Source organism: Ruegeria sp. H8 (genome assembly GCF_056532905.1).
Window position 1 is genome coordinate 452,035 of sequence record NZ_JBQFNY010000001.1, and the last position, 57,671, is coordinate 509,705.

A 57,671-nucleotide genomic window follows, 5' to 3' on the forward strand; every position below is an offset into this window, starting at 1 on the left:
GATCTGGGTCGAGGTCTGGCCACTGGCCGGCCCCTGTGTCGCAGTCACCTGCGAGTCGAAGGATACAAAGCTGAGAACCGAACCATTGTCCGAAAGAGAGACCGCCCCAAACCGGTTGATGCGCGCCGAAATCACGTAATAGTCGAACCCGCCCACGGTGGTCATCGTTCCGTTGTCGACATCCGTCGAACTGCGCACCGAGCCATTGGGGTTGTAAACATCGACCTGCAAGCCGGTGACGTCGGTTCCGGTCGGAACCCGGATTTCAATGAAATCTCCGTCCGGAGCAAAGTTCGGGCCGTTGCGATATCTTATTTCCGATATGATCGCGGGCAAATCAGGGGGTCTCCGGGCGGGTTTGGCGCGTTGGGTTGAACGTCACCGTCACGTTAACACCGGGCAGGAAAAACACCAAAGGGCTTGGCGTTTCATATCTGGGGCAGGTGTTCTGTCCGCGATCAATAACCCTCGATTTCACCACCCTGTTGCCAGGGTTTGACCAGATTGCCAAAGCGGGTGAATTGGGCTTCGAACGACAACTCGACCGTACCGATGGGTCCGTGACGCTGTTTGCCGACAATGACTTCGGCCTTGCCGTGCAGACGTTCCATCGCCTGCTTCCACTCTTCCATCTTTTCCAGTTCGTGATCGCCGGGCTTTTCGCGCTCTTTGTAGTATTCCTCGCGGAACACAAACATCACAACGTCGGCGTCCTGCTCGATCGAGCCGGATTCGCGCAGGTCGGACAGCTGCGGGCGCTTGTCGTCGCGGTTTTCCACCTGCCGCGACAGCTGTGAAAGAGCAATGACCGGGATGTTTAGTTCCTTGGCGATAGCTTTCATGCCCATCGATATCTCGGCGATTTCGTTCACCCGGTTGTCGGCCATGCCGCGGCAGAGCTGTAGATAGTCGATGACCAGCAAGTCCAGCCCGTGCGTTCGTTTCAACCGTCGTGCCCGGGCGGCGAGTTGCGAGATCGGCAAGGCAGGGGTGTCGTCAATAAACAGGGGACACGCCTCAAGCTCTTTGGCCGCATCCACAAATCGACGGAACTCGGCCTCAGTCATGTCGCCCTGACGGATTTTGTGGCTGGAAATCTCCGAGGCTTCCGCCAGAACCCGGCCCGCAAGCTGTTCCGCACTCATCTCAAGTGAGAAGAAGCCAACAACGCCGCCATCGACCGCGCCTTCGCTGCCGTCGGGCTTTGTGCCGCGCTTGTAGGCCTTGGCAACGTTGAAGGCGATGTTGGTCGCCAGCGAGGTTTTACCCATGGATGGACGCCCGGCCAGAATGATCAGGTCAGACGGGTGCAACCCACCCAATTGCTTGTCCAGATCGGCCAGACCGGTGGAAATCCCGGCCATGCCGCCGCCGCGCTGGTAGGCCTCGTTGGTGACGTTGACGGCTTCGGTGACGGCCTTCAGGAAGGACTGAAAGCCTTGCTCGGTCTGGCCCTGCTCGGACAGCTGATAAAGCTGCTGCTCGGCCTCGACGATCTGTTCTTTCGGCTCGCTCGAAACATCGACCCGCGCCGCCTTGTCCGAGATGTCGCGGCCCAGCCGGATCAACTCGCGCCGGATGGCGAGGTCATAGATCATCTGGGCATAGTCGTGCACCGCGAATGCGCTGATCGAAGCGCCGGCCAGTTTGACCAGATAAGCGGGACCGCCCAGTTCCTTCAGGCCCTCATCCTCGGCCATGAAGGATTTGAGCGTCACGGGCGAGGCAAGCGCATTCTTTGCGATGCGGGCCGAGGCCACCTCGTAAATCCGGGCATGGACCGGATCATAGAAATGTTCAGCCCCGATGATCGAGGCGACCCGGTCGTACAGGTCGTTATTGGTCAGGATCGCACCCAGAAGCTGTTGTTCGGCCTCAATGGAATGCGGCATGGTTTCGGCGTTCTGAATCTGTGCCGCTGCCTGCTCGATACTGCTGATCTCGTTCATTTTATCCCCGCTGCCCGTTCCGAGGTTCTACACGCGAAACGTCACCGCAAGCTATCTGGAAATACCTGTGACTAACTTGGGGTAAAGCCTAGGGATAACTTTCCAGACCGCTTGGATGCCTGCATATGCATCGCTTATTATGTAGGAATTGTCGGAAAAGTCACCACATATCGTGGCGACCTGCCCGATTCTTTCGGGTTTATCCCCAATCCTTCCACAAGAGGTTTACGCTGGTTTATTGGCCTCTTGCCATCCACGCGGGTCGTTCAGGAAAGCTTCGACACCATCAAGTGTTTCCTGATCAAAGGCTTTCTGTGCCTTGGCCTCTGCCAGAACATCCCACCATGTGCAGAGCGAGTGCAGCTTGACGCCATGATCACCCAGCGTTTTCTCGGTCTCGGGGAAGATGCCGTAGTAGAAGATGACGGCGGTGTGCCCGCAGTCGGCACCGGTTTCGCGGATCGCATCGACAAAGGACAGTTTCGAGCCGCCATCAGTGGTCAGGTCTTCAACCAGCAACACACGCTCACCTTCGCTCATCGCCCCCTCGATTCGGGCGTTGCGGCCATAGCCCTTGGGTTTCTTGCGCACGTAGGTCATGGGCAGAGCCATGCGCTCGGCGACCATGGCGGCAAAGGGGATGCCCGCCGTTTCCCCGCCTGCGATGTTGTCGAATGCCTCAAAGCCAGCCTCCCGCATCACCGTGACGGTCAGGAAATCCATAAGGGTCGAGCGGATACGCGGATACGAGATCAGTTTGCGGCAGTCGATATAGGTCGGGCTGGGCAACCCGCTGGCCAGCGTGAACGGTTCCCGCGAGTTGAAATGCACGGCCTTGATCTCCAGCAGCATCCGTGCAGTCAGGCGGGCGATTTCGGTGCTGTCGGGAAAAGAACTGGGGATCATGGCGCAAACCTCGGGGCTGAAAACACGTTGCGGGCTGATAGCCCGACCCTTGGGCCGGAGTCGAGAGGGATTGGGCAAAAGAAAAGCGGACCCCCAAGAGGTCCGCTTTTGCCCATACGGGCGATGGGCAGCCAAGGTGGGCTTAACTGCTCATGTCATAGGCCCGCTCGCCATGTACCGAGAGGTCGAGGCCATTTGTCTCGGTCTCGGCGTCTACGCGAAGTGGCGTGATCTGTGCAACCAGTTTGACCAACACAAACGTGATAACTGCCGTAAAGGAACCCACGATAACGAGCCCGACCAACTGAGCGGTCCAGGTTCCAAGGCCAAACAGGGCGATCATGAGCGTGCCGAAGATACCGCCGACACCATGCACGGCGAACACATCCAGCGTGTCGTCGATATTCAGCTTGTTACGCACGATGCTGACGGCTTCCTGACACAGAACACCGGCCACCGCGCCAATGATCAGGGCCTGAACCGGACCGACGAAACCCGATGCAGGCGTGATCGAGGCCAGACCCGCGATTGTGCCGGTAACCAGACCGACCATCGAGGCCTTGCCAAAGCGGATACGCTCCCACAGGGCCCAGCTTAGCGATGCCATAGCCGCGGACAGGTGCGTGACGGTCAGGGCCATCGCCGCTCCGCCATCGGCTGCCAGTTGCGAACCACCGTTGAAACCGAACCAGCCGACCCACAGCATTGCGGCGCCGACCATGACATAACCGGGGTTGTGCGGCGGAGTGGTGCGGTTGCGACGCGGCCCGAGGATGACCGCGACAATCAGTGCTGCCAGACCAGCGGTTTCATGCACCACGATGCCACCAGCAAAGTCTCGCACACCGATCTCGCCCAGAATGCCGCCATCAGCCAGCATCCCGCCACCCCAGATCCAGTGCACCACGGGCGCATAGCAAAGCAGCATCCACAGCGCCGAAAAGGTCAGGACAAAGCCAAAGCCCACACGTTCGACATAAGCGCCCACGATCAACGCAGGGGTTATGATGGCAAAGGTCATCTGGAAGGCGAAGAACAGGATCTCGGGCAGGGTTCCGGCAAGGCTGTCCACATCGACGCCGTTGAGAAAGGCCTTGCCCAAACCACCCCAAAGCCCGCTTTCACCGGGTCCGAACGCGATGGAATACCCCGCGACCAGCCACAAGACGCTCATCAAACAGGCAATGGCAAAGCAATGCATGAAAACGCTGAGGACATTTCGGGCACGCACGAGCCCGCCATAGAACAGGGCGAGGCCTGGCAATGTCATGAAAAGGACCAACGCGGTTGCTACGATGATCCAGGCTGTATCGGCTCCGTTCATGGGCCATTCTCCCTTCCGAATGAGTGCGCGGATCCGTGGAAACTGGGCACGGATCGGCGCTGCGTGAGCGGTGTGGGCTGTTTCAAGCCACCGTCGGTTGGAGAAAAAAGAGGCAAAGCGAAAAAAAGTGCCTGTTTTGGCAGCCTTTTTTCAACTGACTTCAAAAGGAGCGGTTTTTTTGGCCATGTGCTGAAAGTTTAGGCGCCTGCGGAAAGGGCCGTGTACAGCAGGGTCAAGGCGTGGTCACGCGCCGCGCGCCGCACGGCATCGCGACCGGGTGCGCCGAATTCAACGGTGTCAACATGCGTCGGCTGTCCCTTGACGGCCAAGCCGAAACACACGCGCCCTTCGGGTTTGAATTCGGACCCGCCCGGCCCGGCAATTCCCGTGATCGAGACGGCAAGTTGAGCCAGTGAGTTGCGCAGCGCGCCATCTGCCATTTCACGGGCCACCTGTTCGGAAACCGCACCGTGCGCGTTCAGAGTTTCGGTCTGAACGCCCAGCATGTCCTGTTTGGCCTCGTTGGTGTAGGTGACAAAACCCCGATCCACGACCGCAGAACTTCCGGGAATATCGGTCAGGGCCGCAGCGACCATGCCGCCGGTGCAGCTTTCGGCGGTGGCGATCATCACGCCCTGCGCCTTGGCGCGGTCCAGCAGGTCTGTCACGTTCATAGCCCCAGAACTCCGTGTGCGATACCTGCCAGAACCATCACACCGATGGCTGCAAATATACCCGCAATCACGTCATCCAGCATCACGCCCATCGGATCGCCGCGGCGATCAGCCCAGCCGACAGGGCCGGGTTTGGTGATGTCGAACAGACGAAACAGGATGAACCCGGCAACCCAGCCGGGCCAGAGCGCTGTAATGTCGATTCCATGCGCCCAGGACGGATAGGAAATTGCCCAAAGCGCGATGAACTGGCCTGCGACCTCATCAATGACGATTTCGGACGGGTCGTGGTCATCCTGACCTTCAGTCATCACGCGTGTGGCCCACAGGCCGCCGACAAAAACCGCAACCGTTGCGAGGGCCAGCAACGGGAAACCACCCATTGTGTGCAATACCCAGGCCATCGGCAGGGCCACCAGCGATCCCCAGGTGCCCGGGGCAGGGCGCAAATAGCCAACGCCACCGACAGTCCCGATTATCTGTGCCGCGTTCATGCTTTCACCAGACATGCCGTGGCCAAAGAGGCGATGCCCTCGCTGCGGCCGGTGAAGCCCAGACGCTCGGACGTTGTCGCCTTGACCGAAACCTGATCTGCACGCAGGTCCATGATTTCAGACATCTTTTCTCGCATGGCTGGTGCATGAGGGCCAATCTTTGGATATTCGCAGACCAGCGTGCAATCGACGTTCGATATACGGTATCCCATCTGCCCCGCCAGCTCGACCGCGTGGCGCAGGAAAATTTCGCTGGCGGCGCCTTTCCATTGCGGGTCCGAAGGCGGGAAATGCTGCCCGATGTCCCCCTGCGCCAGTGCGCCATAGATCGCATCGGTGACCGCGTGCATTCCGACATCGGCATCCGAATGGCCTTGCAGTCCGCGGTCATGCGGCACTTTCACACCGCAAAGGATCACATGATCCCCATCGCCAAAACGGTGCACATCGTACCCGTTGCCCAGCCTTACATCCATTTCCGTTCCCATTATGCGTTCCGCCCGGGCAAAATCCTCGGGTCGGGTGATTTTCAGATTGTCCGCATCGCCCGGTACGATGCAGACATCAAGGCCGGCGGCGCGGGCCACCTCGACATCATCCGCAGCGCCGCCCGGATGGGCGGCGTGGGCGGCGGTGATGGCGTCATAGTGAAACCCCTGCGGAGTTTGCGCGGCGAACAGGTTGCTGCGATCCTGCGTTCCGGTCACGGCCTGTTCATGCCCAACCCACAGCGCATCGGTCACCGCCAGCCCGGGCGCCGCCGCCGGACATGTTTCCAGGGCGTTCAGAACGTCGGTGATGATGCGGGTTGTGACGCAAGGCCTTGCAACGTCGTGGATCAAAACGCGCTGCACGTTCCGGTCGGCCAGTGCAGCCAATCCATTGCGCACCGATCCCGCGCGATCCGTTCCGCCCGCAGCCAGGATCAGGTCGGTTTCACGGAATTCTTCCCATGCGGCGCTGTCTTCGTCGGACAACACCAGAACAATGTGATCCACCTGTCCGCGAAAGCGCTCGATCGTCCAATCGGCCACCCGCCGGCCCGCAAGGCTGCGCCATTGCTTTGGCACGCCACCCCCGGCGCGCGACCCGCGACCGGCGGCAACTATGATGGCGGCAGTTGTCATATGTGCGCGCTCTCCTCGTGATGGGCATTGTTTAGGCGGCGGTGAATGCAGAGGCAATCACCCAAGGTCATGTGATTAATAATTAGGCAAATGATGATTTTGCGGGCTTGCTGCATGCCGATTTGTTGTTCATATGCGCAGAAACCGATATCAAAACCACAACTGCCCAAGGATTAAGCACGTTGACACTGCACCTTGCCGACAAGGAAATAGCACCGCCTGTTTTGCTGGCCCCCATGGCCGGAATCACCGACCGCCCGTTTCGCGATCTGGTGATGCGTTTCGGTGCGGGTATGGTCGTCAGTGAAATGGTCGCCAGTCAAGAGATGGTACAGGCCAAGCCCGGCGTGCGGGAACGGGCGGAACTGTCCGCGGATGTGGAAAACACCGCCGTGCAACTGGCCGGGCGCGAGGCCCATTGGATGGCCGAGGCGGCCCGTCAGGTGGCCGACCGTGGCGCGCGGGTGATCGACATCAACATGGGGTGCCCCGCCAAGAAGGTAACAAACGGTTATTCCGGCTCGGCCCTACTGAAAACGCCGGACCACGCGCTGGCACTGATCGAGGCCGTTGTGGGCGCGGTCGATCTGCCGGTGACGCTGAAAACCCGGCTGGGATGGGACGATAGTCTGTTGAACGCGCCCGACGTGGCACGCCGCGCTCAGGACGCGGGTATTCAGATGGTCACGATCCATGGCCGCACACGCTGTCAGTTCTACAAGGGTCACGCCGATTGGCAGGCGATCCGGGCGGTGAAAGAGGCCGTATCGATCCCGGTCATCGCGAACGGAGACATCTTGGACACTGACGCCGCCCGAACCGCGTTGCGCCAATCCGGCGCGGATGGGGTGATGGTCGGTCGTGGCGCCCAGGGCAAGCCTTGGGTTTTGGCGCAAATCTGTCACGACCTGTACGGGGCCGAGGCGCCCGAGATTCCGACCGGTCATGATCTGGTTGATATGGTTTGCGCGCATTATCAGTCGATGCTGGATTTCTATGGCGCTGATCTGGGTCTGCGTGTCGCCCGCAAGCACTTGGGATGGTACATGGACGAAGCCGCAACGCCTGCGCCCTTGCGCCGGGCGGTCCTGACGTCACGTGATCCGGCGGAAGTTCTGCGTCTGTTGGCAGATGCGCTCAGCGACACGGACGAGGTGGCGGCATGAATTCCGATGCCAGCATCTGGAACTCGCTGCCGGTTCCGGCGTTCATTATTGATGAACAGGACCGGATATCCGATGTGAATGCTGCGGGCGAGGGGTTTCTGAACGCGTCGCGCAAATCGGTGATTGGCCATCCAGTTTGGGATCAGATCGCCGTGGACGCGCCGTTGGAAGAGGCGTTCGAGCGCGCCCGCTGGCAGGGCACGCCATTGTTCGTGAATGATGTGGATGTGGGGTCGGGTAGCCGAGCGCCACTGCAATGCGCGTTGCAGATTGCGCCTTTGGTCGGGCATCCGGGCTCTATGATCATGATCATCTCGCCTCGTGAACTGGCAGGTCGGATGACGCGGGGGAATACGGTCAAATCCGCGGCACAATCCGCCATCGGCATGGCGGAAATGCTGGCGCACGAGATCAAGAACCCGCTGGCCGGGATTACCGGTGCGGCGCAGTTGCTCAGCATGAATATACTGCCGCAGGATCTTGAACTGACAGACCTTATTGTTGCCGAAAGCCGCCGGATCGTGAAGTTGCTGGAACAGGTCGAGCAATTCGGGAACCTTCAGAAACCTGACTTCAAGCCGGTCAACATCCACGATGTGCTGGATCGCGCAAGACGGTCGGCATTGTTGGGATTTGGCGCTGACATGACGATCGTCGAAGACTATGACCCGTCGCTGCCGCTGGCTTACGGAGACCCGGATCAGATTCTGCAGGTGATCCTGAATCTGCTCAGGAACGCGTCCGAAGCGGCAGGACCGCAGGGCGGAACGATCCGCCTGCGGACCTATTTCGAACATTCCTTCCGGTTGCGTCGCAGTGACGGGTCAGGGCATTCGCTGCCTTTGCAGATCGAGATCATCGATGATGGTCCGGGCCTGCCAGAAGACATCCGCGGCGACATTTTTGATCCCTTCGTATCCGGCAAGGAAAACGGCACCGGCCTGGGGCTGGCGCTGGTCAGCAAGATCATTTCGGACCATGACGGCTGGATTTCGGCCGAATCCGTGCCCGGGCGAACGGTATTCAAACTGTCGCTGCGCCGCGCGCCGCGAGACGCAATCGAGGACAAGAAGGAGAGCACCTGATGGATGGCACCGTATTGGTCGCGGACGACGATCGCACGATCCGCACTGTTCTGACACAGGCCCTCACGCGTGCCGGGTGCAAGGTGCATGCGACCTCATCACTGACCACGTTGATGCGCTGGGTCGGCGAGGGGAAAGGGGACGTGGTGATTTCCGACGTGGTCATGCCCGATGGAAACGGTCTTGAGATGCTGCCGAAGATTGCCGAAGACCGGCCCGGTTTGCCGGTGATCGTGATTTCCGCACAAAACACCATCATGACGGCGATTCAGGCGACAGAGGCGGATGCGTACGATTATCTGCCAAAACCCTTCGACCTGCCGGATCTGATGAAACGGACGGCGCGGGCGTTGGATCAGAAGCAACGCGCCCAGCCAGAGCCGACCGTGGGCACAAGCGAGCGCCCCGAAGAGCTGCCTCTGGTCGGGCGAACACCGGTGATGCAGGCCCTTTACCGGTTGGTCGCCCGGGTGATGAACACGGATCTCTCGGTCATGATTTCCGGTGAAAGCGGCACGGGCAAGTCACTGATTGCGCGGGCCATTCACGATTTTTCCGACCGTCGAACCTTGCCCTTTGTCACTGTCACCGCTGCCGAATTGCGCGATCTGGAAGGCCCGGCCCGTGTGATGGCGCGGGTGCGCGGCGGCACGCTGTTGATAGACGAAATCGCAGATATCGAAGATGAGGTTCAGGCGCGCATCGTCCGCATGATGGATACACCGGGCGATCACGTTCCCCGTTTCATGGCCACCAGCCAGTCGGACCTGACCGAAGGGATGGAGAACGGGCGCATCCGTCAGGACCTTTATTATCGCTTGTGCGGGGCGACGATCCACGTTCCATCACTGCGTGAAAGGGTGGATGACATTCCGCTGCTGGCCGAGCACTTTCTGGCTCGGGAAGAGCGGGAAAACGGCACCAAGCGCTGGCTCAGCCCCGAGGCGGTGGAGCTGGTGCGGCGCTATTCCTGGCCCGGGAACGTGCGGCAACTGGAAAATGCCGTACGCCGGTTGGGTCTGACCAGCCGTGCTGATGAAATCACCAAAGCCGAAGTGGAAACGGTGCTGGGCAGCCAACCCGAGGCCGAACCGGTCCTGAGCGGCGGCGAACGCGAAAAGCTCTCGACTTCGGTCGAGCGGCATCTGCGGAGGTATTTTGACCTGCACGGCAACATTCTGCCGCCCCCGGGCCTGTATCAGCGTATTTTGCGGGAAGTTGAGGCCCCGCTGATCGAAATCGCGCTGGATGCAACTGGCGGAAATCAGGCGAAATGTGCCGATTTGCTGGGAATCAACCGAAATACGTTGCGAAAAAAGATTACGGATCTCGATATTCAGGTGACACGTCGACGCAAACTGATGTAATATCGCCACACAAACCGTGGCATCCCGGCATCTGTTGGGAAAAGATCACGACATATGGCGGTAAGCCGCGCAAGCGGCACATCAGGATGAGGGCAGACAGTGGCAACCCGAGCACAGAGCGGGATGATCCCATCGATCAGTCGATGGCGTAAATCACGGAAACTGCGCAATTTTGGCACGTTTGGCCTGGTTCTCATGGGGCCTGTTCTGGCGCTGGCGACCTACCTTGTCATCGGTCCTTTCGATCTTGGCGCCACGGCACCGACCTTGCGGCTGATTCTGTTGGCCGATCTCGTATACGTTCTGGTTGTTGCAGCACTTGTGCTTGGGCAGGTTGGTAGCTTGATTGCCGCACGTCGGGCCAAGTCGGCGGGTTCGCGCCTGCATTTGCGCCTGATCGGGGCGTTTACTCTGCTGGCGCTGGTTCCAACCGTGACCGTGGCGATTTTTGCCGGATTGACCGTCAATATCGGCCTTGAGGGCTGGTTCTCCGACCGCGTGCGTCAGGTTGTGGGATCTTCGCTGACCGCGGCAGAAGCGTATGAACAGGAACACCGCCGAGGGTTAACGCAAGACGCGTCTGTTCTTGCGCGATATCTGGACAACGCCCGATCGCTGGACTTCTATATCTCGGACGCTGAACTGCGCGAAGTTCTGGCGCAGGGGCAGGCTCAGATTCAACGGGGGCTGCGCGAAGCCTATGTCATCGACGGTGGTGGCGAAATCAAATCGCGAGGGGACCGGTCCTACCTGTTCAACTACGAGGCCCCAACCCCCGAGCAGATTGCAGAAGCCACCGACAAGGGCCTGCTGATCATCGCCGACTGGCCCAACAACGAGTTCCGCGCGCTGGTTCCTCTGAAGGCTTATCTGGACCGCTATCTCTATGTCAGCCGCGAGGTGGATGGGCAGTTGTTGACGCTGCTGGACGATACCAAGGAAACGGCACAGTTCTATCAGCAACTGGAAAGCGAACGGGGCAGGGTGCTGTTCGAGTTCGGCCTGTTGTATCTGGGCTTTGCGTTGATCCTGATCCTTGCGGCAATGTCCTTGGGCATGTGGTTCGCCGAACGGCTGTCGCGTCCCGTGGGGCGGTTGACCACCGCGGCGCAGCGGGTTGGGGCCGGTGATCTGAGCGTCCAGGTGATTGAAGAGGCCAGCGACGACGAAATCGCGATGCTGGGCCGGTATTTCAACCAGATGACCCGGCAGTTGAAAGGACAGCGCGATACTCTGTTGGAGAACACGCGGCAAATTGAAAGCCGGCGCCGTCTGTTCGATTCGGTGCTCAGCTCTGTCACTTCGGGTGTCGTTGGGGTGGACCCGGAAGGATGCATTACATTCGTGAACCGTTCGGCCGAGCGGTTGCTGGATTGGACCGGGGGCGAGCAGCATCTGGCCATCGGCATTGCGGTGCCGGAATTTCTGCCCCTGTTTGAAAGTTTGAAGGACAGCGGGCAAGAGGCCGTTCAGGGCGAAATCAAAGTGACCCGCAAGGGACGGCTTGAGAACCTGTTGGTCCGCATGGCCATCCGTCGCGGAGAAGATGGCGGACTGGAAGGCTATGTGGTTGCCTTCGATGACGTCACAGATCTGGTCAGCGCCCAACGGATGGCGGCCTGGGGTGACGTGGCCCGCCGCATCGCGCATGAGATCAAGAACCCTCTGACCCCGATCCAGCTGAGCGCGGAACGGATCAAGCGCAAATTCTCGCGCAAACTGGATGAGGAAGACAGCAGCAGCCTGGATTCGATGACTAAAGTGATTGTGCGGCAGACCAACGATCTGCGCCGCATCGTGGATGAATTCTCGAAATTTGCACGGATGCCCGAACCTGAACGCAGGGAAGAAAACCTTGTTGATCTGGTGCACGAGGCGGTCCTGCTGCAACAGGCCGGGCAGCCGGATGTGCAGATCGATGCCGATCTGCCGCAACAGCCCATCATGGCTGATGTCGATGCAACCATGCTGAATCAGGCGCTTACCAACCTCATCAAGAATGCCGGGGAAGCCATTGCAACCCTTAAGGAAAAAGGGGCGCCCGACAACCTTCAGCCACAGATCAAAGTGACGGTTACCGGTGATGATGCGGGTACGGTCATAACCATTGCAGACAACGGGATCGGCCTGCCCGAGGATCGGGCACGGCTGTTTGAGCCCTATGTAACGACACGTGACGAAGGGACCGGGCTGGGCCTGCCCATCGTCAAGAAGATCATTGAAGAGCATGGCGGCGCGCTGACCCTCGAGGATGCGCCCGTGTTTGACGGACAGGACCATTTTGGCGCGATGGCCGTGATCCGATTGCCGGGGGTTACTGTGTCCCAAACGGCAGCGCCACAGAAGCAGGCAATTAGAACCAACAAACTGAAAGCAGGCCAAAGATGAGTGACATTCTGATCGTAGATGATGAGCGCGATATTCGCGAGCTGGTGTCCGACATTCTGGAGGACGAAGGCTATTCAACCCGGCTGGCGGCCAACTCGGACGAGTGCATGGCGTCAATCAACTCTGAACCGCCGGGGTTGTTGATCCTGGATATCTGGCTGAAAGACAGCCGCATGGATGGCATCGACATCCTGAAAGCGGTGAAACGCGACAACCCGGATGTGCCGGTGGTGATCATTTCGGGCCACGGCAACATTGAAATTGCCGTCGCCGCAATCAAGCAGGGCGCCTATGATTTTATCGAAAAGCCGTTCAACATAGACCAGTTGATGGTGGTGATCCGCCGCGCGATGGAGACCTCTCGCCTGCGTCGCGAGAATGCGTCTCTGAAGCGGAAAGAAGTCAATAATTCCGACATGATCGGCAAATCCGCCGCGTTCCGCGCCATGCAGGGGCAGTTGGACAAGGTGACCAAGTCGAATGGCCGCGTGATGCTCAGCGGTCCGGCCGGGTCCGGCAAAGAGATCGCAGCACGGTACATCCATGCCCATTCAAATCGCGCCAACGCGCCATTTGTCACGGTAAACTGCGCTGGGATCGAACCCGAACGTGTGGAAGAGGTGCTGTTTGGCCGGGAATCGGCGGAACGCGGCGTGGAATCGGGTTTGCTGGAAGAAGCGCATGGAGGCGTGATCTATTTTGACGAAGTTGCCGACATGCCCCTTGGGACACAGTCAAAAATCCTGCGGGTGCTGGTGGATCAGCAGTTCCAGCGTGTCGGTGGCAGTGACAAGGTGCGCGTGGACCTTCGCGTGATCTCGTCAACCAGCAAGGATCTTGACGAAGAAATCGCGGCTGAACGGTTCCGGGAAGAGCTGTACCACCGTCTGAACGTCGTGCCGATTGCCGTGCCGTCACTGGAAGATCGGCGCGAAGATATCCCGGTTCTGGCGCAGCACTTTATTGAGATGTGCAACGAAACTCAGGGTTTGCCGATCAGGGAACTTTCGGAAGAGGCTGTCGCGCTGTTGCAGACGATGACCTGGCCCGGCAACGTGCGCCAGCTCAAGAACCTGATTGAGCGGGTTCTGATCCTTGGCGATGGCTCCGGCCCGATTGAGGCGCGTGAGTTGCCGAACGAAGAAGAAAAGGCAGAAGACTCAGGCCGTGTCGTGTTGTCTGGCGCATTGGCCACCTTGCCGCTGCGCGAAGCCCGAGAGGCGTTCGAGCGGGAATATCTGCTGACACAGATCAACCGGTTTGGCGGCAATATCAGCCGCACGGCCAGCTTTGTGGGCATGGAACGCAGTGCCCTGCATCGGAAATTGAAATCGCTGGGCGTGGTGACTTCGAACAAATCCGGCGCGCGCGTGGCGCAGATCGATGAACCCGAACCGGCAGAATAATCTGCCGGTCGCACGGCCTCAGCCGGCCTGACCGGGCGTTATGATCTGAAATGAGCCGTCATCGAATTTCACAAAGCACGACGCGCTGTTGAGCGGTGGCAAAGTGGTTGTTCGCGTTGCGGGCACGCGTGATTTGACGTTCTGCTTGCACGGCGGCAGGCTGACGGGCCGAAACCCTTTCTGGGCCATGCATTGCGCTTCGACCGTGTTGCGCAGGCCCTGATTTACATCCACGGTATAAACCCGGCCGGGCTGCCACCAGCCTGGCGAATGATGGCAACGCCCCCTGCCGTCGCAATAGGTACGCCCCGGCCAATAGGTTGGCGGGCTTTGGCGGACCTGATTGGCTACCGGCACTTCTTTGACCGCCTTCAGCTGGCACTGAGTGGTCTCTTTTTGCAGGCGCGATACGGTTTCCCCTTCGCGGTAGTACAGCGAAAGTGGTCCGCAAGAAGACAGCACCATCAAAGGTACCAGCATAGGAAACAGCGTTTTCATACGCTTATCTTGCCGCAGCCGGGCTGCGATGACAATTCAATTGACCGCTCTGGGGGCATCTGTCATTCAATCCTTTCAGGCAGAAGGGCCAGAAGCATGAAGGTCATTATTTGCGGTGCGGGTCAGGTCGGCTGGCAGATCGCGCGGCATCTTTCGGGCGAGCTGAATGATGTTACCGTCGTGGACAACAATCCCGACCTGGTAAGGCGGGCGACTGAAACGCTTGATGTGCAGGGGATCGCCGGGTTTGCAAGTTACCCGGACGTGCTGGAACGGGCAGGGGCGCGTGACGCTGACATGATCATTGCCGCCACCCATTCTGATGAGGTGAACATGGTCACCTGCCAGATGGCGCATTCGGTCTTTTCGATCCAGCGCAAGATCGCGCGCCTGCGGTCGAAATCCTATCTCGAGGCGATCCACTCGGATCTGTACCGTCGTGATCATCTGCCGATTGATGTGGTGATCAGTCCCGAACGCGAGGTAGCCGCCGCCGCCATGCGCCGCCTGTCCGCCCCATCCGCCTTTGACACCGAGATTTTCATGGACGGCAAGGCGCAGCTGCTTGGGGTGCGGGTGGAAGAGGATTGCCCGATCGTGAATACACCGTTGCGGCAGCTGACGGATCTGTTCTCGACCCTCAGTTCCATCGTGGTTGGGGTGCGGCGCGAAGGCACGCTGTTCGCTCCCGAATCCGAGGATCAGCTGTTCGTGGGCGATGAATGCTATGTCTTCACCAACGTCAAGGACGTGGATCGCACCATGGAGGTGTTCGGCAAGGCGCAGAAGCGGCAGGATCGCGTGGTGATCGTGGGCGGCGGAAATGTCGGGCTGGAAGTGGCCAGAACGCTGGAAGAACGCGAAAGCCGCGTGCGGGCCAAGATCATCGAACGCGACCGCCATTGCGCTGAACTTGCCGCCGAGGCTCTGGAACGGACGATCGTGCTGCATGGCGACGGGCTGGATGCCGGGTTGCTGAGCGAAGCGGGGATCGAGCGGGCCGATGCGATGCTGGCAGTTACGGATGACGACCGTACGAACATGCTGGCTGCGGTGCGTGCCAAGGCCGAAGGCTGCGCTCTGGCGATTGCATTGATCAACGATCCCAGCATGGTGGCTCTGATGGGGCCCTTGGGGATCGATGCTTATATCAACCCGCGGGCCACGACCGTCAGTTCGATCCTGCGGCACATCCGGCATGGACGGGTGCGTCAGGTCTATTCCATAGGGGACGCCGAGGCCGAGGTGATCGAGGCCGAGGTTCTGTCAACCTCGCCTATGGCCGGGCAACGTCTGCGCGATATCGACTTTCCCGAGGGGGTGCTTGTGGGCGCGGTCCGCAAGGGAGACGAGGTTTTGCGACCGACAGGCAGCCTGCGGATCGATGAAAAAGATGTGGTCGCAATCTTTGCCATGGCCAAGGACGTGCCAGAGGTTGAACGCCTGATGCAGGTTTCAATCGATTTCTTCTGATGGCGCATGCAGGGACACAACAGGTTGGATTGTTGCGGCGGTTGCCGTTGTTCCTGCTGATCTGGGGCATTGCATCCCTGACCATGTGGATTCCAGCGATCTATGCGTTGGCTCTGGACGATCACGACACGTCACGATCCTTTCTGTATTCCGGGATCCTGGGCTTGTTTCTGGTTGCGACCATCGCGATGGCGTCTTCCAACCGCATACCCCGGCGCGGCACGTTGGGGCAGTTGGCGGTGATGCTGGCCTGTTTCACGCTGCTGCCCATCTTTCTGGCGATCCCATTTCACGACGCACTTGGAACGACCACCTTTCTGAACGCCTATTTCGATATGGTCAGCTCTCTGACGACCACGGGGGCGGACCTGTTTCCGGATCCGGCCCGCCTGACGGCCCCGTTGCATTTGTGGCGCGCCATGGTCGGTTGGATGGGCGGCCTGCTTATGTGGATCGCCGCTGCGGCGATCCTTGCGCCGCTGTCGCTTGGTGGGTTCGAGGTCACTGCCAAAGGCCAGCCGGGGCGCCCGGTGTCAGGGGTGGCACAGAGCGAGCGCGTGGACCCGCGAGGCCGTCTGATCCGTGTCGCCAAGACCCTGACGCCAGTCTATGTCGGGCTGACGACCGTGATCTGGGTTCTTCTTCTGATCGCCGGTGAAGTCGGTCTGACGGCCGTATGCCATGCGATGGCAGTGATGGCCACGTCCGGAATCTCTCCGGTCGGGGGTATGGAAGGGGCGCAGGCCGGGTTTACGGGCGAAGCCATCTTGTTTCTGTTCCTGTTCTTTGCTCTCTCGCGTCTGACTTTTTCGAAGGATACCGCGACAACAGGCTATTCCCGTCTGGATACGGACCCAGAGTTTCGCATTGGTCTGATGATTGTCCTTGCTGTCGCAATCCTGTTGTTCTTCCGGGTTGTCGCGGGCGTGACGGAAATCGGTGGTCAAATGGAACCAATGCAGGCGTTGCAAGTCATCTGGGGGATGCTGTTCACCGTTCTGGCTTTCCTGACGACGGCCGGATTCGAAAGCGCGAACTGGAACGACGCACAGCAACTGTCGGGTTTGGGAACGCCTGGTTTGCTGTTGATGGGGCTGGCATTGATCGGCGGAGGCGTCGCGACGACGGCCGGAGGGGTCAAGCTGTTGCGGGTCTTCGCGCTGTATCTGAATGGCGCACGAGAGATCGACCGCCTGATCTATCCCTCGTCCGTCAGCGGTGCAGGGGGCGGCAATCGCCGCATTCAAAGCGATGGTGCGTTCATCGCCTGGATCTTTCTGATGCTTTTTGCGCTGACCCTTGCGGTATTCAACCTATTGCTTGCGGCGATGGGGTCCGGATTCGAACAGGCCATGGTGCTCAGCGTGGCCACACTCAGCACGACGGGGCCGTTGATCGAGTTGGCCACCGACGTTCCAATTCGCCTGATCGACCTTTCTGCCAGCGCCAAGCTGACGCTGTGCGCGGCGATGGTCATCGGGCGTCTGGAAACGCTGGCGATCATCGCCCTGATCACCCCGTCGCTTTGGCGGGATTGAGCCGGGCACATCATGCGGCGGCTAACGCCTGATTTTTCATCTGGAATATCTGTGCGTAGCACTCCATACTCTGCCGGAGGGAGCGCGTTGGTCCGCAGCGCGTAGCAAGAACAATGGCGAGATTATAAAAATATGGCTTCGGACAGACAGAATCTTCAGGATGCCTTCCTGAATAATGTACGGAAAGCTAAGGTTCCGGTCACGATTTTCCTGATCAACGGTGTGAAATTGCAGGGTGTCATCACCTGGTTCGACAATTTCTGCGTATTGTTGCGCCGCGACGGACAGTCGCAGCTGGTCTACAAGCACGCGATTTCGACCATCATGCCGTCACAGCCGATCAACCTGTATGAGGGCGAAGACGCCTCTTGATGGAACATGAGCGGGCGCGCACCCGGGCTTGGGTGCTGCATCCCGAAATCAAATCAGACGAACAGCGCCGTGTCCCCGAACCGGCGCTGGAAGAGGCGGTGGCACTGGCCGCCGCATTGCCCGATCTGGACGTGATCGGATCAGAAGTCGTGCGACTTCAACGCGCGCAGGCCGGGTATTTGTTCGGCAGCGGCAAGATTGAAGAACTTGGCGAGCGTTTTCGCGACAACGAGGTTGAACTGGTTCTGATCGACGGGCCGGCGACCCCGGTGCAGCAGCGCAATCTGGAAAAGGCGTGGAAGGTCAAGATCCTCGATCGGACCGGGTTGATTTTGGAGATTTTCAGCGATCGCGCCCGCACGCGGGAAGGGGTGTTGCAGGTCGAGATGGCCGCGCTCAGCTATCAGCGGACGCGGCTGGTACGGGCGTGGACCCACCTTGAACGTCAGCGCGGTGGTTTGGGATTTGTCGGCGGACCCGGCGAAACCCAGATCGAAGCCGACCGCCGCGCCATTGACGAACAATTGGTGCGCTTGCGGCGGCAGTTGCAGAAGGTGGTCAAGACCCGGACACTGCACCGGGCCGCCCGGGCCAAGGTGCCTTATCCAATCGTCGCACTCGTCGGGTATACGAACGCAGGGAAATCAACGCTGTTCAATCACCTGACCGGGGCCGAAGTGATGGCCAAGGACATGCTGTTCGCCACGCTGGATCCGACCATGCGCCGCGTACAGTTGCCCGACGGCCCCGAAGTGATCCTGTCGGACACGGTGGGCTTTATCTCGAACCTCCCGACCGAGCTTGTGGCGGCTTTCCGGGCCACGCTGGAAGAAGTCCTGGGTGCCGACCTGATCGTCCATGTGCGTGATATCAGCCACGAGGAAACCGAGGCGCAAGCGCAGGATGTCGAGGCGATCCTGACCTCGCTGGGCGTCGACGAAGAGAGGCCCCGGCTTGAGGTCTGGAACAAGATAGACCTGCTGCGCGCTGATGAGCGCGAGGCAACGCTGGCGCGGGCGGACCGTGATCCTGAGATATTCGCGATTTCGGCTGTAACCGGGGAAGGCATCGCGCCGTTGCTGTCCGAGATCGCTATGCATCTGCAAGGTGCACGGCGTGAGGCAGTATTGGATCTGTCTTTCTCGGACGGGGACAAGCGGGCCTGGTTGTTCCGCCAGGATGTGGTGCGCACGGAAGAACAGACCGATGACGGTTTCCGCATCACGGTATTGTGGACCGACAAACAGGCGGCTCAGTTCGAGGCGCTGAAGAATTAGCGACAGGGCTGTCCATGTCTGACAAGCCGGACCAAAGAGTGTTCCTGACCGGCCATATCGATGTGCCTGCGAACCGGCTGGAAGAGGTGCGCGCGGCGTTGCCGGACCATGTGGAACTGACCCGTGCGGAACCGGGTTGCATATCCTTCGACGTGATCGAGGATCAGACCTGTCCGGGTCGGTTCAACGTGTCAGAAGTGTTTGCAGATCAGCAGGCTTTCGATGCACATCAGGCCCGGACACGGGCGTCTGACTGGTCGCGGGTCACTCAGGGGATACCGCGGGACTACAGTATGGAACGCGCGTCCGGCGGACGGTGAGTCAGACCCCGTCGATCTGCCGTTGATGGTCGTCCGCGTCGAACCAGCCCGATGATGATTGTACAAGATAATCTGACGTCAGTTCCCACTCTTCCCAGCCGCGCGCTGTGACGTGATTACCGGTTACGGAATGGTGCCCTTCGCGGGTCCAGACGAATATGGCATGAGATCCGGCCCATCGCATCATGTCGCAACGCAGTTCGAGATCCGGAAAATCCGCGTAAAACCTCCGGGCCATGTCGGCGATCGCCGCGCGCCCCTCGATCGGGTCGCCCCGGTTGATGGTGACCTGCCCGTTTGACGCGAAGAAGCCGGCAACCGCGTCGGGGTCACCCGAGCTCCAGGCTATTGCGTAGTCTCGCGCGAGGTTATTCAGAGTATCCCGAATGCTGGCCATACTCGCCCCCTTTTGGTCCCACATGATCGGTGATGTTATGTTAGGCGAATAAAGCTGTGGGTGCCACGATGCCCCCGCGAACAGGGCGGGGACTTGCCGAATAGGCGGATTATCGCGGGATCAGATTGGTTACCCCGACAGCCGCGGCGCGGGCCAGATCAAGATCCAGTGACATGGGTATGTATTCGCCACGCCGCCACAGCTGCGCCTGATCGTCATAGTAGCGCGACAGGAAATGACCCGATTGCCCGGTCGCCGTAGTGAAGACCGAGCTGTTGGGATCGGCAAAGTCATAAACCCCGCGATATCCGGCGCCGTGCACATTCTGGAACGGATCAGGCCCTTCGCCCGATGTTCGGCCGCGCAGCAATGTGTTGTCGCCGCCGCTGGTCGATTGGCGAATGTTCACAAAAAACCGCAATATCGGGACAGAGCCCAGCACGGGGTGATCATGAGTTGCCTGATGCGCGTCGCCCCAACGCAGGGATTCAAGCGCGCTGCCATATCGTTCAGAGATCCAGATCAGCGCGTCGTCCAGCGCAAGCCGCGCCATCTCGGTGCATGTCTCGACCGGTGCGCTTTGAATCACGTCGCACCAGACACCCGCGCCGTCAATGTCGCGATAGACCCGTTCGATGAACAGCGGTTCGACATGTTTGTATTCGCTGGCCAGAGGCCCAAGCTCGTCCGAGATCAGTCGGATTTGCAGCGCACGCAGCCAGGCCGCATAGATCAACGGCTCGGGCAGGTGTTCGTTCATCTCACCGTTCCAGTCCGCCAGCAGCGACAGCGCGATCTGGCGCTGGCGTTCCGGCGTTCCTTCCGGGGCCGAAGCCCCGGTGAACCACAGGTCGGCACCGATCAGCGGCAGCAGGGACCGCGCGGTAAAGCTGACCGTGTCCAGCTGTGCCTCGATAAAGCTGTCGCGGGTATGCACCTCGCGCGATTGCATAAGGCGTTCCCAGCGATGCACGCGCTGCGTATCGCCCCATTCATACGAGACGTGATCCGGGAAGGGGCGGTCGATGATCTTGTTGTTCGTGTTGCCCAGAACGCCGCCGACGGGGGCCACGAATTCCGGGTTGTCGGCATAGGGCAGTCGGCCTTGCCAGCGATTGGCCTCGATCCAGCCGGGCGAGGGGATGCGCCCCCGGCTTTGGTTTCGCGGATCGCGCCGAGGCATGGCGCCGATCAGCTTCATCCCGATGGTCGTCTTGTCGACCAGCGACAGGTTCTGAGAAGGCGCGATGAACTGCTCACCGACTGCGATGGCCTGTTCCACGTTGTCTGCGTTCATCAGCGCCATGGACGCCGACATCGACGTGTCCTGCGGGCTGAGCGCCGTCCAGGACAGCGATGCCACATGGCCCGGCGGCGTGATGGTTTCCAGCTTGTAATCCGTGCCCGGCAGCACCGGCCCATTTTCCGTCCAGCGCAGGGTCAGCGTTACCGGAGCTTCCCCCTTGATCTCGATGATCGAAGGGCGGGTCTGGAATTCCTTGAAGCCGGTCGGGGTCAGGTATTCCTCGGGGTTGTCAGGATTCAGCTGCTCGATATGAACGTCCTGATCGTCAAGATACGAGGATGTCAGCCCCCATCCCAGCCGGTCGCTGCGTCCGGTCATGATGGCGGGCACACCGGGGATCGAAGCCCCGATGACACCGCCTTTTTCCAGGCCAAGATGTGCCAGGTACCAAATCCCGGGCGCAGTGAAACCCAAATGAGGGTCGTTGGCCAACAGGGTTCCGCCACTTGCAGAACGCGACGGCGCGGCGGTCCAGGCGTTTGAAGCTCCGGCCAGACCGCGTTTGGGAAGGGGCGAAAGAGGTGTGTCGAGAAAGTCCGTTCCCGCCGCATACCGCGGAAGATTTGGGAACAGGGCGGCATATTCCGGCAACGCCGCGATGCCGGGCCCGGGAACGTCGGGCAGGATATCGGCCAGACGTTCGGGGTTGTTCAGCATCAGGGACGTACGCGCACGCAGAACTTCATCGGTCAGGTGGCCTGACAGTTGCAGCGCCATCAGCTTGATCACCGCGATACTGTCACCCGGTTGCCAGGGTGAGACCGGAGCGTTGAACAGGAACATCTCGGGCGCGCCGCGACCCAGCGCCTCTTCGTTGATCTCGGTCAGGCGGGCATTGACCCCGGCGGAATATGCGCGCAAGGCGGCCTTGGTATAATCGTCCTGCACCTCGACCGAGCGGTGGGCCAGCCCGTATAGGTCCAACCTGCGCAGCAGCTTGTCGATGTGAAGCGTGCGCGGGCCAAACACCTCGGACAGTCGGCCTTGCGCGGTGCGGCGCATGACCGTCATCTGCCACAGTCGATCCTGTGCATGGGCATATCCCAAACCAAAGAACACATCGGGATCGGTCTGGCCCAGAATATGCGGCACGTTGGCGGTGTCGCGCACGATCTCGACCGGGGCGGTCAGACCGTCGACCTCAAGCGTTTGGTCATAGTCCGGCAGGGATTGGCTGGCCAGAAAATAGACAAGGCCCATGGCGGCGAGGATCAGGATGATCAGACCCGACGCGATGCGCACCAGCCAGCGGAAAACAAGACCCATTACTGCCCCTATTCTTGTTCAGATGAATGTTGCGCAGAGACTAGAGGATGGTCGGTCCGACCGAAAGAGGAACGCGGCAAGAACCTGCGCGGGAAGGGTTGAAATCAAATGCCCCGCCGCAGTGTTTCGCTGCGACGGGGCCGTGTGTGGGGGAAGTGGTAATCCGGGTTATGGGATGATGCGGGTGTATTTCGTGCCTTCGACGGTCGCGCCGAATTTTAGACCGGCCTGGCCAAAGACCACCGCCAGCACCGGCGAACGCAGTGTTGTCGTGTCCGTGGACAAGGAATTCCCAGTTGCGTCAACCACATATCCAATATCGGCGCCGGCTGTCCATCCGCTGGAACGGCGGAAATCGTTCAGCGCGTCTTCGGTCATGAAGAACAGGATATGCGCATATTGCTGCGCACCGATTTGCAGACCTGCGGTTCCGGAAACTGCGGAATAGTAATCGACCGTGGCGCCGTTGATGCGCAGCGCGCCTTGGCCATAGGCACCGCCAAAGAAGATCAATCCGGCGTCGGTGATCAGGGGCATAACCAACATGCCGTTGGCTTTGTTCGCGATTTCCACGGTGTTGGGGTACCGGCTGTACATTTCGGTCAGCGTGGCATCGACGCGGGCGTCGATCATGGCCGAGTTTGAATTGCCGACGCCGTTGCCGCAGGCGGCGGTCAGGGACAGGCCTGCCATGCCCAAGGCAAAGCCGCGACGGTTCAGTCGGGGGGAGTTGGAACTGCTCATGGTTTTTTCTCTGTAACTGTGCCTGATATGTCGGGTGATCCCGATCTTGCCGGCAAGGATACGCCGATTAGGGCGTTGTGTCACGGGAAAGCTGCCCGCTCAAGGGGGCTTGTCGGCGAAAAGTTGCGACTCTTCGGGGTTTTAGCCCTGTAGGATGCGGGCAACCTGAGGCGAGAAATAGGTCAGAACACCGTCGCACCCGGCGCGCTTGAAGGCCAGCAGGCTTTCCAGCATCGCCTTTTCTCCGTCGATCCAGCCATTCTGGGCGGCCGCCTGGATCATCGCGTATTCTCCTGAAACCTGGTAGGCATAGGTGGGCGCACCAAAGCAGTCTTTCACACGACGGCAGATATCCAGATAGGGCATTCCGGGTTTGATCATCACCATGTCCGCGCCTTCGGTCAGATCGCGTTCGATCAGGCGCAGGGCTTCGTTCGAGTTGGCCGGGTCCATCTGATAGGTTTTCTTGTCACCGGTCAGCGCGCCCGAGGCGCCGACGGCGTCGCGGAAGGGCCCATAAAAAGCGCTGGCGTATTTCGCGGCATAGCTGAGGATCATCACGTTGTGATGCCCGGCACCTTCCAATGCGCGGCGCATTTCCCCGATCCGGCCGTCCATCATGTCCGACGGTCCGATGATGTCGGCACCGGCATCGGCCTGGGCAAGGGTCATCTTGACCAACGCTTCGATGGTCTGATCATTCACGATCTCTCCGTCGACGACATAGCCGTCATGACCATTGATATTGTACGGGTCCAGCGCCACGTCCGTCATCACCGCAATGTCGGGGGCTGCCGCCTTGATCGCCCGAATGGCCCGGTTCGACAGGTTGTCGGGGTTCCAGGCCTCGGCGCAATCCTCGGTCTTGAGCGCGGAATCCGTGTAGGGAAAGATGCATATCGCCGGGATTCCAAGCGCTTGTGCTTCGACGGCCGCTTTTGCAATCAGATCCACCGACCGGCGAACCACGCCCGGCATCGAGGGAACAGGTTCTTCAACCCCTTCGCCGTCGCGGACGAAAACGGGCCAGATCAGGTCGTCCGTGGTCAAGGTGTTCTCGCGCACAAGTCCGCGGATTGCCCGGGATTGACGGGTACGCCGAAAGCGGGTCATGGGATAGGGGGCAATGGTCGGTTTCATGGCGCGTTCTCCTTGAACATTCGTGCATTGGGTGGCATGAATTCACAAAGGTCTCAAGGGTATCAATGGACGCGGCAGCGTGGCCAATCCTCCCTGAGTGGTTTGAATAAAGGGTTGGGTTTGGACTGGTACTCTTCGATCTTTGAAGTCATCGACATGCGCAGCTTTTCGAATCTCTGGTTCTGGATCGTGCTGGCGGTTGTCTGGTCTTCGGCGAGTCACTGGGTAATGGGCATTCCCTACGATCTGGTGGTGCGTGCCCGACGCATTGGCGGGCAGGTCGAGATCGACCTACTGGACATCGTTCGCATACACACCAACCGGATCCTGTTGATCGTCGACATGTCAGGCACCATCCTGTTGGCATTTGGGTGTTTTCTGTTCACAGGGCTGGCCACGCTTGGGTTCTATTACGGCGTCGAATTCGCGCAGGCCGTGTTCCTTCTTCTGTTTCCACTGACGCTTGTTCTGGTGGTGAACATCGTGCACGCGCGACGATTGCGGCGGCAGGAACTGACGCTCGAGTCCGTTTCGAAAACCATTGCGCGCTGCCGGCTCTATACCCAGATCATAGGCATGATCTCGATACTGGTCACTTCGTTCTGGGGCATGTATCAGAACATCTCGATTGGCGTTCTGGGATAGCAAAATCTGAAAGGCGAGGCGATGAAGGCTCCGAACCACGTGACAGTTGGCGGCGCCCCCGAAGGGTTTGACGCGCAGCTTGTGCTGAACGAAATCGCCCGCAGCAACGGGCCGGTGGCCCATGTCGCACGTGACGACAAGCGGATGGAGGCGATGCGCGCGGCACTGGCCTTCTTTGCCCCCGACATGCCGGTCTTCGTGTTTCCGGGCTGGGATTGTCTGCCTTATGACCGGGTTTCACCCAATGCCGACATTTCAGCGGCCCGCGTTGCCACGCTGGCGGCTCTGGTTCACCAGATGCCGCAGAAATTCGTGTTGTTGACGACATTGAATGCGGCAACCCAACGCGTCCCGGCGCGAGACGTGCTGCGCGAAGCTGCGTTCACCGCCCGTGTCGATCAGCGCATAGATGAGGCCGCGCTACGCAACTTCCTGGTGCGCATGGGCTTCACGCAAAGCCCCACCGTGATGGAGCCAGGCGATTACGCCATTCGCGGCGGTATCATCGATATCTTCCCGCCGGGTGAATCGGGCCCCGTCCGTCTGGACCTGTTCGGAGACGTACTGGACGGCGCGCGCCGTTTTGATCCCGTGTCTCAGCGCACGACCGAAAAGCTGGACGTGGTTGAACTTGCGCCGGTGTCCGAGGTCATTCTGGATGATGCGGCCATCACGCGGTTCCGCCAGAACTACCGGATCGAATTCGGCGCCGCGGGCACGGATGATCCGCTCTACGAAGCGGTAAGTGCCGGTCGCAAGCATCAGGGTATCGAACATTGGCTGCCGTTCTTCCACGACAAGCTTGAAACACTGTTTGATTATCTGCCGGATGCCACGATCACCGTAGATGATCAGGTGACACCGGCCAGACTGGCCCGATGGGAGACGATTGCCGATCAATATGAAACTCGGCGTCTGGCGCTGGAAAACCGATCCCGCATGGATACGGTCTATAAACCCACACCTCCGGGGTTGCTGTATCTGGATGATGCGGCGTGGGAGGCGGCTGTCGCGGATCGGCGCGTCATGCAGTTCAGCCCCTTGCCACAGGCCTCGGGCCCGGGTGTCATCGATGCCGGCGGGCGGATAGGGCGCAACTTTGCTCCGGAACGTCAGCAGGAAAGCATCAGCCTGTTCGGTGCTTTGGCCAGCCACATCAGCGCCAAGCTTGACAAAGGTCCGGTGCTGATCGCGTCCTATTCAGAAGGTGCGCGCGAACGTCTGACTGGCCTGATCGAGGATGAAGGTCTGGCCGAGGCGATTCCCATTGCCAATGGAACGCGCATCGGAAAGCGCGGCCTGCACCTTGCCGTCTGGGCGCTGGAACACGGTTTTGAGACCCCCGACCTGACGGTGATCGCCGAACAGGATGTTCTGGGCGACAGGCTGATCCGCCAACCCAAAAAACGCCGCAAGGCCGAGAATTTCCTGACCGAGACCCAATCCCTCAGCCCCGGTGATCTGGTGGTGCATGTGGATCACGGTATTGGTCGATACATGGGGATGGAGGTCGTCACGGCCGCCGGTGCCGCCCATGAATGCCTGCTGCTGGAATATGCCGAGCAGGCAAAGTTGTACCTACCGGTCGAAAACATCGAACTGCTGTCGAAATACGGCCATGACGAAGGGCTTTTGGATCGACTTGGCGGCGGCGCTTGGCAGGCCAAGAAGGCCAAGCTGAAAGAGCGCATTCGCGAGATGGCGGACAAGCTGATCCGCATCGCGGCGGAACGTGCTCTGCGTAAAGCTCCCGTGATGGACCCACCGCCGCACGCGTGGGAGGAGTTCAGCGCGCGTTTCCCCTATCAGGAAACCGATGACCAGTTGCGCGCCATCTCGGATGTGATGGAAGACATGCATTCTGGTGCCCCCATGGATCGCCTGATCTGCGGCGATGTCGGTTTTGGCAAGACCGAGGTGGCGATGCGCGCCGCCTTTGTCGCCGCCATGTCCGGCGTGCAGGTTGCGGTCGTGGCACCGACAACACTGCTTGCCCGACAGCATGCGGCAAGCTTCAGGGAACGGTTTCGCGGCTTCCCTCTGGAAGTGCGGCAATTGTCGCGCTTCGTCTCGGCCAAAGAGGCGCAGCAGACACGTGAGGGGCTGGCCAAGGGCACGGTCGATATCGTGATCGGGACCCATGCGCTGTTGGCCAAGAACATACGGTTTCACAATCTGGGTCTACTGGTCATCGACGAAGAACAACATTTCGGCGTGGGACACAAGGAACGGCTGAAGCAACTGCGCAGTGACATCCATGTTCTTACCCTGACCGCAACCCCGATTCCGCGAACCTTGCAATTGTCGCTGACTGGGGTGCGCGATCTGTCGATCATCGGCACACCGCCCATCGACCGCTTGGCGATCAGAACCTATGTCAGCGAATTCGACGCGGTCACGATTCGAGAGGCGCTGCTGCGCGAACACTATCGCGGCGGGCAAAGTTTCTACGTGGTTCCGCGCATCTCGGACCTGCCCGAGATCGAGGAGTTCCTGAAAAACCAGCTGCCGGAACTGACCTATGTGGTTGCACATGGCCAGATGGCGGCGGGTGAACTCGATGATCGAATGAACGCGTTTTATGACGGTAAGTATGATGTGCTGCTGGCGACGACAATTGTGGAAAGCGGTTTGGACATTCCAACAGCGAACACGATGGTCGTGCACCGCGCCGATATGTTCGGTCTTGCGCAGCTCTACCAGATCCGGGGCCGGGTGGGGCGATCCAAAACCCGTGCCTATGCCTATCTGACCACCAAGCCACGGCAGAAACTGACGGCTACGGCCGAGAAACGCCTGCGGGTTCTGGGCTCGCTGGATACGCTGGGCGCCGGGTTCACTCTGGCCAGCCAGGACCTCGACATTCGGGGCGCTGGCAATCTGCTGGGCGAAGAACAGTCTGGCCAGATGCGCGATGTGGGCTACGAGCTTTATCAATCCATGCTGGAAGAAGCGATTGCCAAGATCAAGGCCGGCGAGATGGAGGGGCTGTCAGATGCTGACGACCAATGGGCCCCACAGATCAATTTGGGCGTGCCGGTTCTGATTCCCGATGATTACGTACCCGATCTGGATGTTCGTCTCGGCCTCTACCGCCGCTTGTCGTCGCTGTCGACCAAGGTCGAGCTGGAGGGCTTTGCCGCGGAGTTGATCGACCGTTTCGGTAAATTGCCGAAAGAGGTGAATACCCTGATGCTGGTCGTGCGCATCAAGGCCATGTGCAAAAGGGCGGGCATCGCCAAGCTGGACGGAGGCCCGAAAGGCGCGACGATCCAGTTCCACAACGACAAGTTCGCATCCCCTCAGGGATTGGTTGAATTCATTCAGAACCAGCGCGGCATGGCCAAGGTCAAGGATAACAAGATCGTCGTGCGCCGGGATTGGAAGAAAGACAGCGACAAGATCAAAGGGGCCTTTGCGATTGCCCGCGACCTTGCTGAAAAAGTGGTCGCGGAAAAGAAGAAGACCAAGGCTGGTTGATAGGCAGGATGGGGCTCTGCCCCCTCTGCGCGTTCCGCGCATCTCCCCCGGGATATTTGCGGCCAGATGAAGTCACGGATCCCAGCTTCATCTGGCTGAAAATATCCCCGCCGGAGGCATCGCGCGGCAGCGCGATCCCGCCTATACACGCATTGCAGCCTGCGCGCAGAAGCAAGACGCTGCAACCGCCCGATCAGCGCGGGCCAAAGCCAAGTCGAGGCGTTGTTTGACCTGTCGGATTTCAACATCTTCCCCGCGGGCTTTGAGACAATCGTACAGCCCCTTCAGGCTCCAGACGTTGTCGGGATGGATCGACGCGCGGCTGAGCGAGCCGCCAAGGCCAAGATCTTCGCGATAGACGGCTTCTGCTTCTGCTGCATGACCTTGTTCGAACAGCAATGCGCCAAGCGCGTGGCGGGTGGGCTGCATCCAGCCCCAGGGCTCGTCATAGGGCAGGGTGTCGTCCAGTTCGACCGAGCGGCGCAGATGGGCAAAGGCGATCTCGAAATTGCCCTTTCGGTACTCGATCTCACCGCGCAGCATCTCCCCCGCGATTTCCAGCAGGTCGATCGCGCGATTGTTGTGCAACCGGCGTGTTGCCGGAACGCATTCCCTGGCTGCCAGAAACAGGTTCTCTTCCGCTTCGGCATGGACGACGTCACCGGTTGCGGCATGTGCGATGGCGCGGGCGTAGTGGGTCGTCGCCGTCAGGGTGCGGTAGAGATCCGGATCGGAGGGCAGCTCCAGCGCCTTTGCCTCTTCCCAGCGGCCAAAGCGGATCAGGATGTGCGGCCCCATGGACATGTAGCTTTCGAAGTAATCCGCCATGGGGGGGCTTTCGATGCGCAGCATCTCCTCTGGCGTTGTATCCCACAAACCCTGATTGGCGCGCAGGGCAGGTTCGATCTGACCCAGAAACAGCGCGCCGTAGATGGCGAAGTGATAATTGTGTTGGCGGTAGCCGGTGTAGATATTGAACGCGCCTTCGCGTTCGTAATATTTCAGATCCGCATCCGAGGCTTTTTCGTTCCACTGCACCACGTTGTGATAATGGCCGCACAGCACATCAATATGTGTCGGCATATGCACGAGGTGCCCCGCATCGGGCACCAATGTGCGCAGGACATCACCGGCTTTCAGAGCTTTTTCCGGCGTGGGCGACATCTCCATCAGGTGAACATAAAGATGCAGCAGGCCGGGATGTGACATGGCGGCCGGATCGTTGGCCATGGCCCATTCCAACGCCTCCTGCGCTTCAAGCGTTGCAGCGCCTTCGGCCGGTTGGCCTGTTTGCAGGTCCCACATTTTCCAGGGTGTCAGGTTCAAAAGCGCCTCGACGTAGATCGTGCGCAGGTCCGCGTGATCGGGGTGCGCGGCGAAGGCTGCGCGCATCGCTTCGGCAAAATCGTGATCCCACCGGTGCATGTCCTCTGCCGGGTCTCGCTGCGGATAGCGCGCAAGGAGGGCTTGGATCAGAGCTTGCTCGACGGGCGTACAGCCGTCTGCCAATCGAAGGGCGTTTTGCATGGCATCATAGGCCAGCGCCAGCGCCTTGCGGCGACCCCGCTCGTCCTGCAAGTCCCATGGCAGGTTGTAATTCGGTCCCGCCGCGTAGGCGACGCCCCAATATGCCATGGCGCATTGGGGGTCATGTTCGACTGCGCGCTGGAAACAAACCACGGCTTCTTCGTGATTGTACCCATAGGTCCAGTTCAGGCCGCGGTCGAACCATAGCTGAGCCTCGGGAACGGAGGTCGTAACCGGACAGGAATAGCTGCCCAGATCATAGTATTCACGCATCAGAAGCCCTCCGCTTGGTTCAGGTCGAGGGTAGCGTGTTTCTCACGAGTCGCACAGATCAGGCTGGCAGACGCTCTTCAACGCGGCCCATATGCAGCATAAGCCCGAAGGCCAGAATGCACATGCTCAGGATGCCGAGGGTCAAAGGCGTGATCGAACCGTCGAACAACAGCCCGATCGGTGCGGCGATGGCAGCGGCCAGCACCGTCGAAATCGATCCGATGACCGAGGCTGCCATTCCGGCAATATGCCCCATCGGCTCCATCGCGATGGCGTTCAGGTTGCCCAGCGTCACGCCGGCCATGAAAAACACCATGGTTTGCCAGAACACGAACAGCGCGAATGAGGCGTCCGGCGAAAGATGCGCGGCGTTCAGGGTCATGACAAAGGTGGTAATCAGGATTTGCCCCCCCAGCGCCCATGTCACCATCCGGCGCATGCCCACACGCACCACTAGTGCCGCGTTCAGCAAACTGGCCGATCCGGACATCAGCGCCACGAACCCGAACCAGAACGGAAAGCTTTCGGCGCGGTCATGGATAACGTCATAAACCGGCTGAACCATTGTCAACATGGTGAACAGCACCCCCATGCACAGGGTCTGAACCATGATCGAAAGGCGCACGGTCGGATGCGAGAACATTTCCTTCGTGGCCGAGAACATCAACGGAATGCGAAAGGGACGACGGTTTTCACGGGCCAGAGATTCCGGCAACCGAAGGCCCATCCAGGAAATGATGACCAACGCAAACAGCATGAAAGACACAAAGATCCCGCGCCATCCGAACAAAGCGATCACACCGGCGCCCAGCATCGGTGCCGCCGCGGGTACCAACGTGAAAATCATCATCGCGATTGAGATGATCCGCGCCATCTCGCGGCCCGAATACAAGTCGCGGATGATCGCCATGGCCACCACGCGCGGACCTGCGGCGCCCAGGCCCTGAACCACACGTGCAATCAAGACCAGTTCCAGTGAGGAACTGGCCCATGCGACAGCAGACGCCGCAATGTACAAAGCCGCGCCGCCGTAAATGACGGGCTTGCGTCCCAGCGCATCCGAAAGCGGGCCGGTGAAAAACGTGCCGATCCCCATGCCCAACACAAATGACGTCAGGATCAGTTGGGCACGGTTGACGTCATCGGCGCTGAGCTGCGCGCCGATCTCGGGCAGCGCAGGCAGCATAGAATCGATCGAAAAGGCGATGGTGGCGAACATCATTGCAATCAGTGCAATGAATTCTGCCTTCGACATGCGATTGGCCATGAAGACCTCCTAACCCGTTCGCGCTATCACGGCGGGTCGGCATAGGCCAGACTGGAAATTTGCACAGACCTCTGTGCTATTCTGCAGGGGAAGCCTCAAGTTGAGACATGATTTCAGCGATCACTTTCTCCCACATTTCAGGAGGTTGGGCGCCGGGAACTGCATGTTGGTTCGCAACAATGAAGGTCGGGACCGAGCTCACGCCCATTTTGCGGGAATGGGCATCGCGGCTGCGGATATCCTCGCGGTCGGCGTCTGATTTCAGCAGCTTCATGACCACGGCGGCGTCCATTCCGGCGCTGTCCGCGATGTCGGCCAGCACCTCGTGGTCGCCGATGTCGCGACCCTGCACGAAATAGGCATCGAACAGCGCATCGACGACGGCATTCTGCTTGCCTTCGATGCCAGCCCAATGGATCAGGCGATGCGCATCCAGCGTGTTGGGGGTGCGCTTCATGGCCTCGAAGTTGATGTTCAGACCGGCCTTTTCGGCGTGTTCCACAACCGGCGCATAGGCGCGAACCGCGCCGTCCTTGCCGCCGAACTTGCGCTCGAGATATTCGCGCCGATCCATTCCCGCATCCGGCATGTCAGGATTCAACTGGAACGGATGCCATTCAATGACAAAGGGGTGGTCGGGTACGTTGGCCAGCGCCTTGTCCAGTTGAGTCTTGCCGATATAGCACCACGGGCAGATCGGATCGGACAGGATGTCGAGCTTGACGGTCTGGGTCATTTTGTTGGTGCCTCGAAATAAGCCGGCAACGCCCGGCGCAGGAGTTTGCCGTTTCCACCGGTCGGCAGGGCGGGCAGATGGATGAAGGCGCGTGGTTGTTTGTAACGCGCCAGGTGGGCTTCGACATAGGTGCGCAAGGCCGCATCGTCCAGCTTTTCCGGGCCCGTATAGAAGGCCGCTATCACAAATGTGTCCGGTTTGACCTCGACCGCGGCGGCGCTTACCTGCGTGATGCCCGGAAAGCGGGACAGGGCGGCTTCGACCTCGACTGGGGACACGCGATAGCCACCCGCGTTCATCATATCGTCGTCGCGGCCCAGATAGCTGATCTGGCCATCCACGGCCATGGCGCCCTGATCGCCGGTCAGAAACCACTCTCCCTGCATCCGCGTTTCAACCTCATCGGGTGCGTTGAGATAGGTCAGCATCAAACCGGGGTCAGAGCGGTGAATGGCGATGGTGCCTTCTTGCCCCTTCGGCACCGGACCGTCCGGACCAAGGATCGCCACGCGACGCCCCGGTTGCGGTTGCCCCAATGAGTCGCCGCGCGCAGGGTGATCCGGGCTGGAGGAAATGAAGGTAGAGCATTCGGACATGCCGTAGGCTTCGAACAACTCGGTGCCGGTGGCCTTTCGCCATTGTTCGTGCAGCGCGCGCGACAGTTTCTCACCCGCGCACAAGCCGTGGCGCAGGTCTGGCAGCCCAATCCGATCGCACCCTTGCACCATCTTGCGATAGACCCCGGGGGCCGCTGCAAAGATCGTTGCGCCATTCTGGCGCAGCAGGGCAGGCAGGGCCGTGATTTCGGTGCCGGGCGCGGGGATCAGGGCAGTTGCGCCCTTGATCCATGGATCCATCAGGCCGGTGCCCAGCGTATAGGTCCAGTTGAAGGCTCCGGCGTGGCACAGCCGGTCGGTCTCGCGAAGACCATACCAGCCATCGACCATCATCTGCCGCGCCCAGATTGCCCGGTGGGCATGGGCCACGGCACGAGGCTTGCCCGAGGTTCCAGAGGTATAGACGACATAGGCCATACGTTCCGGATCGCCCATGTCCAATTCTGCCGTGGGCAGGCATCGCATCGCTTTCAGCGCGTCCAGCCCGATCTGCTTGGAATGCGAGGCGCAGGCAACGCTCGGATCACGCAGAATCACCGCCGGAGAAAGCTCGTCGATCATCCTGGCGGTTTCGGGTTCCGTCAGTTGTGACGATGTCGGCACCGGTACGATGCCCACGGCAATTGCCCCCAGATAAGCAATCGGGAAATCCACCGTGTTTCCCAGCCGCATCAGCGCGATATCACCGGGTTTCAAACCGGCCCGCAGCAAACCCGTGCCTGTGCCCAGCACAGCAGCTTTCAGATCGCGATAGGTCCAGTCCTGCGCGCCATTCGGGCGCAATATTGACAAAGCCACTTTGTCCGGCGCGTGATCGGCGCGGCCCAGAACATGGGCCGCCAGATTGAATGGCGTGGGGCAGGGTGTGGGCGACCCCTGATCGAAGATTGACAACATGGCCTCTGGCTATCGCGCCGCCTGCCGCGTTGCAAGCATGGCTGGCCGGGCCTATAGAAGGGTCATGAGCACTCAAGATCCCAAATCTCTGATCCGAATTGCCCGCGATTCTGGCGACCATACCGAAGTTGAGCCGCTGGACCTTGGCGCACGTGTGCGAGAGCTGCGCAAAGCGCGGGAATGGACATTGGAACAGGCCGCCAGTCAGGCCGGATTGGCACGCTCGACCCTCAGCAAGATTGAAAACGGGCAGATGTCGCCGACTTACGACGCGCTCAAGAAGCTTGCGACCGGGCTGGAGATTTCTGTTCCGCAACTGTTTACGCCGCCCCAGCGCGATCAGGTGATCGGACGCATGGCGATCACCCGTGTGGGCGACGGCACGGCTCATGCCACCACAACCTATGAGCATGAGCTTCTGGCCGAAACCCTGACCAAGAAACAGATGCTGCCCTATCGTGCGCGGGTCCGCGCAAGATCAATGGATGAATTTGACGGCTGGGTGCGCCATGACGGCGAAGAATTCATGTATGTGCTGACCGGTGTCGTCAAGCTTTACACCGAGTTTTACGAGCCGGTTGAGATGCGCAGAGGGGACAGCGCGTATTACGATGGCAGCATGGGCCACAACGTGATTTCCGTCAGTGACGAAGACGCGACGATCCTTTGGGTTACATCACTTGCCTAAAGCGGTTCTGCTGAATTCCCGGTTGAGCCCTTCGGTGAACAGGAAATCTTCGACCTCTTCATGCGCCTCATTTATCGTAAGTTGGTGACGTTCGGCCAAATAGGCTTCAAACCCTTTTCGATCCTTCAACACGCGCATCATGTCCTTGTCACGCAGGTTCGGAAAACGCCGCTTTGCGCGTTCGCATGCCGCATTCCAGTCGTTTGTAAGATCGGTCCAGTTCATCATCAATGAGCTTCCCTTAGCAACGATTAGGACTGCTCTCCCCCGCTTCAGAGTACGGATAGGGTGCCGTAACGTAAGACATGACAAAATGTCGCAGCGCTGGACCTCGCCTTCTTGAGGGGAAAAGTGCCCGCTGCGAAGTTTCCGCAACGGGCCTGCGGGCCTACATTTGGTGTGAGTGGTGGCGGGCCCGATTGTTCTGTAATCCGCAGCGCCAGATTGTCCCGGCAGGCAGAGAGGCGGGGTCATCGCCAGCTTGTTATTAAGCCTAAATGCGCAATATATATGCATATTTTCCAGACAAGTAAAACTGTTTGTGGGTGTTTCTTTCCGGATCGCTTGCATGTGACGATGTTGGACGCTGATTACGATGCTTCCAATGCGGACACACGATATCTTGTGCGGGACCCCTATGTGCTGAATTTTGCCGATTGGCGGAAGTTTCCCGAACGCAGACCGCCTTGAACAGGTGAGACTTCGAGCTTCGGTCGCCGGGAAACCCCGATCGGAAAGACCAGCCGATTTCACAAGTGCATCGGCTGGTCTTGGGTTTGCGCCTTTTACCGGGCGTCGTACCACCAGACTTCGGGCATGTACTGCGGACCGTCGCCATAGATAGGCAGGGTTTCCGGGTGCTTAAGCTCTTTGACATGCGCGATGCGCCCGATGTCAAAGCTCCAGATCGGGATGACATAGCGGCCTGCCGTCAATACCCGGTCCAGCGCGCGGGTGGCCGCGGTAAAGTCCTCGCGGGTTTTTGAGGCCAGCATCGCATCGATCATGGCATCAACTGCGGGCGAAGATACGCCCATCAGGTTGCGAGTGCCGGGCGCATCGGCAGTTTCGCTGCCCCAATAAAGACGCTGCTCATTGCCGGGAGACAGGGAAAGCGCTCGGCGGAACGTCGTGACGTCAAAGTCTAGTTCAGACGTGCGCCCGACATATTGGGCATTGTCGACCTGTTCCGTCGTGACCCGGATGCCAAGACGTTCCAGCGCGCGGGAATAGATCTCGACCACGGTTGCCATCTCGCTGTCACCCTGTTGAAGCAGGAAAGTCATCTGAAAGGGATCGCCATTTGCATTGCGCAGCACGCCATCCTGAACGGTCCAGCCTGACTCGGCCAATAGTCCGGCGGCCTTGCGGAGGTTTGCCCGGTTCCGGGCCGATCCGTCGCCTTTCGGCAGTTCATACCCTTCCAGCGTGCCGGGCAACAGGATGTCAGCGAAAGGAAGCAACTGGTCTTTTACCTGCCCCTGGGCCGGGCCGGGCTGCATCGCAAGGTCGGACCCCGAGAAATAAGACGTAATCCTTGGTTGCGCACCACCGGTTACCGTGTCGTTGATGAACTCGAAGTTGAACGCAAGCATCAGCGCTTCGCGCACGCGCCAGTCGTCGAACGGAGCCTTTCTTGTGTTCATCACGAACCCGGTCATTCCCGAAGGTTTTCCATGCGGAATTTCGGTCTTGATGACATCGCCGCGCTGCACGGCGGGAAAGTTGTATTGCGTGTCCCATTTGTCGGCGTTGAATTCACGCACGGCTGACAGCTCTCCGGCCTTGAAAGCTTCGAACAAGACGCTGCCGTCGCCGTAGAATTCGATCCGCAGCTCATCAAGGTTCATGGTGCCGCGGCGAAACGGGAGGTCGTTCCCCCAATAGTCCGGATTGCGTCGCAGATTCACAAAGCGTCCCGCTTCGTAGCTTTCGATCACATAGGGGCCGGTTCCAATCGGTACATCATGAAGTTGCGCATCCGCGAAATCCTTGCCCTCCCATTGCGCCTTTTTCAGGATTGGGCGCATCCCGGCCAGCAGCGCAAGCTCTCGGTCGGGTTCATTGAACGTGATCCGCACCGAACGCGGGCCGGTTTGTTCGATACTGTCGATCTTGCCCCAAAGACCGCGATAGCGCAGATGCCCCTGAGTGCCCAACGTTTCGTAAGACCAGATAACATCATCGATCGTGACCGGACTGCCGTCGGAAAACCGCGCCTCCTCCCGCAGGGTGAATTCGACCCAAGACCGGTCTGGATCGGTCTCAACTGATTCGGCTAACAGCCCGTAAAGTGTGAAAGGTTCGTCCCATGACCGCCCCATCAGGCTTTCATGGGTCCAGAAAGGCAATTGCCATGGCGAGGTGCCTTTTTGCAAAAACGGGTTCAGGCTGTTAAAACCGCCCGTGTTTCCGAATACGGCTTTGCCGCCTTTGGGTGCATTCGGGTTGGCGTATGGGAGTGACACAAAATCCGGTGGTAGGGCCGGGTCCCCATACATAGCTATGCCATGAGACGATTCTGCATGGGCGACAGAGATCACGAAAATGGTGGCGATTCCCGCCACAAGTGATCGAAACGGACGGAGAAAATCCGGGCTCATTTTGGAAACAATCCTGCTCTGGCCTTATTTTGTTGGTATTCACCGTAGTGATGATTTTTCTTATTATCAAACTTTTAGCTTGGACCAAGGCGCAGAATTGCTTATAAAGGTTGCACTGCTCGATAGGTTTCTTGCCTGTATGAAACCTGCCTCAATAACTTAACGCCCGCTTCGTGCGGGCGTTTTTTTTGCCTGTGGAAGTCTCAGGCCGGTATTCCAATCCCATATGTTTCCCCGTTTTCTTTGCAGGTGCAGCATGGCATGGTGCGCCTGATCAACGCTTGAGGGAGAATGGACATGAGCCTGTCCGGCAAAACTGCAATCATCACGGGATCAAATTCGGGCATCGGCCTGGGCGTCGCACGCGAGCTGGCCAAGGCCGGTGCCGATGTGGTTCTGAATTCCTTTACCGATCGCGATGAAGATCACGCGCTTGCCGCGCAGATTGCGAAAGAGACCGGAACCAATGCGCGCTACATCAAGGCCGACATGTCCAAGGGCGAGGAATGCCGATCCTTGATCGAACAGGCGGGGTCTTGTGACATTCTGGTGAACAATGCCGGGATTCAGCATGTCTCACCGATCGACAAATTCCCGGTTGAAAAATGGGATGCGATTATCGCAATCAACATGAACTCGGCCTTTCACACCACGGCGGCCGCCTTGCCGATGATGCGCAAGGCAGGTTGGGGGCGCGTGGTGAACATCGCCTCGGCCCACGGTCTGACGGCATCCCCTTTCAAGGCGGCATATGTTGCGGCCAAGCACGGTGTGGTTGGAATGACCAAGACCGTAGCGCTGGAAACAGCGCAGGAGCCGATCACCTGCAACGCCATCTGCCCGGGATATGTGCTGACGCCGCTGGTCGAGTCCCAGATTCCCGACACGATGAAAGAATACAACATGAGCCGTGAAGACGTTGTAAAGAACGTTCTTTTGGAACGGCAACCGTCCAAGGAGTTTGCCACGGTCGAGCAACTGGGTGGAACGACTATCTTCCTGTGTTCGGACGCGGCAGCTCAGATCACCGGAACCACAATTTCCGTCGATGGTGGCTGGACCGCGCTTTGAGGATTTGCGGGGGCGCTGCCCCCACACCCCCAGAGTATTTTGGAAAAGATGAAGGGGCTGCGGTATGAAGCGGATCAATCTGGCTTTGCAGGGGGGTGGGGCGCATGGCGCGTTCACCTGGGGTGTGCTTGACCGGCTGCTGGACGAGGACGACATCGAGGTCGCTGCAATTACCGGAACTTCCGCAGGGGCGCTGAACGGTGCGGCCTACAAATCTGGTATGGTTCATTGCGGGCGCGAAGGCGCGCGGGCACGCCTGGACGGGTTGTGGAAGCGTATGGGCGCTATTGGCGACATGCGCTTTGCCAACTGGTTTCGCGGCCTTGAACCGGCGGCCATTGCGCAGGCGATGGAATACTCGGTGCCGTTTTCGATTGGGGATGCCTGGTCGCGGATGGTGTCGCCCTATGCGTACGGGCCGTTCTACAGCAACCCTTTGAAGCCGGTGGTGGACAGGTTCAATTTCGACGAGGTGTGCGCAGATGAAGGCCCGCGCCTGTTTGTGTGTGCCACTTGCGTACGCAGCGGCAAGATCCGCGTCTTTACCGGCGACGAGATCAGCACGGATGCCATCTTGGCCTCGGCCTGTTTGCCGACCCTGTTCAAGGCGGTTGAGATTTTCGACCCGAAGTCAAACCGGACCGAAGCCTATTGGGACGGAGGGTATACCGGCAATCCGGCGCTCTATCCGCTGTTCAACGATGATTTGCCGGATGACGTGGTGATCGTGAACATCAATCCGCTGGAGCGCGACGAGGTTCCGATCACGCCGCAACAAATCCAGAACCGGATCAACGAGATCAGCTTCAACTCATCCCTGTTTCGCGAGTTGCGGGCGATCAGCTTTGTCCAGCGGTTGTTGAAAGAAGGCAAGCTGACGGCCGGAGAGATGAGCCGCGTGCTGGTTCACATGATTGCAGATAACGAGTTGATGAACAGCCTGTCTGTTGCCACCAAGACCGTGCCCAATCCGGTCATTCTGCACAAGTTGAAACAGGCCGGACGGAACGCCGCAGATGGTTTTCTTGACAACCACAAGAAGGATTTGGGCCAGACCAGCACAATTGATCTGCCTGCGATGTTCAGCTGATCACTCGGGCGGCTGTGTCGGATCTTTTCCATTCGGGTATACAAGCCCCGCCGAAATCACCAGTTTGGCGGCGTCTTCGATGCTCATGTCCAGCAGGATCACGTCTTCTGCGGGGAAGAACAGCAGAAACCCCGATGTCGGGTTGGGTGTCGTGGGTACGAAGACGCTCAGCAGCTCGCCACCGGTTTCGGCGCGTTGGCTGACCTCACCCTTGGCGCTGGTCGAGACAAAGCCGATGGCCCAGATCCCGCGACGCGGGTACTGGATCAGGCAGGCTTTTTCAAAAGAACGCTCGGTCTGGGCAAACACCGTTTCCGAAATTTGCTTGATCCCGGAATAGACTGAGCGCACGACGGGCATCCGGTCAACAACGCTTTCGGCGAAGTGGATCAGGGAACGGCCCAGAATGCCCTTGGCGATCCAGCCGACCAGAACGGTGAAGATCAGGAAGATCACCACACCCACACCGCGCAGGTTGATGCCCACGTATTGTTCGGGCTGGAACTGTTGGGGCACCAGCGGCAGGACCGCGCTGTCTATCCAGCCGACCACCGACCAGATCAGCCAGACCGTCAACCAGACAGGCGCAATGACCACGATGCCCGTCAGAAAGGACGCGCGCAGCCGTGAAAGCATGCCCGGGCGGCGGTGAGGCTCTTCGTCGAAGGGTGTATTCATTGCGGTTCCGAATGGTTTCCGGATTTAGGTAGTCAATCCACGGTCTTGGTACAATAGGTTAACGTCACCTCTGTTTGACGAGCGCTTGCGCGATCTTGGCCGCCAAACGCGCATTGTTTCGAACAAGGGCGATGTTGGCGACCAATGACCGGCCTTCGGTCTTTTCAAAGATACGTTGCAGCAGATAGGGGGTCACGGCTTTGCCGGTGATGCGATGGGCATCTGCATCTGACTGGGCTTCGGCGATGATGGGGGCCAATTCCTCGGCCGGGATTTGATCGGCGGCTGGAATCGGGTTCGCCACCAACTGCCCGCCGGGCAGACCCAGCGCGCGGCGGGTCGTGTGGGCTTTGGCGATGGCATCGGCACTGTCCATGCGCAGGGGCGCGTTTAAGGGCGACTTTGCCGACCAGAACGCAGGAAACTCGTCCTGGCCATGTGCGATCACAGGCACGCCCAGGGTTTCCAGAACCTCAAGCGTTTTGGCGAGGTCCAGGATGGCCTTCGCCCCGGCTGCGACGACGGTCACGGGCGTATGCCCAAGCTCGTGCAGATCGGCAGAGATGTCGAAGGTGGTCTCGGCCCCCTGATGCACGCCGCCGATACCGCCGGTGGCAAAAACCTCGATCCCGGCATAGTGCGCGGCGATCATCGTGGCGGCAACGGTGGTGGCCCCGGTGCCACCGGTCGAGATGCACGCCGCCATGTCCGCGCGCGAGATCTTGGCAACGCCTTGGGCCTGACCCAGCCATTGCAGCTGATCCTGCTCTAGCCCGACATGCAAACTGCCTTCGATCACGGCCATGGTTGCAGGAACCGCACCCGCATCGCGGATGTCCTGTTCGACCTGTGCCGCGACTTCGATGTTCTGCGGATAGGGCATCCCATGGGTGATGATGGTGCTTTCCAGCGCGACGATGGGCAGGCCCGCGTCTTTGGCGGTGCGGACCTCGGCAGAGTATTGGATGTCGATCACAGTGGGGTTTCTCCGGAAACGTAGGTTGCAGCGGCGTGCAGGGCGCGGGTCAGAGCCTCGTCACTGGATGCACCGCCGGATTCTGAGGCGATATGGGCCGCCATGAAGGTATCCCCGGCACCGGTCACGCGGGTGACCAGAACGGCAGGGGGTGTTTGCGTCAGAACTTCTGCCGCGCTGCCGATGGTTGCCGAATTGCCGCCATCGGTGACCAGCACACGCAGCGCGCCGCGATCCAGAAGGCCTTTGGCCGCGGATTCGGAATCGGTGAACTCGCGCTGACACAGAATACCGGCCTCTTCGAGGTTCACGTACAGCGTGGCGCGGGCATGTTTCAGGAACGGTAGCAGTCGTTCGGCCTTGCCCGGCGATGCCGGGGCCACGCGCAGATCCGCACGCGCAAAAGCTGGGCTTTGGGCAATTTCTTCCAGCAGGTCCAGTGTCAGATTGCCATCCAGCGCGATCGGGCCCTCAAATGGTGCGTTCTCATGGCCCAAAGGCCCGTGCATCAAAGGGTGCAGTATCTTTGCGCCTGCGGCCTCCAGCGAATGCGCGTCGGCAATCGCCGCGATCAACCCGTTCGCCCCTTCGACGGCCATATAGCGGTCAGTCGGCAAATCCTGCGACCGATAGATGTGATCCGTCACCATGCCGAGGCGCGAACAGGCATGGACAAGCTCGTCGCCTTCGGGATCGCGGCCAATGGCTGTCAGCAGGGTGGGTGTCATGCCGAACCGAACCAGTGTCATGGCAATGTTCATCGCAACGCCGCCGGGCAGGCGGGTGATCCGGCCCGGCACGTCCGAGCCCTGTCGCATGGCGCTGGCCGATCGGCCGATCACGTCCCACAGGACCGAGCCGATGCACAGGATATTGGTGTTCTGAGTCATAGGGGACGTCATGCCGCAGCAGTGTTGCCCGTGCAAGCCGGAACGTCATCGCAACAAGAGATTCCCGACCGGCCCGGGCCGATATCGCCTTTGGGCTTGCGATCCGTGGCCTTCGCGGGAACAATCAATAGCAATGATTGTTGATTATATTTTCCTGTTGGAGCGTTTCGTATGAATGGCCCTGTCTTCCGTGCCATCCTCCGAGCCCTCAATACCTGCGCCCTGAGTTTTGTCGTTCTTCTGACCTTGCATCCCGGATCCGCAAAGGCGCAAACTGCCCCGTCGACGGTCATTGATTTCTGGGTCAAGGATGACACTCTGTTTCTTGAGGTGAAACTGAACGCCGAGGCCATGCTGGTCGGTGCCGATCCGACACAACCCGACGCTTATTCCGGCAATTCACAGTACCGATCTCTGCGGCGCATGGTGTCGTCGGAACTGGAGCCGCAGATCAGAAATTTCGTTCAGGTCTGGAAGCAGAACCTTGTGGTCGAAGCGTCTGAACGGCTGGACCTGTCTTATGAAGGTGTGCGCATTCCCGTGGTGGGCGATGTGGAAAAAGTGCGAGTTTCCAAATTGTTGTTGACCGCTCATTTGTCGGATCAGGCATCGAACCTGCGCCTGACCTGGCCACTGCATGGCGGGTCGGTCGTGCTTCGCCAGCAAAAGGTTGTGGCCCCGTATACAGGCTTTTTGGCGGCCGGAGAAATCAGCCCGTTGATCCCGTTGCGGGGCGGTGCGTCGTTGACGACCGAGCAGACATTGCAGACGTATTTCGCACAGGGGATCAGCCGGTTTGTTCAAAGCCCCTTCAAGCCAACCATCGTTGTTCTGACACTCGTGATGCTGACGCTGAGCCTGCGGCCTGTGATGTCTCAGGTGGCGTTTTTGGCAGCAGGGGTTTTTGTCGGGCTCGGGTTGGACATGTACGGCGTGCTGGACCTGCCGGACAGCTTGCAGGATCAGGCCCTGGTGGCTTCGATCATCATTCTGGCGCTATGGAACCTGGTGGCGCGGCACTTGCAGGTCTGGCGCCTGCTGGCCGTGCTTGCCGCAGGCTGTGTTTACGGATTGGCACTGGCTTCGGATTTGGCAAGGATCGGGGTGCCGCCCGATCATCTGGCCCCGGCCGTTTTGGGGTTTGGCGTCGGAAATCTGCTGCCTGTCGTCTTTGTGGCTGTTCTGGCCTTTGCCTGCGCGCTCTTGGTTGCAGGCGGGTCACACAGAAAACGAGGCCGGATTTCGGTTCTGGCCTCGATGCTGATCGCCGGGGTCGGCGTGTATTGGATGGCCGAACCCTGGTTGCTGGCTTAAGGCATTGCCGCCCGCAGCCTGTTCAGCGCACCCAACGGGTCGTCATCGCCCCAGATCTCGTCCCCGATGCCGAAGAAATCGGTGCAGGGGGCCAGATCACCGATCAGTTCGGGCGTCAGGCCGCCTTCGGCCACGACCGGGACTTCGATCATCTCGGACCACCATTGGAACAGATCCTTTTCGGCGCGGGTTCCGTCGCCCAACGTGGCGGTGCCTACGGGGCCGAAGGCCACATAATCCGCGCCATGTTCGCCCGCCGTCATGCCATCATGGCTGGACGCGCCGCAGAAGCTTCCGACGATCGCGTCCGCACCCAGCTCCTTGCGCGCGGCACGGACCGAACGTGCGCCGTCATCCAGGTGCACCCCGTCCAGCCCCAGACGTTGCGCCAGCAGCACGTGGTTCGAGATAACGATGGCCACGTCGCGGGCGTGGGCCACCTCGCGGCAGGCATCAGCAGCACGGGCGATGCTGTCTTCGTCGTTGCCAGCCAGCGCCAGACGGATGCAGGCGATCTCGGCCCCGTCCAGAACCGATGCCAGTTTGGCGGGGAACGTGCTCAGCTCGATGGTCGGAGGCGTGATCAGGTAAATCTGCGGCTGCTCGGGGGTGTCCATGGGCGCGTCCTTCGGCTTTTGGTCTTTGGCGCGGTTTAGCGGATTGCGGCGGGGAAGCAAACTTTTATGGCCGAGACCATGCAAATTCCAGCCCCAGCGCCTTGCCCTGCAAGAGCCTGCCGATTACAGCAGGCCAAGTTTTCATAAGGTGAACCATGCCCAGCGACAAATCCCAGCCTTCCTTCGTGCTTGTTCGCCCGCAGATGGGTGAGAATATAGGTGCCGCGGCCCGGGCGATGTGGAACTTTGGACTGGACCGGATGCGCATCGTGGCGCCCCGCGACGGCTGGCCAAACCCCAAGGCGGTGGCCATGTCCAGCGGTGCGGGCCGGTTGCTGGACGAAGCGCAGCTGTTTGACGATCTGGCCGGATCGCTGGCCGACAGCACCTTTGTCTTCGCCACCACTGCACGGCAACGCGGGTTGACCAAACCCGTCTACAGCCCCGAGCGTGCCATGCAGATCGCCGCCGAAAAGGTCGCGGCGGGTGAAAAGGTTGCGGTTCTGTTCGGCCCCGAACGCGCAGGGTTGGAGAACGAAGACATCGCCAAGGCAAACGCAATCATCTCGGTGCCCGTGAACCCGGAATACGCGTCGCTGAACCTGGGCCAATGCGTTTTGCTGACCGCTTACGAGTGGATGCGCCAGACCGGCGACGTGGTTCATGAATCCACCGATCTGGGCAAGGGGGACTGGGCCACGGGGATCGAGGTCGAGAAACTGGTCGAACACTACGAGGACCGGCTGGAAGAGGCCGGGTTCTTCTATCCTCCCGAAAAGGCCGAGGGTATGAAGATCAACCTGCGCAACCTGTGGTCGCGGATGCGGATGACGCGGGCCGACGTGCAGATGCTGCACGGGATCATGCGGCAGATGGTCCGCTGGAAAGACAAAGGCTGAGGCTGGACCTATCTTCCACCAAGCCCTAGCTTGCGACGAAATCAGGACATGAGGACAGCATGAGCGGTAAGCGCAGCATCTTCGAAGAGGTCTCGGACACCGAAAAACAACAGGCCGTTCAACCCGGTATGATCGACCGAGGGCGTGGCGGTGCGCGCAAGGCAATCCGTGCCTGGCTGATGATCCTGTTCGCTTTGGTCGTGGTGATGATCGCTGTCGGCGGTCTGACGCGGCTGACTGACAGCGGGCTGTCGATTACTGAATGGCGCCCAATCACCGGAGCCGTTCCACCGTTGAGCGAGGCAGACTGGCAGGCCGAGTTCGACAAGTACAAGCAGATTGACCAGTGGCGCATTCAGAACCAGTGGATGCAGCTGAGCGACTTCAAAACCATCTATTGGTGGGAATGGGGGCATCGCCAACTGGGCCGCGTGATAGGGCTGGTCTGGGCCATCGGTTTCCTGGGCTTCCTCGTGGCCCGCAAGATCCCCACGGGTTGGACCGGCAAGCTGCTGATCCCCGGCCTTCTGGGCGGTGTGCAGGGTGCTGTCGGCTGGTGGATGGTCGCATCGGGTGTGACGCAGGGCGAGGGGATGACCGCCGTCGCCAGCTATCGCCTGGCCACCCATCTGGGGCTGGCATTCGTAATTCTCGGGTTCCTCGCCTGGTATATTTTCGAGCTTGGCCGGGAAGAACGTGACCTGATGCAGGCGCGTCGCATGAAGGAAGCGAAACTGTTCTCGTTGTCCACCGGCCTGATGCATTTCGCCTTTTTGCAAATACTCATTGGTGCGCTTGTCGCCGGGATCGACGCTGGTCGGTCTTATACCGACTGGCCGCTGATCGGCGGGCAGCTGCTGCCGCCGGACGCCACCGCGTTGGAGCCGATGTGGCGCAACTTCTTCGAAAGCCCGGGGCTTGTGCAGTTTATTCACCGCTGCGCAGGTTACCTGTTGTTCATCTTTGCTATTGTCGTCTGGCGCCGCGGCAGCGCCAGCGCGCATCCTCAGACGCGCTTCGCCTTCAACGCGGCTTTCGCGGCCCTGTCGTTGCAAGTTGTCGTCGGCATTGTGACCGTCGTCTACGGAGCACCGTGGCAGATCGCCATCTTCCACCAGTTCATGGCCGTCGTCGTCTGGACCCTGATCCTGCGCGCGCGGTTCCTGACTGCTTATCCAATCGCAACATCTGTGCGCGGAGTAAAATAACATGACCGCTTTCGACGAACTGATGGCTTTTCAGCGTGAAACCTCGGCACTGGGCCAAATCGCTGGGCGATTGGGTTGGGATCAGGAAACCGTCATGCCGCGCGGGGCCGCGCCTCAACGCGCCGAGGAAATGGCGGCGATCGAGGCCGTCCTGCACGCGCGCCGATCGGATCCGCGCGTGGCAGAGTGGCTGGATCAGGCCGCGCCTCAGGATGAAGTCGGAAAGGCGCAGCTGCGGGAAATCCGGCGCGCCTATGATCGGGCGGTCAAGGTGCCCGCTGATCTGGCCACGGCGATTGCCCGGACCACGTCCGCCGCGCAGGGAACATGGGCACAGGCGCGCGAGGACGAAGATGTCTCGGCCTTCCTTCCTGTGCTGGAAGAGGTCGTATCGCTGAAGCGTCAGGAAGGCGAGGCGCTGGCACAGGGCGGAGACGTCTATGACGCCATGGTCGAGGATTATGAACCCTATACAACCGGCGCTCAGATCGCGGCCATTTTCGATGAGATGCGCCCACGTCTTGTGGCCTTGCGTGCGGCCGTTCTGGAACGCCCGGAACCTGCCGCGCTGACCGGAAGCTTTGACGAGCTGACCCAAATGCGGCTTACGCAAAAACTGGCGGTCGCCTTCGGCTATGACCTCAACAACGGCCGTGTCGACAAGGCGGTTCACCCGTTCAGCTCGGGTTCGGGCCTGGACGTGCGCATCACCACGCGAACCAGCGAAACGGACCCGTTCAACTGCTTTTATTCCACCATTCACGAGGTCGGCCACGCCGCTTACGAACAGGGGATCGACCGCGACTACCTGCTGACGCCACTGGGGCGCGGCGTGTCCATGGGTGTGCATGAAAGCCAAAGCCGGATCTATGAAAACCAGCTTGGCCGTTCGCGTGCGTTTACGGGATGGTTGTTCGATCAGATGAAAGACGCATTCGGCGATTTCGGAATTGCCGATGCAGATGCTTTCTACGCTACCGTCAACCGGGTTCACAACGGTTATATCCGGACCGAAGCCGATGAAGTGCAATACAATCTGCACATCATGCTTCGGTTCGATCTTGAGCGCGCGCTGATGGCCGGGGACTTGCAGGTCAGCGAGCTGGAAGCGGCGTGGAATGACCGGTTCAAGGCCGACTTCGGTTATGCGGTCGACAAACCGTCGAACGGCTGTTTGCAGGATGTGCACTGGTCGGTTGGACTGTTCGGGTATTTCCCGACCTATTCGCTGGGCAATGTCTATGCAGGATGTCTGTATCAGGCACTGCGCGGCGCAGTTCCTGAACTGGATGCGCAACTGGCAGAAGGTGACACAACAGGCGCAACCGCTTGGCTGCGTGAACAGGTTCAGCAACATGGCGGGCTTTATGCCCCACGCGAGATTAGCCAGAGGGCGAGTGGAGTAGAGCCGGGGCCCGAACCTTTGCTGGACTATCTGGAACAGAAGTTCAGCGGATTGTACGGGCTGTAACAGCATGAATCGGTAGCCGATTGGCAAGGCTTCTCGCCATATACGCTGCAACATTGGCTTTGGCTTGAATACTCAAACCAGCGCGTCGTGCAAAAAGTTTTCACATCTGTACCAAGCAGAGGAATTCGGGCGCGCGGGTATTTCATGTATGGTTTCCGGGTGACAACCCAGTGTTTTGCGTCCGAAGGGCGAATGACTATGTCCAACCGTGATTTTTCTTCATGGATATCGCGGAACGCGCAACGGGTGCTTCAGAGTGTGTTTCCTGTCACACCGGTACTTGAACGCCGGTAGGCCAGCGTCGTTCCGACCACGCCGGAAATTGAGCACCAGAATGGCCGGGGCACAGGCCGGGTTTGGAGTGACTCTCACGATAGGCGCGATGTTTCTGAATTCATTGCCAAATACGCTTGAGGAGGTGTTGGCACGATTCCCCATTGATCTGGCACAGATCGTAACCACCGGCCATTCCCGCGGCGAACCGGAAAAGTGCGCATCAACAGATTTCGACATGTATTGCCGCCATGGCTACGACAACAGAGGTACTCCCTTCGCCACACCCGGTTCTGATTGGTTTGATCCAGGTTCTATGGGCGCCGTGGAAGCCACACTACGGTTCAGGGCTTGTGCGAGTTTTCAATGGGACCAAGTTTTTTAGCATGGTGCTATGATCGGCGCATTCTGGGGGACTATGAGACCGGTTTGAACATTTCGGTTGTTGGCTACTAAATCAGGCATGGCGTTCCAAATGGCTGGAGCGATGTGATGCGCGACTGGTTTGAAGCGGTGAACGCTTTGGACCAGAGCGCTGCGAACACAAATCCGATCACGTGAAGATAGATAGGAGCCTGCGATATATGAAAGTCAGATTGTTTTAAGATTTCACGCTGAACGCTGCCTTTGGGTGGCGCGTCCTTTCATTCTGCCCAAACACTTGCCGAACAAACATGCACAGATTGACCTAAACCACTGGCACCAGTTCAATCCGGGTCGCGACCGCTGCAAAGAACAAAACGCTGCCGACCAGAACAAATACGTGCCAGATCGTATTGTGGAACGGCAGCCAATCCAGCAGGTAGAAGGCGACACCGATCGTATACACGAGCCCACCGGAAATCATCAGTGTGACAATTGTGGGGGACAGATCTGCCAACATGGATTGCCCGGCCCAGACGGCTGCCCAACCCATCAAAAGGTAAAGCGCAAGCCCGAACCAACGGAACCGGTTTGGGTCTAACATCTTGAGAACTGACCCAAGCGTTGCAGAGGACCACAACCCGAGCAACAGCCCAGGAGGCTGAGCACCGGACAACAGTAAAAACGGCGTATAGGTCCCTGCGATCTTGACGTAGATGCCGGAATGATCGAGGCGTTGCAGAAACCCGCGCCATTCCTCGCTTTCAATCATGTTGTACAACGCAGAAAACGTCAGCATGAGTATCAACGTCACCCCGTAAACCGAAGCGCCCAGTACCGCAGATTGATCATACCGGTAATTGATGGTCATCGTGATCAGCAGGGGAACCGCAATCAACGCGCTCGAGACACCGAGCACATGGACCACCCCGTCGCTGATACGTTCTGTGCGGCTGTAAGCTGGTCGGATATGTGCAAAAGACCACATATAAAAAAGCTAGGCGTCAGAATGGCTTCGGGCAAGCGGATCATCCCGAGAGCTATCGATATCGTGATCCAGAATGACAAAACGCCCGCAGAGCGAGCGTTTTGTTTCATATCCGTAATTTAGCGTGAGAATTATTCTTCGGTTTCCTCATCACCCTGATCGGCGATCCGGGCGACGCTGACGACCTCTTCGCCCTTACCGGTGTTGAAAACTTTGACCCCGCCGGCGCTGCGGGACCGGAACGAGATGCCGTCGACCGGAACCCGGATCGACTGTCCCTTGGAGGTGGCCAGCATGATTTGATCGTCGATTTCGACCGGGAACGAGGCCACCAGCGGGCCGCCCCGCATCGCCTTGTCCATCGCCATCACGCCCATGCCACCACGGCCGCGCACCGGATAGTCATGCGACGAGCTGAGCTTGCCGGACCCCTTGGCCGTGATGGTCAGTATCAGGTTCTCGGCCGCCGACATCTCGGCATAGCGTTCCTGCGGCAGGATGCTGTCGGCATTGCCGCCATCCTCGTCGGCTTCGGTATCGTCGGTCACGCCGGCCATCAGGCGGCGCATTTTCAGATAGGCGGCGCGCTCGTCCGGGGTGGCCTCGAAATGACGGATCACCGACATCGAGACCACGCGGTCGCCCGCGTTCAGCCGGATGCCCCGCACACCGGTCGATTTGCGCCCCTTGAACACCCGCACGTCGGTTGTGGAGAAGCGGATCGCCCGGCCGGAATTGGTGACCAGCATCACATCGTCATCGTCCGAGCAGATGCGCGCGTTGACCAGTTCCACGCCCTCGGGCAGGTCCATCGCGATCTTGCCGTTGCGCTTGACGTTGGTGAAGTCGCTCAGCGCGTTGCGGCGCACGTCGCCGGCGCTGGTGGCGAAGACGATCTGAAGGTTTTCCCATTCTTCATCCGGCACATCGACCGGCATGATCGCCGCAATGGAAACGCCGGTGGGAATCGGCAGGATATTGACAATCGCCTTGCCCTTGCCGGTGCGCCCCGACTGGGGCAGGCGCCAGGTCTTGAGTTTGTAGACCATCCCGTCGGTGGTGAAGAACAGAAGCTGGGTGTGCGTATTGGCCACGAAGAGGGTGGTGACCACGTCCTCTTCCTTGGTCTGCATGCCCGACAGCCCCTTGCCGCCGCGCTTTTGCGCGCGGAAATCGGCCAGCGGCGTACGCTTGATATAGCCGCCCGAAGTAACGGTCACGACCATGTCTTCGCGCTCGATCAGGTCCTCGTCTTCCATGTCGCCGGACCAGTCGACGATCTCGGTGCGGCGCGGTACCGCGAATTGTTCGCGGACGCTGCGCAGTTCATCAGCGATGATGCCCATGATGCGTTCGCGCGAGGACAGGATATCCAGGTATTCCTTGATCTTTGCGGCCAGATCTTCCAACTCGTCCGTGACCTCTTTGACGCCCAGTTGCGTCAGGCGTTGCAGGCGCAGGTCAAGGATGGCGCGGGCCTGAACCTCGGTCAGGTTATAGGTCCCGTCGTCGTTCATCTTGGAAAGCGGATCGTCGATCAGGCGCAGATAATCCGCGATGTCCGCGGCCGGCCAGCGCCGGGTCATCAGCTTTTCGCGCGCCTCGGCCGCGTCGGCCGAAGACCGGATCGTGGCCACGACCTCGTCCACGTTCGAGACCGCCACGGCCAGACCGCACAGGATATGGCTGCGCTCCCGCGCCTTGCGCAGGTCAAAGGCGGTACGGCGGGCGACCACATCTTCGCGAAAATCGATGAAGCTGGTCAGGAAACGGCGCAGGGTCAGCTGCTCGGGGCGGCCGCCGTTCAGCGCCAGCATGTTGCAGCCGAACGAGGTCTGCATCGGCGTGAACCGGTACAGTTGGTTCAGCACCACCTCGGGCGTTGCGTCACGCTTCAGCTCGACCACCACCCGCACGCCGTTGCGGTCGGATTCGTCCTGAACATGGCTTACGCCTTCGATGCGCTTTTCGCGCACGGCTTCGGCGATCTTCTCGATCATCGAGGCCTTGTTCACCTGATAGGGGATCTCGTCCACGATGATGGCATAGCGGTCCTTGCGCAGCTCCTCGACGCGGGTCTTGGCGCGGATGATGACGCTGCCGCGGCCTTCCAGATAGGCCTTGCGTGCGCCGGATCGGCCCAGCATCACGCCGCCGGTGGGGAAATCGGGGCCGGGGACGTATTCGATCAGTTGCTCGGACGTCAGGTCCGGGTCTTCGATCAGGGCCAGCGTCGCGTCGACCACTTCGCCCAGGTTGTGCGGCGGGATGTTGGTGGCCATGCCCACCGCGATACCACCGGCGCCGTTGACCAGCATGTTGGGGAACCGCGCGGGCAGGACGGTGGGTTCCTTGTCCTTGCCGTCGTAGTTGTCCTGGAAATCGACCGTCTCTTTTTCGATATCCGCCAGCAGCGCGGCGGCGGGCTTGTCCATGCGGACCTCGGTGTAGCGCATGGCCGCCGGGTTGTCGCCGTCCATCGAGCCGAAGTTGCCCTGACCATCCAGCAGCGGCAGCGACATCGAGAAATCCTGCGCCATCCGCACCAGCGCATCATAGATCGCGCTGTCGCCGTGGGGGTGATACTTACCCATCACGTCACCCACCGGACGGGCCGATTTGCGATAGGGTTTGTCATGGGTATTTCCGGTCTCGTGCATCGCATAGAGGATGCGCCGATGCACCGGTTTCAAACCGTCGCGCAGATCGGGGATCGCGCGGCTGACGATGACCGACATCGCATAGTCCAGATAGGACGTGCGCATCTCGGATTCGATCGAGACCGTAGGGCCGTCGTAAACCGGGCGCTCGGGCGGGGTTTCATCCATGTTTTCGGGGATTTCTGGCGTATCGCTCACGTAAACTGCCCGTATTTTGTGCTGGGTCTATATCTTGTGGATGCACCTTATCAGACCCGGCACATAAGGTGCAAGCAAGCAGCGCTCTCCGAGGTTCGAATCCTCGGTAACACCCAAGTAACATATTGTTATCTAAGTATTAGGGGGTTTTCGTGCTAGCCTGAGAATACCGTGCAACAAACCGGAGGTCTGCATGAAGACAAGTGAAACCGAATTGATGCTCAAGGGCTATGGCCTGACAACGGCCGAATTTTTCTATCACATGCCCGATTACGTCCACGTCCTGAATACCTTCATCTGGCAGGAATACGACCTTGCGCCGGATCATCCGAAACTCTTCGAATTCATCGAGTTTTGGCAACGAGAAATAGAAGGGCCGCTGCATTCCGTGAAATTCACGCACCGCAAGATGATCGCACCGGGCGAGTGGCGCAACATGGTGGGCGAGTTTCGCGTGAACTGAGTGATCGGCCAGGTCTGCCTGTGCGTCGGAATTCCTGTTCTCATTTGAGGCAAGTCGCGTATGGTGACTGCCAATCTGATGGAGTCACAGGAAAAAACAATGATCAGAGCCGTTCTCTTTGTTGCAGCGCTTTGCATGACCAGCCCCGTTTTTGCCGAGGGTGTTCTGGACAAAATCAAAAAGGGCGCCGAGAGCGTCGGGAAGACGATCGACAAAGGTGCCGAGGCGGTTGACGATACGATCACGTCCACCTCGGAGCTGCTGTCCAACGAGGCAACACCTGAAGAGACGCGCGCAAAGCTTGACGCGATGGCTGGCGAGATTTTGGATCAGCTTTTGGCGGAAAACCCCGATGCGCGGCCACTTTATGACGTCAGTGCCGGGTATGCGGTGTTCGACTCTCGTAAGGTTACAGTATTTCCTGTGTCGGCGGGCTATGGCCGGGGCGTGGCGGTGTCGAAAGACACCGGGCAACACACATACATGAACATGGGAACGGGCGGGGTTGGCGGCGCCATCGGCATCGGTGGGTTCGAGACCAAATTCGTGATCCTGTTCGAAACCCCTGCTGATCTGGATAAGTTCATAAACCAAGGCTATGACGCGACCGCAGAAACGGGGGCCATGTATGGCGAGGACAAAACGGGCGAAACCCTGCGTTTTACTGATGGCCGCTCGTTCTTTGTTCTCAACAAAAAGGGCTGGCGCGTATCGGCCGGCGCGTCCGGTACGAAGTTCTGGAAATCGCCCGAGCTGAACTGATCAGCCAGAACAGCTTGCCCCGCCCAAAACGCAGAATTTGGCGCAATGAGGGTGGTTCAGATGCACGTCCGCCTCGGCCTCGGCCAGGGTATGACCCATCTCGAACTCGGGCTCATAGGGCAGCAGGGTGCAGGCCAGGACAGCAGGTTTTTCGGCCCCCTTGCGTTTGACCACCATACGGGCGCTGGCGCACATGACGTCGTTGGGGGATTTGTCAAGAATTCCCCAGCACGCGGTGGTGATTTCTGGAACCTCGACAGTTTCGTCCATTTCGGGAAACAGAACGGTCTGAGCCGGGTTCTGCGGGTCAATATCAAATCCGTGCCTGGCAAAGAACCTGGCATAGCCCGCACGGCTTTCCGCGTCTGACTCCCCCCAGACCGTACGCCCGGCGATGGCCATGTTGAAACCGTGGTCGCGCAACCATTCCATACCGACCAGGGTTTTGTCGAAACTGCCGTCGCCGCGTTCTTCATCGTGCAGGGCCGGGCGGAAGTGATCGACCGAAATGCGCAGAGTCAACATGTGGTTGAATTCCTTTTGCAACCTCAGCAACCCTTCGCGCATTTTGCGGCGCATCATCGGCGCCATTGCGTTGGTCAGGATCAGAACCTTGTACCCTCGTTCCAGCGCGGCGCGCGTCATGTCGATCATTTGCGGGTTCATGAACGGCTCACCGCCGGTGAAGCCGATCTCGTGCACGGGCCAGTTGCGGGCTTCGATCTGATCCAGGTAGTTCCGGACCTCGTTAGCGGTGATGTAAACCAAAGCGTCATTGGTCGGGCTGCTGGCGATATAGCAGTTCACGCATTCGATATTGCACAAAGTGCCCGTATTGAACCAAAGGGTCTCGGGCCGTGTCAGGGAAACCTTTGCGCGGGTCTGGCCGTCAGCTGTCACCGATTTGTTTTGAAACTTGCCGATATTGGCGAGCTGTGGGGTGTTGTCTTTCATTCCCGCATCCGGTTCTTAAAGGTCATCAAGCTGATCTAGCCCTTTGTCGCGGATTTGGTAAGGGTGACTCAGCGGTTCTGACAGAGTTTTGAACAGAGTGATTTTTTGCCGAATGGTTGCGCTAACATTGGACATGCCGGAAGGGGCGAGGTAAGGACAATTCATGGTTTCACGCGTCATACCTGTTGATCCCTTTGATCTGATCATTTTCGGCGGTACCGGCGATCTGGCGCAGCGCAAGATTCTGCCCGCGCTTTACCGTCGGTTTTGCGCCGGGCAATGGCACGAGGATGCCAGGATTATTGCAGCAGCGCGGGCGGGCCATTCCGCGGAAGATTTCCGACGGGTGGTCGCGGAATCGCTGCACCGGCATGCTGCGGTTCGCGCTTCGGAGTCCCAGAGAGTGTATCGTTTTCTACAACGGGTCGATTATGTCCCGCTGGATGCAGTATCAGCCGAAGGATGGGACCTTCTGGGTGAAAAACTGTCACCCAACCGCGTGCGCGCGTTCTATTTCTCGGTCGGTCCCAGCCTGTTCGGCCCCTTGGCCGAGCGGGTCCGGGCCTATGATCTGGCGACCGAAGATACGCGCATCGTGGTGGAAAAGCCGTTCGGGCATGATTTGGGCAGCGCGCGAGAGCTGAATGCCACACTGGCTGCGCATTTTGATGAAAGCCAGATCTACCGAATCGATCATTACCTGGGCAAGGAAACCGTTCAGAACCTGATGGCCGTACGGTTTGGCAATATGCTGTTCGAACCGCTGTGGAACAGCCAGTATGTCGACCATATCCAGATCACCGTTGCCGAAACCGTCGGTATCGATGGGCGCGAAGAATATTATGAACGCGCCGGCGCGATGCGGGACATGGTGCAAAATCACCTGATGCAGCTGCTGTGCCTGATTGCCATGGAACCCCCGGCGAAGTTCGATCCGGACGCGGTGCGGGATGAAAAGCTCAAGGTGATCCGAGCGCTTGATCCGGTGGAGCCGCATCACATCGTGCGCGGCCAGTTTTCGGCAGGGCCCGAGGGGGCGGGATACCGCGAATGTGTCGGCAATCCACGCTCGACCACTGAAAGCTATGTGGCGCTGAAGGCGCATGTCAGCAATTGGCGATGGGCGGGCACGCCGTTTTATCTGCGTACGGGCAAACGGCTGGTGGCGCGCTCGTCGATTATCAATGTGATGTTCAAGGACGCGCCGCATTCGATTTTCGGGGAAGAGGCCGGGCGTCACGCCAATGCGTTGTCGATCCGGTTGCAACCCAACGAAGGGATCACGCTGAAAGTGACGATCAAGGAGCCGGGGCCAGGCGGTATGCGGCTGATCGACGTGCCATTGGACATGAGTTTCGCCGAAGCGCTGGGGCCCGAGAACCAAGACCCGCCAGACGCTTACGAGCGCCTCGTCATGGACGTGATACGGGGCAACCAGACGCTGTTCATGCGTGGGGACGAGGTCGAGGCCGCCTGGGCCTGGACCGATCCGATCATCGCCGGATGGCTGGCGCGCGGGGACGTGCCGAAACCTTATGACAGCGGCAGCACAGGGCCGGGCGACGCCGAGCTGCTGATGAAACGTGACGGTCGCCGCTGGCAGGGAATAAAGCCATGAACATTCAGGAATATGCCGACCGGGAAATGCTGGCCATCGATGTGGCAAACGCGTTGGCGGGTGAGCTTGAGGCCGCTTTGTTGCACAATGACACCGTTGCATTGGCCGTCCCCGGCGGGACAACACCGGGGCCGGTTTTTGACAGCCTGTGTGCCGCCGATCTCGAGTGGGACCGTGTGCGTGTTCTGCCTACGGACGAACGCTGCGTGCCGGCTGATCACGAACGTTCGAACGAACGTCTGATCCGGGAAAGACTGCTGACAAACCGGGCATCCGTGGCGCAGTATCTTCCACTTTATGTTCCGGGCGCAGAGCCTGAAGCGGCGTTGCCGGAAATTGAATCGCTGATCGCGCCGGTGCTGCCTTTGTCGGTTCTTGTCCTCGGGATGGGGGAAGACATGCACACGGCCTCGCTGTTCCCGGGAATGGACGGGCTGGACAAGGCCCTTGACAGCCAGGCGCCGACCTTGATCGTCGCCCGGACCGATGTGCAGCCAGAGCCCCGGATTTCTTTGACGGCCCCTGTTCTGGACGGGGCCTTGTCGAAACATCTGATCATCTACGGGCAGGCAAAACGAGACGTATTGGACAAAGCCATGTCGATGCCACCGGAAGAGGCACCGATCGCCGCGATCCTCAGCGGCATGACGGTTCATTGGGCGGAGTGAGGCAATGCAGTTGGATGCTTTGAAGGCGCTTGCAGCAGCTGACCGCCGTATCGTCGACCTGTTTGCAAAGGATGCAACCCGGGCCGGGTCGTTTTCAGCCTCGACCGGGGATTTGCTGTTCGATTATTCAAAAACGCAGATCGATGAAGACGTGCGCGCTGCGTTGTTGCAATTGTGCGAAGATGCCGGGCTTGCGACGCGGCGCGACGCCATGTTTGCCGGGAAGAAGATCAACGAAACCGAAGGGCGCGCAGTGCTGCACACCGCCCTGCGCAACCTTGATGGTGGGCCGGTTGACGTGGACGGTCAGGACGTCATGCCCGGGGTTCTGGACACGCTGCATCGGATGCGTGTCTTTGCCGAGGAAGTGCGCGGCGGCGCCATTGCGGGGGCAGGGGGCAGTTTCACCGATGTGGTGAATATCGGCATCGGGGGGTCCGACCTGGGCCCGGTGATGGCCACGCACGCACTGGCCCCTTATCACGATGGCCCGCGGGTGCATTACGTCTCGAACGTGGATGGGGCCCACATCGCGGACACGTTGCGCCCGTTGGATCCGGCGCGGACGCTTGTGATTGTCGCGTCCAAGACATTCACCACGATCGAAACGATAACCAATGCGCGCACGGCCCGCGCCTGGATGTCCGAGGGCGGAGGTGATCCGTCCCGCCAGTTTGCCGCCGTATCCAGCGCGCTGGACAAGACGCAGGCTTTCGGCATCCCCGAGGCGCATGTATTCGGTTTCGCCGATTGGGTGGGCGGGCGTTATTCGGTCTGGGGGCCGGTCGGATTGCCGGTCATGATTGCCGTCGGTTCAAATGCATTTGATGCGTTTCTGCGGGGCGGGCAGGCGATGGATCTGCATTTCCGCTCGGCGGATTGGGTGGAAAACATGCCTGTGATGCTGGCGCTGGTCGGCATCTGGCACCGTCAGGTTCTGGGTTGCACCAGCCGCGCTGTGCTGCCCTATGATCAGCGGCTGCTGCGCCTGCCAGCCTATCTCCAGCAGTTGGAAATGGAATCGAATGGCAAATCTGTCGCGATGGACGGGTCTTCGCTGGCTGTCCCCTCCGGGCCGGTGGTCTGGGGAGAGCCGGGTACCAATGGCCAGCATGCGTTCTATCAGCTGATCCATCAGGGGACGGATGTCATTCCCTGCGAATTCATGGTCGCCGCCGAAGGGCACGAACCCGAGTTGACCCACCATCACCGCCTGCTTTTGGCCAACTGTCTGGCCCAGTCAGAGGCTTTGATGCGTGGCCGGTCTTTGGATGAAGCCCGTGAACGCATGGCAGAGAAAGGCCTTGATGGCGACGAACTTGACCGGCAGGCGCGACACCGCGTGTTTCCGGGCAACCGCCCTTCCACAACGCTGATCTATCCGAAGCTTACGCCGTTCGTTCTGGGGCAGATTATCGCGCTGTACGAGCATCGTGTGTTCGTTGAAGGTGTTCTGCTGGGCATCAATTCCTTTGATCAGTGGGGTGTGGAATTGGGCAAGGAACTTGCCAACTCGCTTGGACCTGTCGTGGATGGTGTCGCCAGTGCTGACGGTAAAGA

General features: G+C 59.6%; 49 protein-coding genes (2 of these 49 only partly in view). 24 read left to right on the forward strand and 25 right to left on the reverse strand.

The features are described 5' to 3' along the window. The 7 genes from ACR0A2_RS02195 to ACR0A2_RS02225 form a co-directional block, all read right to left on the reverse strand. Positions 1-336 carry the 5' portion of a Hint domain-containing protein gene (locus ACR0A2_RS02195; protein ID WP_480833903.1) on the reverse strand. Its footprint begins 711 nt before the window's first position, so only the first 336 of its 1,047 coding nucleotides appear in the window; it begins with the start codon at positions 334-336; its stop codon lies off the left edge, out of view. Positions 337-458: 122 nt separating this feature from the next. Beyond that, complete coding sequence (locus ACR0A2_RS02200; protein ID WP_171167861.1) at positions 459-1,949, reverse strand: replicative DNA helicase; 1,491 nt, start codon at positions 1,947-1,949, stop codon at positions 459-461. A gap of 225 nt (positions 1,950-2,174) precedes the next feature. After that, positions 2,175-2,855 carry an orotate phosphoribosyltransferase gene (locus ACR0A2_RS02205; RefSeq protein ID WP_480445298.1) on the reverse strand — a complete coding sequence of 227 codons (681 nt, stop codon included), beginning with the start codon at positions 2,853-2,855 and terminating at the stop codon, positions 2,175-2,177. Positions 2,856-2,997: 142 nt separating this feature from the next. Continuing rightward, positions 2,998-4,179 (reverse strand): ammonium transporter, encoded by a 1,182-nt coding sequence (locus tag ACR0A2_RS02210; RefSeq protein ID WP_480833904.1) that lies wholly within the window; start codon positions 4,177-4,179, stop codon positions 2,998-3,000. Positions 4,180-4,376: 197 nt separating this feature from the next. Then, a complete protein-coding gene (locus ACR0A2_RS02215) occupies positions 4,377-4,853 on the reverse strand; it encodes a CinA family protein (RefSeq protein WP_480833905.1) in 477 nt (158 codons plus the stop codon). After that, positions 4,850-5,347, reverse strand: coding sequence for a phosphatidylglycerophosphatase A family protein (locus ACR0A2_RS02220; protein WP_480834459.1), 498 nt, complete (start codon positions 5,345-5,347; stop codon positions 4,850-4,852). The genes ACR0A2_RS02215 and ACR0A2_RS02220 overlap by 4 nt, the downstream gene beginning before the upstream one ends. After that, positions 5,344-6,474, reverse strand: coding sequence for a bifunctional 2-C-methyl-D-erythritol 4-phosphate cytidylyltransferase/2-C-methyl-D-erythritol 2,4-cyclodiphosphate synthase (locus ACR0A2_RS02225; protein ID WP_480833906.1), 1,131 nt, complete (start codon positions 6,472-6,474; stop codon positions 5,344-5,346). Before ACR0A2_RS02225 ends, ACR0A2_RS02220 begins: the two co-directional genes overlap by 4 nt. Before the next feature lie 182 nt (positions 6,475-6,656). Between ACR0A2_RS02225 and dusB the strand changes: the two genes are divergently transcribed. From dusB to ntrX, 5 genes are all read left to right on the forward strand, one after another. Next, positions 6,657-7,640 carry a tRNA dihydrouridine synthase DusB gene (gene dusB / locus ACR0A2_RS02230; RefSeq protein ID WP_480833908.1) on the forward strand — a complete coding sequence of 328 codons (984 nt, stop codon included), beginning with the start codon at positions 6,657-6,659 and terminating at the stop codon, positions 7,638-7,640. Beyond that, entirely contained in the window at positions 7,637-8,725 is a 1,089-nt protein-coding gene (locus ACR0A2_RS02235) for a two-component system sensor histidine kinase NtrB (protein WP_480833909.1), read from the forward strand. The genes dusB and ACR0A2_RS02235 overlap by 4 nt, the downstream gene beginning before the upstream one ends. Further along, positions 8,725-10,092 carry a response regulator gene (locus ACR0A2_RS02240; protein WP_480618306.1) on the forward strand — a complete coding sequence of 456 codons (1,368 nt, stop codon included), beginning with the start codon at positions 8,725-8,727 and terminating at the stop codon, positions 10,090-10,092. The genes ACR0A2_RS02235 and ACR0A2_RS02240 overlap by 1 nt, the downstream gene beginning before the upstream one ends. A 123-nt stretch (positions 10,093-10,215) precedes the next feature. Further along, complete coding sequence (locus tag ACR0A2_RS02245; protein ID WP_480834461.1) at positions 10,216-12,480, forward strand: sensor histidine kinase NtrY-like; 2,265 nt, start codon at positions 10,216-10,218, stop codon at positions 12,478-12,480. After that, positions 12,477-13,886: a nitrogen assimilation response regulator NtrX gene (gene ntrX / locus ACR0A2_RS02250; protein ID WP_171632094.1), complete on the forward strand. Its 1,410-nt coding sequence runs from the start codon at positions 12,477-12,479 to the stop codon at positions 13,884-13,886. Before ACR0A2_RS02245 ends, ntrX begins: the two co-directional genes overlap by 4 nt. A gap of 18 nt (positions 13,887-13,904) precedes the next feature. Here ntrX and ACR0A2_RS02255 read toward each other — a convergent pair whose 3' ends face one another. Continuing rightward, the gene (locus tag ACR0A2_RS02255; RefSeq protein ID WP_480833911.1) at positions 13,905-14,384 is read right to left on the reverse strand and encodes a hypothetical protein; all 480 of its coding nucleotides are present in this window, start codon (positions 14,382-14,384) and stop codon (positions 13,905-13,907) included. 96 nt (positions 14,385-14,480) lie between these two features. Between ACR0A2_RS02255 and trkA the strand changes: the two genes are divergently transcribed. The 5 genes from trkA (at position 14,481) to ACR0A2_RS02280 (ending at position 19,364) form a co-directional block, all read left to right on the forward strand. Beyond that, on the forward strand, positions 14,481-15,857 hold the full coding sequence (gene trkA / locus ACR0A2_RS02260) for a Trk system potassium transporter TrkA (RefSeq protein WP_152458149.1): 1,377 nt from the start codon (positions 14,481-14,483) through the stop codon (positions 15,855-15,857). Then, a complete protein-coding gene (locus tag ACR0A2_RS02265; protein WP_171328206.1) occupies positions 15,857-17,395 on the forward strand; it encodes a TrkH family potassium uptake protein in 1,539 nt (512 codons plus the stop codon). The genes trkA and ACR0A2_RS02265 overlap by 1 nt, the downstream gene beginning before the upstream one ends. Positions 17,396-17,527: 132 nt before the next feature. Beyond that, entirely contained in the window at positions 17,528-17,767 is a 240-nt protein-coding gene (hfq, locus tag ACR0A2_RS02270) for an RNA chaperone Hfq (RefSeq protein WP_005982826.1), read from the forward strand. Next, positions 17,767-19,044, forward strand: coding sequence for a GTPase HflX (gene hflX, locus ACR0A2_RS02275; RefSeq protein WP_480833912.1), 1,278 nt, complete (start codon positions 17,767-17,769; stop codon positions 19,042-19,044). Before hfq ends, hflX begins: the two co-directional genes overlap by 1 nt. 14 nt (positions 19,045-19,058) lie before the next feature. Continuing rightward, on the forward strand, positions 19,059-19,364 hold the full coding sequence (locus tag ACR0A2_RS02280; RefSeq protein WP_480833913.1) for a putative quinol monooxygenase: 306 nt from the start codon (positions 19,059-19,061) through the stop codon (positions 19,362-19,364). A gap of 1 nt (position 19,365) precedes the next feature. Here ACR0A2_RS02280 and ACR0A2_RS02285 read toward each other — a convergent pair whose 3' ends face one another. From ACR0A2_RS02285 to hemB, 4 genes are all read right to left on the reverse strand, one after another. Further along, a complete protein-coding gene (locus tag ACR0A2_RS02285; RefSeq protein WP_480833914.1) occupies positions 19,366-19,761 on the reverse strand; it encodes an SgcJ/EcaC family oxidoreductase in 396 nt (131 codons plus the stop codon). 109 nt (positions 19,762-19,870) lie between these two features. Then, a complete protein-coding gene (locus tag ACR0A2_RS02290) occupies positions 19,871-22,333 on the reverse strand; it encodes a penicillin acylase family protein (RefSeq protein ID WP_480833915.1) in 2,463 nt (820 codons plus the stop codon). 168 nt (positions 22,334-22,501) lie between these two features. Beyond that, positions 22,502-23,077, reverse strand: coding sequence for a lipid-binding SYLF domain-containing protein (locus ACR0A2_RS02295; protein WP_171228223.1), 576 nt, complete (start codon positions 23,075-23,077; stop codon positions 22,502-22,504). A 141-nt stretch (positions 23,078-23,218) separates the two neighbouring features. After that, positions 23,219-24,217 (reverse strand): porphobilinogen synthase, encoded by a 999-nt coding sequence (gene hemB / locus ACR0A2_RS02300; RefSeq protein WP_480833916.1) that lies wholly within the window; start codon positions 24,215-24,217, stop codon positions 23,219-23,221. A gap of 120 nt (positions 24,218-24,337) precedes the next feature. Here hemB and ACR0A2_RS02305 point away from each other — a divergent pair, with 120 nt between their 5' ends. Together ACR0A2_RS02305 and mfd are read left to right on the forward strand one after the other, a co-directional pair. Next, positions 24,338-24,862, forward strand: coding sequence for a component of SufBCD complex (locus ACR0A2_RS02305; protein ID WP_152458141.1), 525 nt, complete (start codon positions 24,338-24,340; stop codon positions 24,860-24,862). A 21-nt stretch (positions 24,863-24,883) separates the two neighbouring features. After that, the gene (mfd, locus tag ACR0A2_RS02310; RefSeq protein ID WP_480833917.1) at positions 24,884-28,342 is read left to right on the forward strand and encodes a transcription-repair coupling factor; all 3,459 of its coding nucleotides are present in this window, start codon (positions 24,884-24,886) and stop codon (positions 28,340-28,342) included. A gap of 141 nt (positions 28,343-28,483) precedes the next feature. Here the strand turns inward: mfd and ACR0A2_RS02315 are convergent, their stop codons facing one another. The 4 genes from ACR0A2_RS02315 to ACR0A2_RS02330 form a co-directional block, all read right to left on the reverse strand. Then, positions 28,484-30,142 (reverse strand): tetratricopeptide repeat protein, encoded by a 1,659-nt coding sequence (locus tag ACR0A2_RS02315; RefSeq protein WP_480833919.1) that lies wholly within the window; start codon positions 30,140-30,142, stop codon positions 28,484-28,486. A gap of 58 nt (positions 30,143-30,200) precedes the next feature. Continuing rightward, positions 30,201-31,409 (reverse strand): multidrug effflux MFS transporter, encoded by a 1,209-nt coding sequence (locus tag ACR0A2_RS02320; RefSeq protein WP_480833920.1) that lies wholly within the window; start codon positions 31,407-31,409, stop codon positions 30,201-30,203. A 76-nt stretch (positions 31,410-31,485) separates the two neighbouring features. After that, positions 31,486-32,145, reverse strand: a complete 660-nt coding sequence (locus tag ACR0A2_RS02325; RefSeq protein WP_152458137.1) for a DsbA family oxidoreductase — start codon at positions 32,143-32,145, stop codon at positions 31,486-31,488. Next, positions 32,142-33,659 carry a class I adenylate-forming enzyme family protein gene (locus ACR0A2_RS02330; RefSeq protein WP_480833921.1) on the reverse strand — a complete coding sequence of 506 codons (1,518 nt, stop codon included), beginning with the start codon at positions 33,657-33,659 and terminating at the stop codon, positions 32,142-32,144. The genes ACR0A2_RS02325 and ACR0A2_RS02330 overlap by 4 nt, the downstream gene beginning before the upstream one ends. A 64-nt stretch (positions 33,660-33,723) precedes the next feature. Here ACR0A2_RS02330 and ACR0A2_RS02335 point away from each other — a divergent pair, with 64 nt between their 5' ends. Beyond that, positions 33,724-34,347: a helix-turn-helix domain-containing protein gene (locus ACR0A2_RS02335; protein WP_171167898.1), complete on the forward strand. Its 624-nt coding sequence runs from the start codon at positions 33,724-33,726 to the stop codon at positions 34,345-34,347. Here the strand turns inward: ACR0A2_RS02335 and ACR0A2_RS02340 are convergent. After that, entirely contained in the window at positions 34,336-34,575 is a 240-nt protein-coding gene (locus ACR0A2_RS02340) for a hypothetical protein (protein WP_171167900.1), read from the reverse strand. The two genes, ACR0A2_RS02335 and ACR0A2_RS02340, sit on opposite strands and share 12 nt — an antisense overlap. A gap of 557 nt (positions 34,576-35,132) precedes the next feature. After that, positions 35,133-36,950 carry an extracellular solute-binding protein gene (locus ACR0A2_RS02345; protein WP_480833922.1) on the reverse strand — a complete coding sequence of 606 codons (1,818 nt, stop codon included), beginning with the start codon at positions 36,948-36,950 and terminating at the stop codon, positions 35,133-35,135. Positions 36,951-37,247: 297 nt separating this feature from the next. Between ACR0A2_RS02345 and ACR0A2_RS02350 the strand changes: the two genes are divergently transcribed. Beyond that, the gene (locus ACR0A2_RS02350) at positions 37,248-38,021 is read left to right on the forward strand and encodes a 3-hydroxybutyrate dehydrogenase (protein ID WP_152458132.1); all 774 of its coding nucleotides are present in this window, start codon (positions 37,248-37,250) and stop codon (positions 38,019-38,021) included. Positions 38,022-38,085: 64 nt separating this feature from the next. After that, positions 38,086-39,111: a patatin-like phospholipase family protein gene (locus ACR0A2_RS02355; RefSeq protein WP_480833923.1), complete on the forward strand. Its 1,026-nt coding sequence runs from the start codon at positions 38,086-38,088 to the stop codon at positions 39,109-39,111. Here ACR0A2_RS02355 and ACR0A2_RS02360 read toward each other — a convergent pair whose 3' ends face one another. The 3 genes from ACR0A2_RS02360 to ACR0A2_RS02370 all read right to left on the reverse strand — a co-directional run bounded on the left by ACR0A2_RS02360 (position 39,112) and on the right by ACR0A2_RS02370 (position 41,655). Then, on the reverse strand, positions 39,112-39,789 hold the full coding sequence (locus ACR0A2_RS02360) for a DUF502 domain-containing protein (RefSeq protein ID WP_152458130.1): 678 nt from the start codon (positions 39,787-39,789) through the stop codon (positions 39,112-39,114). Positions 39,790-39,853: 64 nt separating this feature from the next. Next, positions 39,854-40,765, reverse strand: a complete 912-nt coding sequence (locus tag ACR0A2_RS02365) for a pseudouridine-5'-phosphate glycosidase (protein ID WP_480833925.1) — start codon at positions 40,763-40,765, stop codon at positions 39,854-39,856. Then, the gene (locus ACR0A2_RS02370) at positions 40,762-41,655 is read right to left on the reverse strand and encodes a PfkB family carbohydrate kinase (protein WP_480833926.1); all 894 of its coding nucleotides are present in this window, start codon (positions 41,653-41,655) and stop codon (positions 40,762-40,764) included. The genes ACR0A2_RS02365 and ACR0A2_RS02370 overlap by 4 nt, the downstream gene beginning before the upstream one ends. A 171-nt stretch (positions 41,656-41,826) precedes the next feature. Between ACR0A2_RS02370 and ACR0A2_RS02375 the strand changes: the two genes are divergently transcribed. Next, positions 41,827-42,969, forward strand: coding sequence for a HupE/UreJ family protein (locus tag ACR0A2_RS02375; protein WP_480833927.1), 1,143 nt, complete (start codon positions 41,827-41,829; stop codon positions 42,967-42,969). Here the strand turns inward: ACR0A2_RS02375 and ACR0A2_RS02380 are convergent. After that, positions 42,966-43,586, reverse strand: coding sequence for a thiamine phosphate synthase (locus ACR0A2_RS02380; protein WP_480833928.1), 621 nt, complete (start codon positions 43,584-43,586; stop codon positions 42,966-42,968). The genes ACR0A2_RS02375 and ACR0A2_RS02380 overlap by 4 nt on opposite strands. A 155-nt stretch (positions 43,587-43,741) precedes the next feature. On the opposite strand from ACR0A2_RS02380, the gene ACR0A2_RS02385 reads away from it, so the two are divergent. Genes ACR0A2_RS02385 through ACR0A2_RS02395 form a run of 3 tightly spaced genes read left to right on the forward strand, consistent with a single transcriptional unit; the run spans position 43,742 to position 47,164 of the window. Further along, entirely contained in the window at positions 43,742-44,485 is a 744-nt protein-coding gene (locus ACR0A2_RS02385; RefSeq protein ID WP_170344120.1) for an RNA methyltransferase, read from the forward strand. Positions 44,486-44,544: 59 nt separating this feature from the next. Next, positions 44,545-45,693, forward strand: a complete 1,149-nt coding sequence (gene ctaA, locus ACR0A2_RS02390; protein WP_171115694.1) for a heme A synthase — start codon at positions 44,545-44,547, stop codon at positions 45,691-45,693. Between the two features lies 1 nt (position 45,694). Beyond that, on the forward strand, positions 45,695-47,164 hold the full coding sequence (locus ACR0A2_RS02395) for a carboxypeptidase M32 (RefSeq protein ID WP_480833929.1): 1,470 nt from the start codon (positions 45,695-45,697) through the stop codon (positions 47,162-47,164). A gap of 961 nt (positions 47,165-48,125) precedes the next feature. Here ACR0A2_RS02395 and trhA read toward each other — a convergent pair. Together trhA and gyrA are read right to left on the reverse strand one after the other, a co-directional pair. Next, a complete protein-coding gene (trhA, locus tag ACR0A2_RS02400; RefSeq protein WP_152458121.1) occupies positions 48,126-48,788 on the reverse strand; it encodes a PAQR family membrane homeostasis protein TrhA in 663 nt (220 codons plus the stop codon). A gap of 131 nt (positions 48,789-48,919) precedes the next feature. Beyond that, positions 48,920-51,646 carry a DNA gyrase subunit A gene (gene gyrA, locus ACR0A2_RS02405; RefSeq protein WP_480833930.1) on the reverse strand — a complete coding sequence of 909 codons (2,727 nt, stop codon included), beginning with the start codon at positions 51,644-51,646 and terminating at the stop codon, positions 48,920-48,922. Between the two features lie 193 nt (positions 51,647-51,839). Between gyrA and ACR0A2_RS02410 the strand changes: the two genes are divergently transcribed. After that, positions 51,840-52,109, forward strand: a complete 270-nt coding sequence (locus tag ACR0A2_RS02410; RefSeq protein WP_152458119.1) for an usg protein — start codon at positions 51,840-51,842, stop codon at positions 52,107-52,109. Positions 52,110-52,208: 99 nt separating this feature from the next. Beyond that, positions 52,209-52,871 (forward strand): lipid-binding SYLF domain-containing protein, encoded by a 663-nt coding sequence (locus ACR0A2_RS02415; RefSeq protein ID WP_216603509.1) that lies wholly within the window; start codon positions 52,209-52,211, stop codon positions 52,869-52,871. On the opposite strand, the gene ACR0A2_RS02420 is transcribed toward ACR0A2_RS02415, so the two are convergent. After that, positions 52,872-53,825, reverse strand: a complete 954-nt coding sequence (locus ACR0A2_RS02420; RefSeq protein ID WP_480833931.1) for a radical SAM protein — start codon at positions 53,823-53,825, stop codon at positions 52,872-52,874. A 163-nt stretch (positions 53,826-53,988) separates the two neighbouring features. Between ACR0A2_RS02420 and zwf the strand changes: the two genes are divergently transcribed. The 3 genes in view from zwf to pgi are tightly spaced (at most 4 nt apart) and all read left to right on the forward strand, a layout consistent with a single transcriptional unit that may run on beyond the window. Next, the gene (gene zwf / locus ACR0A2_RS02425; RefSeq protein ID WP_480833932.1) at positions 53,989-55,443 is read left to right on the forward strand and encodes a glucose-6-phosphate dehydrogenase; all 1,455 of its coding nucleotides are present in this window, start codon (positions 53,989-53,991) and stop codon (positions 55,441-55,443) included. After that, positions 55,440-56,111, forward strand: a complete 672-nt coding sequence (pgl, locus tag ACR0A2_RS02430; RefSeq protein ID WP_480833934.1) for a 6-phosphogluconolactonase — start codon at positions 55,440-55,442, stop codon at positions 56,109-56,111. The genes zwf and pgl overlap by 4 nt, the downstream gene beginning before the upstream one ends. A 4-nt stretch (positions 56,112-56,115) precedes the next feature. Continuing rightward, positions 56,116-57,671, forward strand: partial view of a glucose-6-phosphate isomerase gene (pgi, locus tag ACR0A2_RS02435; RefSeq protein WP_480833935.1) — the 5' portion only. Its footprint extends 49 nt past the window's final position; the window shows 1,556 of its 1,605 coding nt (coding positions 1-1,556); it begins with the start codon at positions 56,116-56,118; its stop codon lies beyond the right edge, outside the window.

Bases quoted from the DNA above. Each gene is read 5' to 3' on its own strand.
- ACR0A2_RS02200 (WP_171167861.1), bottom strand. From the start codon at position 1,949: ATGAACGAGATCAGCAGTATCGAGCAGGCAGCGGCACAGATTCAGAAC.
- ACR0A2_RS02205 (WP_480445298.1), bottom strand. From the start codon at position 2,855: ATGATCCCCAGTTCTTTTCCCGACAGCACCGAAATCGCCCGCCTGACT.
- ACR0A2_RS02210 (WP_480833904.1), bottom strand. From the start codon at position 4,179: ATGAACGGAGCCGATACAGCCTGGATCATCGTAGCAACCGCGTTGGTC.
- ACR0A2_RS02215 (WP_480833905.1), bottom strand. From the start codon at position 4,853: ATGAACGTGACAGACCTGCTGGACCGCGCCAAGGCGCAGGGCGTGATG.
- ACR0A2_RS02220 (WP_480834459.1), bottom strand. From the start codon at position 5,347: ATGAACGCGGCACAGATAATCGGGACTGTCGGTGGCGTTGGCTATTTG.
- ACR0A2_RS02225 (WP_480833906.1), bottom strand. From the start codon at position 6,474: ATGACAACTGCCGCCATCATAGTTGCCGCCGGTCGCGGGTCGCGCGCC.
- ACR0A2_RS02235 (WP_480833909.1), top strand. From the start codon at position 7,637: ATGAATTCCGATGCCAGCATCTGGAACTCGCTGCCGGTTCCGGCGTTC.
- ACR0A2_RS02240 (WP_480618306.1), top strand. From the start codon at position 8,725: ATGGATGGCACCGTATTGGTCGCGGACGACGATCGCACGATCCGCACT.
- ACR0A2_RS02245 (WP_480834461.1), top strand. From the start codon at position 10,216: ATGATCCCATCGATCAGTCGATGGCGTAAATCACGGAAACTGCGCAAT.
- ntrX (WP_171632094.1), top strand. From the start codon at position 12,477: ATGAGTGACATTCTGATCGTAGATGATGAGCGCGATATTCGCGAGCTG.
- ACR0A2_RS02255 (WP_480833911.1), bottom strand. From the start codon at position 14,384: ATGAAAACGCTGTTTCCTATGCTGGTACCTTTGATGGTGCTGTCTTCT.
- trkA (WP_152458149.1), top strand. From the start codon at position 14,481: ATGAAGGTCATTATTTGCGGTGCGGGTCAGGTCGGCTGGCAGATCGCG.
- ACR0A2_RS02265 (WP_171328206.1), top strand. From the start codon at position 15,857: ATGGCGCATGCAGGGACACAACAGGTTGGATTGTTGCGGCGGTTGCCG.
- hfq (WP_005982826.1), top strand. From the start codon at position 17,528: ATGGCTTCGGACAGACAGAATCTTCAGGATGCCTTCCTGAATAATGTA.
- hflX (WP_480833912.1), top strand. From the start codon at position 17,767: ATGGAACATGAGCGGGCGCGCACCCGGGCTTGGGTGCTGCATCCCGAA.
- ACR0A2_RS02280 (WP_480833913.1), top strand. From the start codon at position 19,059: ATGTCTGACAAGCCGGACCAAAGAGTGTTCCTGACCGGCCATATCGAT.
- ACR0A2_RS02285 (WP_480833914.1), bottom strand. From the start codon at position 19,761: ATGGCCAGCATTCGGGATACTCTGAATAACCTCGCGCGAGACTACGCA.
- ACR0A2_RS02290 (WP_480833915.1), bottom strand. From the start codon at position 22,333: ATGGGTCTTGTTTTCCGCTGGCTGGTGCGCATCGCGTCGGGTCTGATC.
- ACR0A2_RS02295 (WP_171228223.1), bottom strand. From the start codon at position 23,077: ATGAGCAGTTCCAACTCCCCCCGACTGAACCGTCGCGGCTTTGCCTTG.
- hemB (WP_480833916.1), bottom strand. From the start codon at position 24,217: ATGAAACCGACCATTGCCCCCTATCCCATGACCCGCTTTCGGCGTACC.
- mfd (WP_480833917.1), top strand. From the start codon at position 24,884: ATGAAGGCTCCGAACCACGTGACAGTTGGCGGCGCCCCCGAAGGGTTT.
- ACR0A2_RS02315 (WP_480833919.1), bottom strand. From the start codon at position 30,142: ATGCGTGAATACTATGATCTGGGCAGCTATTCCTGTCCGGTTACGACC.
- ACR0A2_RS02320 (WP_480833920.1), bottom strand. From the start codon at position 31,409: ATGGCCAATCGCATGTCGAAGGCAGAATTCATTGCACTGATTGCAATG.
- ACR0A2_RS02325 (WP_152458137.1), bottom strand. From the start codon at position 32,145: ATGACCCAGACCGTCAAGCTCGACATCCTGTCCGATCCGATCTGCCCG.
- ACR0A2_RS02330 (WP_480833921.1), bottom strand. From the start codon at position 33,659: ATGTTGTCAATCTTCGATCAGGGGTCGCCCACACCCTGCCCCACGCCA.
- ACR0A2_RS02335 (WP_171167898.1), top strand. From the start codon at position 33,724: ATGAGCACTCAAGATCCCAAATCTCTGATCCGAATTGCCCGCGATTCT.
- ACR0A2_RS02340 (WP_171167900.1), bottom strand. From the start codon at position 34,575: ATGATGAACTGGACCGATCTTACAAACGACTGGAATGCGGCATGCGAA.
- ACR0A2_RS02345 (WP_480833922.1), bottom strand. From the start codon at position 36,950: ATGAGCCCGGATTTTCTCCGTCCGTTTCGATCACTTGTGGCGGGAATC.
- ACR0A2_RS02350 (WP_152458132.1), top strand. From the start codon at position 37,248: ATGAGCCTGTCCGGCAAAACTGCAATCATCACGGGATCAAATTCGGGC.
- ACR0A2_RS02355 (WP_480833923.1), top strand. From the start codon at position 38,086: ATGAAGCGGATCAATCTGGCTTTGCAGGGGGGTGGGGCGCATGGCGCG.
- ACR0A2_RS02360 (WP_152458130.1), bottom strand. From the start codon at position 39,789: ATGAATACACCCTTCGACGAAGAGCCTCACCGCCGCCCGGGCATGCTT.
- ACR0A2_RS02370 (WP_480833926.1), bottom strand. From the start codon at position 41,655: ATGACTCAGAACACCAATATCCTGTGCATCGGCTCGGTCCTGTGGGAC.
- ACR0A2_RS02375 (WP_480833927.1), top strand. From the start codon at position 41,827: ATGAATGGCCCTGTCTTCCGTGCCATCCTCCGAGCCCTCAATACCTGC.
- ACR0A2_RS02380 (WP_480833928.1), bottom strand. From the start codon at position 43,586: ATGGACACCCCCGAGCAGCCGCAGATTTACCTGATCACGCCTCCGACC.
- ACR0A2_RS02385 (WP_170344120.1), top strand. From the start codon at position 43,742: ATGCCCAGCGACAAATCCCAGCCTTCCTTCGTGCTTGTTCGCCCGCAG.
- ctaA (WP_171115694.1), top strand. From the start codon at position 44,545: ATGAGCGGTAAGCGCAGCATCTTCGAAGAGGTCTCGGACACCGAAAAA.
- ACR0A2_RS02395 (WP_480833929.1), top strand. From the start codon at position 45,695: ATGACCGCTTTCGACGAACTGATGGCTTTTCAGCGTGAAACCTCGGCA.
- trhA (WP_152458121.1), bottom strand. From the start codon at position 48,788: ATGTGGTCTTTTGCACATATCCGACCAGCTTACAGCCGCACAGAACGT.
- ACR0A2_RS02410 (WP_152458119.1), top strand. From the start codon at position 51,840: ATGAAGACAAGTGAAACCGAATTGATGCTCAAGGGCTATGGCCTGACA.
- ACR0A2_RS02415 (WP_216603509.1), top strand. From the start codon at position 52,209: ATGATCAGAGCCGTTCTCTTTGTTGCAGCGCTTTGCATGACCAGCCCC.
- ACR0A2_RS02420 (WP_480833931.1), bottom strand. From the start codon at position 53,825: ATGAAAGACAACACCCCACAGCTCGCCAATATCGGCAAGTTTCAAAAC.
- zwf (WP_480833932.1), top strand. From the start codon at position 53,989: ATGGTTTCACGCGTCATACCTGTTGATCCCTTTGATCTGATCATTTTC.
- pgl (WP_480833934.1), top strand. From the start codon at position 55,440: ATGAACATTCAGGAATATGCCGACCGGGAAATGCTGGCCATCGATGTG.